This is a genomic window from Blautia ammoniilytica (assembly GCF_025566965.1).
Classification (GTDB): domain Bacteria; phylum Bacillota; class Clostridia; order Lachnospirales; family Lachnospiraceae; genus Blautia_A; species Blautia_A ammoniilytica.
Genome location: NZ_JAOQJL010000003.1, coordinates 93466 through 151136 on the forward strand (window position 1 = coordinate 93466; position 57671 = coordinate 151136).

Below are 57671 nucleotides of genomic sequence, written 5' to 3' on the forward strand. Positions count from 1 at the left end.
CATTTCCACTTCATACTTTTCTGCAAGTTCTTTGGCTGCCTTGGCAGAATACACGCCCTCTACCACCATCTTCACTTCGTCCATGGCCTGTTTCATAGTGTATCCCTTGCCCATCAGATAACCGGCTTTACGGTTACGGCTGTGCACACTTGCACAGGTAACGATCAGATCGCCGATCCCGGAAAGGCCAGCAAAGGTTTCTGCCTTTGCACCCATCTTTACGCCCAGACGCCCGATCTCAGCGATACCTCTTGTAATGAGAGCAGCCTTTGTATTATCACCATAACCAAGGCCATCTGCAGTACCTGCTGCAAGAGCGATCACATTTTTCAAAGCGCCGCCAAGCTCTACACCCAGGATATCCGGTGTAGTATATACACGGAACACAGGGCTCATAAAGATCTCCTGAAGATACTCTGCTGTCGCCCTTTTATGTGAACTGACCACACAGGTGGTGGGAAGACCACGGCTTACCTCTTCTGCATGGCTTGGTCCTGACAGCACACATACATTAGCACAAGGAATCTCCTGTTCAATAATTTCGCTTAAAGTCATAAGCGTCTTCTCTTCCACCCCTTTGGCAACATTCACAATGATCTGTCCCTGGCGCACATAAGGAGCCAGCCGTTTGGATGTGCTTCTTGTAAAAGGGGAAGGAACTGCAAGTATCACCACATCCGGCTGATCCATTGCCAGTTTCTCATCCTTTGTTATCAGTATTCCCTCCGGGATCTTCACACCGGGAAGCTTTGCAGGATTTTCTCTTTTTTCACAAAGAAGAGCAACCTCATCCCCCAATGCAGACCAAAGGATCACCTGATGTCCGTTATTGTTCAGAAGGATTGCAAGAGCAGTTCCCCAGCTGCCTGCACCCATTACACTGATTTTTGCCATAGCATTCACCTCATTTATTTTCTAACCGGTTTTTAATCAAAATAAACCTTATTTATTCTTGCTTGCCGAATATTCTAATATAAACCTTATTTATTCTTGCTGGCTTTTCCAAGATAAACCTTACTTTCTTTACCAGAAAGAAGTCTGGATATGTTGGATCTGTGGCGGTATACAGCCAGCACGGTCATCAGTCCCATTACCACATCCATCTCCACAGTATGGGATAAATCCATGCCATAACATCCTATTGCTCCAAATACCACAAAACAGATCCATGCAGTTACATAGGCGCTGATAGAACCTACTGATACATAATGAATCGTAAAGAACAAGATAAGAAAAACACCAGCTGCGATCAAGAATACCTTCCAGTCAAGGGCAAGGAGCATCCCTGCAGAAGCAGCCACTCCCTTCCCTCCTTTAAAATGAAGATAAAAAGGGAAATTGTGGCCAAGTACACAGCCTGCTGCTGTGTACATTCCCAAAAGAGGAAGTATATCCTGATAATTGTTCTTAAACAGATGATCTATCAGAAGGATAGCCAGCACGCACTTAAACATATCTCCCAGCAAAGTGATGGCTCCAGCCTTTTTGCCCAGTGTACGCAGGGCATTGGTGGTGCCTGCATTGCCGCTGCCGCACTGGCGAATGTCAATATGATGAGATTTTCCTACCAGATAGCCGGTCTGAAACATACCGAATATATAACCGATCCCCAGACAAATTAATCGTTCCATAATCTTTATTCCTTTTCTCCCCGTTCCCGTACAATGAATTTCAGCGGAGTCCCGCCAAAATCAAATGCGTCCCGGATTTTATTTTCAATGTACCTGGTGTATGAAAAATGCATCAGTTCTTTGTCGTTTACAAAAATCACAAATGTAGGCGGTTTTACTGCCACCTGTGTCATATAGAAGATCTTCAGCCTGCGTCCTCTGTCTGAAGGCGGCTGCTGCATAGCCACTGCCTCGGACAGGATCTCATTGAGTACACCTGTCTGGATACGCATATTCTGGTTCTCGATCACTGCATCCAGTGTTTCAAACAGTCTGGAAATACGAAGTCCTGTTTTTGCAGAAATAAAGACGATTTCTGCATAAGGCATAAAGGAAAGCACCTCACGGATCTTGTTGGTATGCTTATAAATAGTCTTGTCATCCTTTACAATAGCATCCCATTTATTTACCGCAATGATCACGCCTTTGCCATTTTCATGGGCAACACCTGCGATCTTAGCATCCTGCTCTGTCACCCCTTCAGAAGCATCGATCATCACAACTACCACATCTGCCCGCTCTACAGCTGTCACTGTACGGATCACGCTGTAGCGCTCGATCTCCTCTTTGATATTCTTCTTTCGTCGAAGGCCTGCTGTATCAATAAATACATAATCTCTGCCTTCCCAGGTGACTTTTGTATCCACTGCATCCCTGGTGGTACCTGCAATATCCGATACGATCACACGGTCTTCTCCAAGAAGCTTGTTCACCAGAGAAGATTTGCCTACATTGGGCTTTCCTACAATGGCAATCTTGGGGATATCATCATCCTCACCATCTGTGCTGTCTTCAGGAAAATGCTTCACCACCTCATCCAGCATATCTCCCAGCCCCTGGCGGTTAGCTGCTGATATGGCAAATGGTTCTCCAATACCCAGATTATAAAATTCGTAAACATCCATCATGTACTTCTGGAAGCTGTCTACTTTATTTACCACAAGGATTACCGGCTTGTGACTCCGGCGCAGCATATCTGCCACCTTAGCATCTGCATCCACCAATCCCTGGCGTACATCTGTAATAAAAATGATCACATCTGCTGTATCAATGGCGATCTGGGCCTGCTCCCGCATCTGTGCAAGGATCAGGTCACTGCTGTCAGGCTCTATACCGCCTGTATCGATCATGGTAAATGTCCTATCAAGCCAGGTAACATCTGCGTAGATCCTGTCTCGTGTTACACCGGGGGTATCCTGTACAATGGAAATCCTGCCCCCGGCAAGTACATTAAAAAGTGTGGATTTGCCTACATTAGGCCTTCCCACTATAGCAACTACCGGTTTGCTCATACATCTGTCTCCTTCTAAGTTTTTTATGGTCAGGGGGTTGGATCATTGCAGATACAAGATCTGCCCCGCCTTCATCAACAATTACGATCTCTACCTTTAAGCTTTGGGATAACTGCTCCACAGTCATATCATCCAGAAAAACGTCTGTCTCACTTCTAAGCATACTGCATGGAAGCAATAGCTTTTCTCCAAGTTCCACATCCTTAAGCTGCTTAAGCAGATCTTGTCCTGTGATCAGGCCGGATACCGTGATCTTCTCCCCAAAAAATTCATTGGTGATCTTTCGTACCTGGATCTGTACTCCCGGATATTGCTGCCGTACAAGGTCCGCAAATCCGGCAATAAAAGGCGCTGCAAGAGCACCGGTTGCAACTGTACCCGTAACCTTCCGGTCGTCACCAGGAAGCTGTTCCAATGCCTGACGTACTTCTGTATCCAGAAGCCGTATCATACCTACACCGTTCTCTAGCTGAAGATACCCATCATAGGAATCCTCATTTGGGAGTTCTCTTTCTGCCAGGATGTACCATTCGTCAGAAGCATGGACAAAATGAATGTCATACTGTTCTTTCATCTTCTCCTGCCACTTTTCAATGATCTTAAGGGTTTCCAGTGCTTCCTTTTTGCCGAACAGTTCCAATGGGTAAAGTCCTTCCCTGTATTTGGTAAGTCCTACCGGTACAACAGAAACACTTTGCAGTACCGGGGCGTATTCTGCCAGCCTGGATAAGCTATATTCCAGTTCTGCGCCGTCATTCAGGCCTTTGCAAAGTACAATCTGGCCGTTCATGGTGATCCCTGCCTCATACAGCCGCTTTACTTTCTTTAGTGCGTCTCCTGCAAAACGGTTATGGAGCATCTTACAGCGAAGCTCTGGGTTCATGGTCTGAAAGGATATGTTGATAGGCTCCAGATGGTACTGGATGATCCTGTCAATGTCATGGTCGCTCATATTGGTAAGGGTCACATAGTTTCCCTGGAGAAAAGACAGTCTGGAGTCATCATCTTTAAAATACAGTGTTTCCCTCATACCTGGGGGCATCTGATCAATAAAACAGAAGACGCAGTGATTGGAACAGGATCTGTAATCATCCATCAGACCATTTTCAAATTCCACTCCCAGATCTTCTTCGTATTCTTTCTCTACTTCTAATTCCCAGATCTCTCCGTCTGCTTTTTCTACCTGAAGGACTACGTATTCTTCATTCATCAGATATCGATAATCGAATACGTCTTCTACCTGCTGTCCATTAACCGATAACAGGATGTCTCCTGGAGCCAGCTCCAGTTCCTGGGCAATGCTGCCTGGGAGTACACGGGAGATCACATGTCTTTTCTTTTTTTTCATTATTAACTCCGTTTATATCAGATCCGGAACCAGCTGCCATCACTGATACTAATTTGTTGCCCACCACTTGCAGGTGGGTGGCATGTTACATCTGATATATCATACCAATTTTGAGGGCAAAAAACAACCTGAAATTTTCCAGGGTGGGTGAGGCATTCGGACGGCAGTAAAAAGGGGACGAAAACGCCGCACAACTGTATACGTCTAGCTGTGCGGCATTTCGTTGGTTTTGATGTTTTAACATCAAAATCTTATTTTACAATAAATGTAAAGTATACGTTGTCTTCTGTTGAGCCAGAATCCATGGAGAAACAGATTCTGTAAGTTCCTGGTGCAACAGCTGATGTGAATGTAACAGCATCCTATCTTGTAGATGTAGTTGCCTGATGGATAAGTGAGCCTTTCCATACCACGAAGCCAGCACTGTCTGTATCAACAGGTACAAAGTTACACAGTGTATCCTGCTTTTCAATAGTGATCGAAACTGCTTTGTCTGTCTCACTTTGATTGCAAGATGTTTCAAGGTGGAACTGAAGCTTCGTCTGGGTGCCTTGTGGGATCACGTAGGAGTCAACTTTAGGATTCAGTACTACATCCAGCAGTGGCCGGTCTGTGAGAACGGTGTTGGTGTATGTAAAGCTTGCTGTGTTGCTGACTTTGTTTCCTGCGATGTTTCCTCTTGGGTCTTTGCCGTATACCAGGCACCAGTTCATGGTGAAGGTTCCGCCAGGCAGGTCTGTAAAGGTCACTGTCTGATTTTTTCTCATAGCTCTTTTTTCTCCCTTCTTTCTCGCGTTCCCTGTTGTCAGGAATGCTCCTCGCCGTTCCACAGAACAGGCGGTTCGCCATTCCGATAATGCCGGAACGGTCAAGACCATTCCTCACCTTCCGGAACAGGATTTAATTTATATCTAATTCCGATGTGGCATCCCGGAATCAAATATCCTTTGGATTGTTTTTCTCTTTTTCGGCGCGCAATGCTTCCAGTTCAGCAAGCAGGGCGTCTGTATCTTTCTTCTTGGACTTTTCATATGCCCGGCGGCGAATCACATCATAAGCCACCAGAAGGATGATCGGGCAGATCACACAAATGATCAGACCCTGGGTAGTCTGCATGAACATGGCCACATTGCCAAGTCCTTTCAAGCGGGTCTTATATACACCGATCAGATTTTTCGCCGGAACTGTAGGCAGATCCTCTGTATTATTGGCATCACCCTTGGTGATCCATGCCAGATTGCCTTCATCATCTGTAACAACTTCCTGAACACGATGGGTAACTGTGGCAGTGCCATTTCCTGCCGGATCATAAAAACAGATCACATCACCGACCTTAATTTCCTCCGGCTCAGCTGTATTGCAAACGATCAGATCGCCGGATTCAAACTCCGGATACATACTGTCAGTAAGTATTATCATAGGAAAAATCCCGCTGATACTGGGAACCTGATCTTTATTCGTATAACTTTTGATGATCAGTGTACAGTTGATCACCAATATAGGAATCAAGATCACGCATAATATAATGCCAATGCCTGTAAGTATCTTATGTCCAAGAGAACTTTTCTCTTTTTCCTGTGTCTGCTTCATTTCATTCCTCCCTGTTATGTGGCTCTGTAGCAAGCAGATCCATTTCTAAAAAAGTATAAACTGACCCACTTTTATTTGTATTTTACAATATAATGTGCCATTTTTTTATAATTATAACGCATATATTTATAAAATCATTGAATATAATCAATTATCTTTAATTTTTCGTCACAGCAAATGCAAAAAACATCATTTATTTACAGATTTGATTATTCTATTCGCATTTATTATATGTCTTTCGTTTTGTTCTTTTTTTAAAACAGTGCCCCGTTTTTTCTGCTTTCAGGTACAAAAATCAACAAATGCCTTGACCTTACCTGGCTCTGATGTTATAAATAAGAGATGAGCGTTCTTTTTGCATCTTAATACTTTAGGAGGAATATTATGCCCAATATTGAATTGCTTGAAAAATCTATACCTGTTGCCCCGATTCGGATCGCAGCACTGGCAGGATGCCGGGATCTGGCAGAGGAAGTAGACAAAAAGCTGGTAAAATTCCGTAAAGAACTGGTGGAAAATAAGAAATTAAGTATTATACCACAGGGTTACAGCGAAGAAACTTTTCTTGTAGACTGTGAATGTCCACGCTTCGGTACTGGCGAAGGCAAAGGAATCATCAAAGAATCTGTCCGCGGTACAGACCTTTTTGTTATGGTAGATGTTACTAATTTCAGCCTTACCTACAGCGTATGCGGCCATGAGAATCACATGTCCCCGGATAATCATTTCCAGGATCTTAAAAGGATCATTTCCGCTGCCACAGGAAAAGCACATCGTATCAGTGTGATCATGCCCTTCCTTTATGAAGGACGTCAGCATCGCCGTTCCAAGAGAGAGTCTTTAGACTGTGCACTTGCACTTCGGGAGCTTGGCGAGATGGGTGTTTCCAATATTATTACCTTTGACGCACACGATCCCCGTGTACAGAATTCCATTCCTTTAAGTGGTTTTGATAATTTCTTCCCTACGTATCAGTTCTTGAAAGCACTTGTAAAAAGTGTTCCTGATTTCAAGGTTGATAATGATCATCTGATGATCATCAGCCCGGACGAGGGAGCTATGTCAAGAGCCGTATATTTCTCCAATATTCTGGGCGTTGACATGGGTATGTTCTATAAGCGCAGGGACTATTCTGTGATCGTAAACGGCAAGAATCCTATCGTAGCCCATGAATTTCTTGGTGATTCTGTAGAAGGCAAGGATGTTGTTATCATCGATGATATGATTTCCTCTGGCGAGAGTATGCTGGATGTGGCAAAGCAGATCAAGGAGCGTCATGCAAAACGTGTATTTGTATGCACCACTTATGGTCTTTTCACAGATGGACTTGCCAAATTTGATGAATACTACGAAAAGGGATGGATCGATAAAGTGATCACCACCAACCTGAATTACCGTATTCCAGAGCTTCTCACAAAGCCATACTATGTAGAAGCAAATATGAGCAAATACCTTGCAAGCATTATCGATATCATCAACCATGATGTATCCGTTGAGAAGGTACGTTCCAGCAATGAGAAGATCATGTCCCTGATGAAAAGAGTCAATGCATGATTCCATATAATGATTAAAACTAAAGGCACAGTCTGCGGTAACCAAATCCGTTGACTGTGCCTTTTTACATGTATCCTCTGCCACCAAAACCTAACAAATCAGATGCTGGTTTAAAGAATCTGCTTGTACGCAGGTTTTTTTTACTGCATCGCCTTATAAGCTCCAGATATTTTCTCTGTCTTTTTCTCTTTCTCGTATTTCTTCAATTCTGCCAATGCTTCCCCGCCAAGCGGATAAAGCAAAATAATATTGAAGATCGTCATCAAACCGATCCCCACATCTCCCAGATCCCACACAAAGGTATACGCTGCCAGACCGCCAACAAAAAGCATTACCAGTGCCAGTACCTTATAAGCAGTTTGCCAGCACCATTTGTCTCCGAAAATGTAGGCAACATTACTTCTTGCATAAAACAAAATCCCGAGAAAAGTGGAAAAGCTAAACAGGAACAGGGTTACTGCAATAAATATTACTCCAAACCTGCCAAGATGGTACTCCATGGCTTTCTGCATCAGATCCATCCCGGTAAGGCCGGCAGTCAGGTCTTCAGGAGCAAGAAGCATGATGAATGCAGTACAGCTGCAGATCACAACTGTATCGATAAATACTCCCAGTGCCTGCACAAGACCTGCTTTTACAGGACTGCTGCACTCTACTGCGGCTGCTGCGCAAGGAGCAGAGCCGGATCCGGCTTCATTGGAAAAAAGCCCTCTTTTTACTCCATTCATAAGCACTGCCCCAAAGCCTCCGGCTGCCACCTGTCGGATCCCGAACGCCTCCTGAAAAATCCTTGAAAACACACCCGGAAGGTTTCCCAGATTCATCAGGATGATCACAACAGTAATGGCAAAATAACACACTGCCATAAAAGGAACCATCATATCCAAAACTTTTACTGTAGCATTTTTGCGAAGCACGATCACTGCCGCAAGGGCTACCAGAAGAATGGTTGTTACGATCGGCGGTACAGAAAAAGCATTTTTAAAAGAAGATACCACAGAATTACTGATCACCTGGCTGATCCCGCACCAGCAGATCAGGCCTGAGATAGCAAACAGTGTGGCAATTACCACATGCTTTCTCTTTTTCCCCTGTTTCCGTTCAATATAGCTGTGGATATAATAAGCCGGGCCGCCCCGGTATCCCCCATAAAGAGGATCTTTTTCTTTGTACAGTTGGGCCAGCGTTGCCTCTACAAAGGCAGTGGAAGAACCAATGATCGCTGTCACCCACATCCAGAATACAGCGCCGGCGCCTCCTGCTGAAATAGCCGCCACAACGCCTACCAGATTCCCCATTCCTACTCGGGTAGCAGTGGAAATCAACAATGACTGAAAGGATGACAAACTGCTTTTATGAGTCTTTTTCTCTGTTAGGGCTTTCACCATATCCGGAAACAGCCGAACAGGCAGAAGCCGTGTACGTACAGAAAAATAGATGCCTGCAGGTATCAGAAATAAGATGAGAAGGGAAATCCCAAGACTTTCTCCGCCCGGAAGCGGTATATATACCAGATCCCCCCATAAAAACTGGTATACCTTTTCGATCAATGTAATCAACATACGTAAATTCCCCTTTATTTGTTATTATATATTCCGAGAAAAGCTGCCAGATTCCCTCTTTTTCCGCCGGAAGCCCTGTGTGAAAAAAGGAAATCCGGATTGCAGCAGGTGCAAAGATCAGGCATATGGATATTTTCCGGCAAAACTCCTGCTTCCATAAATATAATCCGGTTTGCCTCCCATAGATTCAACTGATATTTGCCGTTTTCCTTCTTATAGAACAGACTTTGCCAGTGACGACTGTGAAAGGCCATTTTAAATTCTTCGATTACATCTTCACTGACCTCATAGCAGTCCTGACAAATGGATGGTCCTATGGCAACGACCAGATCTTTCGGGTTTGTCCCATAAACTTCCCTCATTTTCCTAATCGTGGCCTGGCCCATCCTGCCTTTTGTCCCTCTCCACCCGGAATGGGATAATCCGATTGCCTTATGTACAGGATCGATCAGATACAGGGGCACACAATCTGCATAAAATGTAGTAAGTACGATCCCAGGCTGATCCGTCACCAGACCGTCCACATCCTGATAATCCCTGGGATATAACACACCCTTCCCCCTGTCCTTGTCAGTTACCACCCGCACATTGGTGGTATGGGTCTGATGCGACACCACAAGATCCTCCATACTGCATCCTATAGCCTTTGTGATCCTGTTATAATTCTCTAGTACATTCGCCTTTTCATCGCCTCTGGCAAAACTCAGATTCATGGAAGAGAAACATCCCTGGCTCACTCCCCCAAGCCGGGTACTAAAGCCATGGCAGATCCATGGCATCTTATCGATCACCGGCCAGGTAAGGTACGTAACCCCGTTATTTTCATTGATCTTCATTTTAGGCTGTTGTTCATTATGCCAACGGATCTTCATAAGGCAATTCCTCCACCATAGTCGTATATCTTATAGCTGAAACGCATCCCGGACCCACTGCACCTTTCCGTCCAGGATCCCGATCACGTCAAACCTGCAGGGCGTATTTACGGTACATTTATGGGTCAACAGGTAATACTCTGCCACTTTCCCCAAAGTCTGCTGCTTCTTAAGGTTTACAGCAGCCAGCGGATTTCCATAGCTGCCGTTTTTTCTGTATTTCACTTCTACAAACACCAGATATTTCCCATCCATGGCAATCAGATCTACTTCTCCTATCCGGCACCTGTAATTTCTTTCTCTTATGTGTAAGCCATGTTCTGTAAGAAAATCAGCTGCAAGATTTTCATAACAGCTGCCTATTTTCCTTTGATTTACACATCTTTTCAAAACACTCTCTCCTGATGTCAGTAAAAATCCAGCCAACGTAAGCCGGCCTGGCACAGTAAACATTAAGTAACCACCATATTGACTTGCCTTAATTTTCACTGTACTAGATAAAATTTTTAATAAAGGTAGCTCTGTGTATTGGGGATGGCCCATACTTTTCAAGAGCCTGAATATGTGCCTGGGAACCATATCCTTTATTGGAAGCAAAGCCATACTCCGGCATCACAGGATCATATTCCTCCATCATCCGATCCCTGGTAACTTTTGCCACAATACTTGCAGCAGCAATGGATACACTTTTGGCATCTCCCTTGATAATAGATACCTGAGGAATCTCCACACCCGGGATCCTTACTGCATCATTCAGAAGGATCTGTGGCTTCACAGATAATTTGCTGATAGCCTGACGCATCGCTTCATAAGTAGCCTGTAAGATGTTGATCTCATCAATACGTGCAGGACCTACAATGCCAAGCCCCACTGCCACTGCCTGGTCAAGGATCTGCTGATACAAAGCTTCTCTTTTCTTTGCAGAAAGCTGCTTGGAATCATTCAGATACAGGATCTGACAATCTTTGGGAAGGATCACGGCACAGGCTACTACCGGACCGGCAAGCGGTCCCCGTCCCACTTCATCAATCCCACACACATATCCCAAATGTTCGTATTTATGCTCATATACCTTCAGGGACTCTGTACGCACAAGCTCTGCCTGGTAAGCAGCCTCTTTTTTATGGTATTGCTCCAGAAGCTTCTGCACACCACTGCGGCTGTCGCTGCCATATTTCTCATAAAGTGCCGGCCATTCCTGCCGGCTGGCATTTTCAAATTCTCCTTTGATCTCCCCGATAGAACTCATGCTTTTTCCTCTTTCACCGGCGGCCACTCTACTGTGATCCTGCCCAGCTTGCCGGAACGGAAATCATCAAAAAGGATGCCAGATGCTTTTCCATAATCCAGCTCTTCTCCTTTTTTCAAGCAGCCTCGCACTTTTGCAATAGCTTCCAGGATCTCCACATCCCTTCCCTCTTCCTGTACATCATATCTTTTATGAATAACTCCCGGATAATACTCTCTTAAAAAACCGATCAGTTCCAGGGAAAGCTCTTCCATATTCAGAATATCATCTTTAATAGATCCTACAAATGCCAGTTTTTTTCCTGTATCCGGATCCTCAAATTTGGGCCAGAGGATCCCCGGCGTATCCAGTAGCTCTACACCTTTATTCAGACGGATCCACTGCTTCCCCTTTGTTACACCTGGCTTATTGCCGGTCTTTGCACAAGCTTTGCCTGCAAAGGTATTAATAAAGGTGGATTTGCCCACATTTGGGATGCCTGCTACCATGGCACGAATCGGGCGGTTCTTGATCCCGCGCCGTCTGTCCCTTTCGATCTTTTCCTTGCAGGCTTCCTGGATCACAGCCTGAATAGCCTTGATCCCTGCCCCATTTCTGGAATCCACCTTTACCACGTGAAAGCCTTTTTCCTGAAAATATTCCTTCCATCTTTCATTCTGCCTGTCGTCTGCCAGATCCGCTTTATTCAAAAGGATCAGTCTGGCTTTGTTCATTCCCAGCTGGTCAATATCCGGATTTCTGCTAGAAAGAGGCACTCTTGCATCCACCAGTTCAATGATCAGGTCGATCAGACGGATATCCTCCTGCATCTGCCTTTTTGCCTTGGTCATATGACCAGGATACCAGTTAATATTGATTCTGTTTTCACGATTATCCATTCTTGTCACTTCCATTCATTTTAGTCTTCAATATCACTTAAATAAGTCCTCAAAATCATTCAAATACGCTTGCAAAATCACTTAAATAAGCTTGCAAAATCATTCAAAAAAGCCTATGGATTTCACAGGGAAAAGTTTAAACCACAACTTGCCGGTAATATATTTCTTATTTACCTTCCCGATACTGCCATACCGGCTGTCCTCACTGTTATTCCTGTTATCACCAAGCACAAAATATTCTCCTGATTCCAGTGTTACCGGACTGGATGCCATCCCCGGATTACTGATCACAGGAAAATCCCTGCCCTCTTTGTAAGTCTCTCCATTGATCAGGATCTGTCCATCCACGATCTGCACAGTCTCTCCTGGAAGCCCGATCACCCTGCGGATATGCAATGCTGCATCATCACTGGCGTTTGTACGGAAAACGATCACATCTCCTCTTTTAGGGGAAGATACACGATAAATCACCCGGTTCATAAAATATCTGTCTCCTACAGAGATGGTGGGCTCCATGGAACTTTCCTGCATAGTCACAGACTGAAACATGGCGATCCCTACCAGTGCTGCAAAAGCCAGCGTTACAATAATTTCAAAAACCAGGCGCAATACACCCCGGACCTTCTTATCTTCCAGTTTTTCTTTCGCTTCTGCTATAGATTTATTCTCTCTCCAGGTAGCCCGCCAGTTCTCCCATTGCTCCCTGGATCGTTTCTTTCTTCTATTTTTTAACATATTATTCAAATGCTCCTGTTTTTCGATTAGCTGTTACAGTATAACACACTGTAAACTGTAGAAGCAAGGAATCCGCCAAAATATAAAAATAACTGCCTCCGGAAATCAATCCGACGGCAGTCATTCTCATAATCAGGTATGGACTATTTAATGCGCTCTTTAACCTTAGCAGCCTTACCTACACGGTCTCTTAAGTAGTTAAGTTTTGCACGACGTACTTTACCGTGACGAATAACTTCTACACTCTTTACGTGTGGGGAATGAAGCGGCCATGTCTTCTCAACGCCAACACCATTGGAACTCTTTCTTACTGTGAAAGTTGCTCTTGTGCTTCCGCCCTGTTTCTTTAATACTGTTCCCTCGAAAACCTGGATTCTCTCACGGTTTCCCTCTTTGATCAGTGCGTGTACTCTTACAGTATCACCTACATTGAACTGAGGAACATCTGCTTTTAACTGTTCTGCTTCGATGTTTTTAATAATGTCGTTCATGTTCTTTCTCCTATTCTTCTATTGGATGTTCTTAATACACATGAGGTAACAGAGGACCATCTTTTTTCACAACATGATTGATTATACTATAGAACTCCTGCCATTGCAAGAGTTTTTTCTATGGTTTCACTATTATAATAAGCCGCCGGACAAGGGTTCCGACGGCTGTTATGGATTTGGATAGATTCAATATCATTATTTATTTATGCGTTCTGCTCTCCCGGTACTGTCACCATCTTACGAACCTGAACCAGTGCTTTTGAAACAGCCGGAATAGAGATCAGGATCAGTGTTATAACTCCCTCAGCAAGAATGTAGCTATAGTTGTAAACGATAGGATATATAGCAGATAATGACTTAGGATAATTCTCAGGCATGTAGCTCATCCAGTACAGATATCCGCCCAGAACATGAAATACACCTCTGGCAAGAATCGCTGCCACATATGCTTTCTGCAAACCGTATTTGTTTGATTTTGAGAAAAAGCCTGCAATACCCATAGCGCCAAATGCCAGGATATAATCACAGCATACCTGGAAAAAGCTAAGTACATATGGCTCCTGCAGGAACTGGAAGATACCATAAACAAGACCTGTCAGAATACCGATCTTAGGTCCGTACCAATATCCAATGAGTACGATAAAAAGCATGCTGCATAAGGTTACAGAGCCACCAAATGGCAGAGAAAATACCTTAAGGTAAGATGTGGCATAAGCAAGGGCAAGTGCCACTGCACAGGTTACAAGCTGCTGTGTAGTCAGCTTTCCTGAAGAGCTTTTCTTATGGAAAAGCACAGCTGCGATCACCACCAGGATCACCATGGCAGCAATACTTGTTACATAGCCGGCAGTAGTCAGCCCACCATCAGCAGTTACTAGAAAATCCATCATTTGTTTTCCTCCTTACGTTGGCATTATCCAAATCAAGTTAAAAGGTCGAAGCCTCCGGTCACCGGAAGAGTGTCCTCCCTGGTGATTGCTTCCTCTCAGCCTGCGCCTGCAAGCTCCCTTGGTTCGTCCTACAGTATAGCACACCCCTTCACTTCACACAACACAATTTTCATCCTCTATAAAAGACCGTAAACGATAAATTTCCTCTCATATCATATATTTTCCTCTCATATCAGATTTTACTTTACCTCTGAATTGTGATATTCTATTTGCTGAAAAAACAATATATACAGTAACTGTAAGAATACTGAACAGTTACACCATATATCATCGGATAAGGAGCGAGTAAAATGTCTTTAAAAATAGGAAGAAATGATCCCTGCTGGTGCGGAAGCGGAAAAAAATACAAAAAGTGCCACGAAGCATTTGACGAAAAGCTGGAACAAATGAAACAAAAAGGCTATCCGGTACTTGACCACAACCTGATCAAAACCCCGGAGCAGATTGAAAAGATCAAAGAAAGTTGTAAGATCAATATTGCCGTGCTGGATTATGTGGCTGAGCACATCCGTCCAGGCATTACTACCCAGGAGATCGATGACTGGGTACATGAAGAGACCATCCGCCATGGCGGGATCCCTGCCCCACTGAATTATGAAGGCTATCCAAAGAGTGTATGCACCTCCATTGACCAGGTGGTTTGCCACGGGATCCCATCCACAGATGTGATTCTGAAAGAAGGAGATATTATCAATGTAGATGTTTCCACCATTTATAATGGATATTTTTCTGATTCCTCACGTATGTTCTGTATCGGAAATGTAAGCCCGGAAAAAGAAAAGCTGGTAAAGGTTGTAAAAGAATGTGTAGAGATCGGCATTTCACAGGTAAAGCCCTGGACACCGATTGGAAATATGGGGCACGCCGTTCACCAGCATGCGCTTGAAAATGGATACTCAGTTGTAAAAGAAATCGGCGGCCATGGCATAGGGCTGGAATTCCATGAGGATCCATGGGTAAGCTACACTTCAGAAGAAGGAAGCGGTGTGCTGATGGTTCCAGGTATGATGTTTACCATTGAGCCAATGGTAAATATGGGATCTGATGAAGTTTACACCGATGAGATGGATGACTGGACAGTGCGTACCTGTGACGGGCAGCCTTCTGCCCAGTGGGAAGTCACCGTGCTGGTAACAGAAAGCGGATGCGAGGTGATCTGCTGGTAATGAACCATAAGATTCAATGTTTGATCACATCTGTTGATGAATTTAAAGATCCAAAGTTATTTCAAAAAGGACTGGCACTGCTTCCGGATTTCGGTTCCTGGAAGGAACGGAAAGAATCCATTTCCAGGCTGCGCCGCCAGGAAAGCCGTCTGGAAAGCCTTGTGGCAGGGCTTATGCTCCGTACTCTTCTTCTGGAAAACAGTCTTCCACTGGAGGCTCTTTCTGTTTCCGAAAAGGGTAAGCCGTTCCTGAAAAATCATGATTTTCATTTTAATCTTTCCCACAGCAATGGGTATGTAGTCTGTGCTTTTGGCTCTGTCCCCTGTGGGATCGATATCCAGAAAGAAAAAGAAGACCGTTCCAATATCGCCCGTATTTTCTTTACTGAATCTGAATATGCCCTTGTACAGAAATATGGTGTTTCCATGTTTACACGGATCTGGGCACTAAAGGAAAGCTATGTAAAATATAAAGGGGAGGGTTTATCCCTCCCCCTGAAATCCTTTCAGGTTTATCCCGGTTCTTATGACATCCTTTCTGATGGTTCTGAATGGGGCCGGCTTTCCACTTGTATTTCTACTATATATTCTACGGACAGAACCTGCCAAGCCCGGGAATTTGCATTTAATGATTACCGGATCGCTGTATGCTCTGCACTTGCCACAGAGCCTAATATTTGCCGTCTTTCTACGGAATCACTCTTGTGCATTATCTGATGAAGCCTGATCTGTAGTCATAATGCTGCTCAGCTCATCAATCATCTCGTCGTCCTTCAGACGGAACTTAACTTCTACACGACGGGAAGCATCCTTGTCTACATTGCCATCCGCATCCAGGATAGGATTCGCCATGGAATGACCATTGACTGTAAGATAATCCTGCAGATCAATTGTCTGATCAGATGTAAGAAATTCTCCCTGGATTTCCAGCAGATACTGGGCAACTGCCAGGGATCTGCGCTGAGAAAGCTCCAGGTTATAAGCATAATCTCCATCTGTATCAGTATAACCATCAATAATGATCTCTGCCAGATAAGACTTGTAGCTGTCTTCCAGAAGCACCTTGCAGTAAATCGGCAGAACACTGCGAAGGGCTGTTTTTCCCTCTTCAGTAAGCTCTGCATCATCATAAGCAAAAAGAACGCTGGCATCCAGTGTCAATGCTCCTGTCTGGGAATCAATATTTACATTCAGGTTATTCTTGGCAAATTCCTGCTGCAGGGACTCAACAACCTCTGCCTTTACACCGATGATATTATCGATCTTGGCCTGCTGGGTGCTGATCAGCTGGGTTTTCTCATCCAGGTCCACCTGCTGCTGTGCCAGGGCTGCTTCCTGTTCCTTAAGCTTCTGTGCCTGCTCTGCCAGCTGCTGTGCCAGGGCAGACAGCTTCTCATCCTGTGTTTTCAGCTTTGCATCCTGATCGTCCAGGGTATTCTGCTGTGCAGTGATCTCAGCAATATAATTGGCCTGCATCTCATTCTTCTCTTGCTGCTCTTTAATACTCTCGTCATAACTCTTCTGCGCCTGGAAAAGGGTTACGCACATAATCAGTACGAAGAGAAGCAATACACCACACATCATATCGGAATAGGAGCGCCAGATATTAAAGCTTCCATCCTCTGATTTTCTTTTCTTGTGCATGATTCTCTCCTTTATTTAAATAAACCAAATTTTCCTTTCTGTGCTCCTTTGGAAAGCTCTTTGATATTCCTGGAAATCTCCTCCAGAACTGCCTGCTGGTCTGCAGCCTGCTGCTCCATCAGCTTCTCCATTCTGTCCATGGACTCCTGGCTGCTGCCGCCGCTCATCAGGTAAACACTTCTGTCACCTACTGCCGAAAGCTCAGAAAGCAGTCTGCGTACCTGTTCCATAGTCTTATAGGACTGCTGCTGATATCTGGTAAACTCCTGAAGCTCTTGGCCCAGCTGCTCAACAAGCCTGCTGTTTGATGTCAGAAGATCTGTACCTGCCTGGTTGGATGCAGAAGCCTTCTCCATGCCGGCTGCTGCTGTCTCAACATATTTTTGCATTGCCTGGTTACATGCTACCCAGAACTTGGCTGCAGACTTCTCTGCATCCTTCATATAATCTACCACATGCTGATAATCCTGCTGCTGGATCTTCTGGATCTCCCTGTTCTCCTGGGTGATCCTTGTAGCTGTATCCAAATAGCGGCTGGAAATACCTCCAAGCTCTGTAACCATATCCCGCATAGCCTTTTCCTGCTTCTCATAGGACTGGCCCAGCTGCTGGCTCATGGTCTGATAAAGTGCAGTGGTATAGGCTGTATTCTCCTTCTGTGCCTGCTTCAGACTGGCAAGAGCCTCATTAAATCCAGAAAATTCCGTATCAAAGGAACCTCGCATCTGCTTCAGGAACTCCTGAAGGATATCCCTTACAGCATCCTGCTGACATCTTGTCACAGATGCCACCAGCATATCCAGAGAATCGTTCATCTTCTGGAAGGTAGGAGTGATCACTTTTTCAAAGCTGTCTGCCATCTGCACAGAGAACTGCTCTGCCATCTGGGCCATAGCCTTTGTCTGCATCTTCTGGCTGGAAAGGAGAAGATTCCTGGCTTCATTCTCAGCAGTGGGCATCACGTATGCATGGAACTTCTCAAGGAAATTCTGAAGATTCTGAGACATAAAGGAATATTCCCGCTTCATACCCCAGGAATAAGTAATGGAAAATGCAATACCATAAATAGATGTAAGGAATGCTACCTTAATACCATCTACCAGTGAAGATACGGAAGTTGTCATAGCCTCATAATTGGTAGGCTGGAAATTCTTAAGTCCCCATACAAGGCCAATGAAAGTACCTAAAATACCAAGGCTGGTAAAAATATCCGGCACCATCTCCAGAAGTCTTTTATGTATATGGATATCCAGCTCATCATCATTGATATACTCTTCAATATCCCCAATGCCTTCCTTGCTCTGGCTGATGCTTTCGGAGAAATTCCCCATCTTCTTATCAAGGTAACGATCATCAAACAGCTCGTCCAGATATGCCAGATTCTTGGTGTCTGTCTTACCAGGGGTCTTAAAAATATTTGTCAGCTCATCTGCTGCCCTGTGAAAGGCTTCTCCCAGATTATCCATACGAAACATGCCGCCAAACAATGTGATCATATAGATCACGGACATTGTACCAAGAAAAATAAAATTATAGATCAGTACGCTGGGTGTTCCCTTTGCAACGTAGACGGTCATCCCGGCTGCAGCTGCTAACACCAGCACAAACAGAAGTGTATTTGTTGTCTTTTTTGCCATGTTGTACCTCCTTTTGGCTGCTTTTTATGGTAAAGATGCTAAAAACCACATTTTTTATCATAATATCACAAATTCCAAAACAGGACAAGGTATAACAGCGAAAAAGGAATTTCTGCCTTTTCAGGCAAAAATCCCCTTTTCTTAATTCTCAGATTTTAATTCTCAGGTCTTAATTCTTTATGCTTCATGAATCATTTCTGCCATCAGGCATAAACCTTGTCTTCTTCCAAAAAACGTGCTTTTTTGTCCTTTACTTCCACCAGATTGATACTGCAGTTCGGCGGCACACAGCCATGCCAGAAATGCTCCGGATCCTTGTATAGATTCTGTAAAAGAGCCCTTACTGCACATCCATGAGAAGAAACAAGGATGGTTTTATCGGAAAGCTGCGGATCACTTGTTTTTTCCAGCCAGAAATCCCTGGTTCTTGCAAGTACATCCTCCAGGCTTTCTCCTCCTTTTGGCTTCTGGAAATGAACAGGATCGTTAAAAAACACTTCCATCTCCTTGCTGATTGCGTGGCCGTCTTTATCCAGCCACACAACGCCCTCCAAAACACCAAAGTCAATCTCCTGAATCCTTTTATCCAGGATCATTGGAATCTTTCGTTCTCCAAGCACAGCCTCAGCCGTCTGTCTTGCACGAAGGAGGGGACTTGAAAAACAAAGATCAAATTTCACATCCTTCAGTGCTTCCCCGGTCCGCCTGGCCAGGGAAATCCCGGCTTCATCCAGGGAAATATCTGCGCTTCCCTGGATCTTATGAAGATGATTCCATGTTGTTTCCCCATGGCGGATAATATACATCAGCATCAGCTTCTCAGCTGGATTCCAAGATCCTCAAGTCCGTTCAGGATCTTCTTCATTGCTGCAGAGATCTCACTTTCCTCAAGAGTCTTGTCATTGGCCCTAAATACAAGAGAGTATGCCATGGACTTATACCCTGCTTGAATCTGGCTGCCCTCGTAAATATCAAACAGCTGATAGCTTTCCAGGATCTTTCCACCTCTCTGGATCAGTACATTCTCGATCTGGCCTGCCAGAACCTGATGAGGCACTACAAGACTTAAATCACGGGATACTGCCGGATATTTGGCAATGCCTGTATATTTGTGGTTAAATCCTGCAAATTCCAGAACACTTAAGATATCGATCACTGCAATATATGCTCTCTCTCCAATGCCATAGGCATCTGCTGTCAGTGGATGCACCTCACCCAGATATCCTACTTTCTTGCCTTCATAAAGCATATCTGCCTGACGTCCTGGATGAAGGTAAGGCTTTTTGTCTGCAGGATCGTACTCTACTCTTTTCTTCATGCCTGCTTTTTCAAAAAATTCCTCGCATACACCCTTCATATCGAAGAAGTCACCTTTGCCATACATTCCAAGCGTAAACAGTGTACGCTCATCTGGAAGCTCCGTAAGAGGAAGTGATTTGGGAAGATAAACATTTCCCAGCTCATACAGTCTTACATCTTTATTTCGCCGGTTATAGTTGGTAGCCAGTGAAGACAGCATACCGTTTAAGGTGCTGGTACGCATAATGCTGTAATCCTCGCCCAGCGGATTACTGATGGTAATGGCGCTGCGAAGCATATGATCTTCTGGCAGGCGCAATTTATCAAATACCTTAGGACTTTCAAAGGAATATGTCATTCCCTCTGAGAATCCACAGTACTCTGCAATATCCCTTGCAAGGTTCTCAATGCGAAGCTTGAATGGAAGTCTTCCTGTAGTAGCTTCTCCGGTAGGGAGTGTAGTAGGGATCTTGTCATATCCAAAAAATCTTGCAACCTCCTCAGCCACATCTGCCATGCAGTGGATATCCTGACGGAAAGTAGGTGCTACAATCTCACCGGAAGCTTCATCATAGGTCAGTTCCACTTTTGCCAGATAGCCAAGCATTTCCTCTTTCGTAAGGCTGGTGCCCAGAAGTGCATTAATACGGTCAGGCTCAAATTTAACTCTGGAAGGAAGACGTACTTCATTACATACATCTACCATGCCGCCTACAACCTCTCCTGCTCCCAGTTCTTCCATCAGCTGACATGCACGGTCGATAGCTGCCTGAGCATTGTTTGGATCCAGGCCTTTCTCGAATTTACCGGAAGCATCTGTGCGAAGTCCGATCTTCTTAGAGGACAGACGGATATTTGTTCCGTTAAAGCATGCTGCCTCAAAAAGAACAGTGTGAACATTGTCTGTGATCATGGAATTTTCGCCGCCCATGATACCTGCAATGCCAACAGGCTTTTTGCCGCCACAGATCATCAGAACAGAATCATCCATGGTACGCTCTTGTCCATCCAAAGTAACAAACTTTTCGTCTTTTGCAGCTCTGCGTACAACGATCTCCCTGCCTTCAATGTGCTCAAGATCGTAAGCATGCATTGGCTGTCCATATTCTTCCATTACATAATTTGTAATATCTACCAGATTATTGATAGGACGGATTCCATTGGAAGCAAGACATCTCTGCATCCACTTTGGTGAAGGTCCGATCTTAACATTTTTTACCACTCTTGCACAGTATCTGGTACAAAGATCCGGATCCTGTACCGTTACTTTTACATAATCAGAAGCTTTTTCATCATTCCCTGTAGCCTTCACTTCCGGAGGGCAGAATTTCTTATCAAAGGTAGCTGCTGCTTCTCTTGCAATCCCCAGTACTCCATAACAGTCTACACGGTTAGATGTGATCTCATATTCAAAAACCACATCATCAAGGCCAAGAGCTTTGATGGCACTTTCCCCTACTTTTGCATCTTCAGGGAAAATATAGATACCATATTCCGGTGCTTCCGGATACATCTCACGGCTGCTGCCCAGTTCCTCGATAGAGCACATCATACCATAGGACTCTACCCCGCGAAGCTTGCCTTTTTTGATCTTAATACCACCAGGCGTCATCTTTCCATCATGACCTCCGGCCACTCTTCCTCCGTCCAATACAACCGGAACCTTGTCCCCTTCTTTTACATTAGGGGCACCGGTAACGATCTGTATGGTTTCATTACCAATATTCACCTGGCAGATGATCAGTTTATCTGCATCCGGGTGTCTGTCAATCTTTGTGATCTGTCCGATCACGATCTTATCCAAGTCAGCATCCAGCTCTTCAAAGCCTTCTACCTTTGTTCCTGAAAGAGTCATTGCATCTGTATATTCCTGTGCTGTCACATCCAGATCCGGCACATACATTTTTATCCAGGATAATGAAGTATTCATCTGTATATTAACCTCCGTTTACTATGGTTTCCCTTTTTAGAACTGTTTTAAGAATCGGATATCATTCTCATACAGCAGACGCATATCATCGATCTCATATTTCAGCAATGCAATACGTTCCAGACCTACCCCAAATGCAAAGCCTGTATATTCGTCCGGATCAATGCCACACATACGCAGCACATTTGGATGAACTGTACCGCAGCCAAGGATCTCTATCCAGCCAGATCCTTTGCAGAAACGGCAGCCCTTTCCTCCGCACTTAAAGCAGGAAACATCTACCTCTGCACTTGGCTCTGTAAACGGGAAATGATGAGGACGGAATTTTGTCTTAGTTTCCGGCCCAAAAAGCTCCTTGGCAAATTCCTCCAGTGTTCCCTTAAGGTCTGCAAAAGTAATATTCTTATCCACAACAAGACCTTCGATCTGATGGAAGGAGGGTGAATGTGTAGCATCTACTTCATCAGAACGGAATACCCTTCCAGGTGCAATCATACGGATGGGCAGTTTACCTTTCTCCATGGTACGTGCCTGTACCGGAGAGGTCTGGGATCTGAGCAGAATGGAGTCTGTAATAAAAAATGTATCCTGTTCGTCTCTTGCCGGATGGTCTTCCGGGATATTCAGCTTTGTAAAGTTATAATCAGCATATTCCACTTCCGGGCCTTCTACTACCTCATAGCCCATTCCAATAAAGATACGCTCTACCTCTTCCAGGGCAATGGAATTAGGGTGACGATGTCCCAGCTTAGCTCTTTTTGCAGGAAGTGTCACATCGATCACTTCTGCTTTCATTTTCTCTTCACGAACAGCTTCTTCCAGTTTCTGCTTAGACTCTTCCAGAAGAGCCTCGATCTTGCTTCTTGTTTCATTTACAAGCTGTCCTACCTTTGGACGTTCCTCCGGGCTTACATCCTTCATGCCCTTTAAAATTGCTGTCAATTCACCTTTTTTACCAAGATATGCCACTCTAACTTCATTTAATTTGTCCAGGCCTTCTGAATCTTCGATTCTTTTCCTGGCATTCTCAGCCAGTTCCTGGAGTCTTTCTTTCATATCCATAAACTTATCTCCTTTTTTGGTTTTTAAGCACATATGAGAAACTTCTATGTAATAAGAACATTACGGAATTTATTACATAAAAAAGCCCCATCCCCAAAGGGACGGAGCATACTTCCGCGGTACCACCCTGATTCCTGTTATAAACAGGCTCTCTGATCTGTTTAACGCACAGCTTACGTCACTTCCTACTGCCTGATCAACTAACCTCCAGTACCATCCTCAGACTGGGTCTTATCATGACGACCAGTATACTTCAGAAATGCGGCTCCAGTGGGAAACTGAGAAACAATCTGAACTTAAGGGGGCTTACAGCCGGTGGCTCCCTCTCTCTGTAAGAAAATCATTTCCTGAAACACTTTCTACGCCTTTTCATGTTACTGTCCACAGCAACTTTTCATCATTTCTTACTATGCCACACCACTTCTCATCTGTCAAGAGGGATCTTTCTCTTTCTCTATATCAACAACCATCTCTTCTTGTCCTGCATCAGAAGAAGCTTTCTCTTTTCCATCATCATTTTCTGCTTTTTCTCTGTTAAGCATCTCCCGCATGGATGCCTGTGCCATCCTGAACTGCTTTTCAAAGTAAGCATTGATCTCTGCGCCACACAGTACAAGATACATACAGCTATACAGCCAAAGCATCAGCATGATCAATGCTGTCAGGCTTCCATACATATTGCTTATATTAGGAAAAATTTCAAAATACAAAGAAAAGAAAAATGAAAAAACAGACCATCCTACAGCGATCATAAGTGCTCCCGGCGCCTGGCTTTTCATGGTTGCCCGCCTGTTTGGAAGGACTTTATAAAGAAACAGAAACACAAGAAAAAGCACGCCAAAAACCAGAAGAGTCCTTGCCCCGATAATACTGCCGATCAGCTTTCCAAGTACTGGTATATATTTTGAAGATGCTGCCTGAATCTTATTGCCAAGTACAAGAAGCAGCAAAGAAACGATCAGCGCCACTCCGAAAAGCAAAGTATAAAGAACTGCATAAATCCTGTTCAGCAGCCAGTTACGTGTCTCCTTCACATGATAGATGGTATTCAATCCATTGGTAAGGGACTGCATGGCTTTTCCTGCGGACCATAAAGCCAGAAGTGCGGAAATCGGCACAACTGCAATGCTTCGATTATATACCTCTGCTACGATCAAAAGCACGAAATTCTGAAGACTGTCCGGCATAAATCCACGGATTGCATCACTGACCACATTGTAAGTCAATGGTGTATATTGTATCAAAGTTGTTAAAAAAAGCAGAAAGGGAATAAAGGACATAATCATAAAGTAAGCCGCCTGTGCAGCATAGGCTCCCACATGATCCCCATTGATCCGCTCCACAAACCCTAAAAGCAGCTTGGGAATATTCTGTTTTTCCTTTTTCTCATCCATACCTCTGCTCCTGAAAATTTTCTTGTATCATATCATGAATTAATTATTCTGACAAGAGAACAGCCTATCGGCTGGTAATCTGAATGTCATTAAAAAAATATTCCAGGATCTCCCTCCAGGTATAGCCTTCTGCTGCCATCTGATCTGCCCCGCACTGGCTCATTCCAACTCCATGTCCATATCCCTTTCCCTGGATGCATACTACACTGCCAGCCTTCTGTTCCATGGTAAAATAGGCACTTGGCAGTAAATCACCGCCAACTGTTGTGCTGCCATCCTGCTCGGTAATCTGGCAGCCGGCCGTCGTGAGGAAACTTCGCACATCATATTCCCCTTCTACAAGAAAGCTTCCAAGATCTGTATTTACAGTTAATTCTGTAACTGCACCGCTTTCACTTTTCTTTGTGACAAGCAGACCCTGCAGCTTTCCCTTGTTGTACATGGCTGTACTGTCTTCAAGCTTTTCCCAGGGAATATCCACTTTCCAGCTGCCCCAGGGCTGATCCTGATCAAACCTGCAAGCAACGCTTTTCAGAAACGGAGCAGCACTGTCGGCTCCCCAGATCTGATCTGTACTGGTTGTCCCTGCAGAGGTTGAAAAATAATATGCCTGGATCAGTTCTCCATTGTGTGTCATGACCTGCCCTTTTGTACATGCCACTGCCTCGTCCGTGATTTCTGCCTGTGCCTGATTCTGATAAACCTGAAAATTCACACTGTCATCTACATCCGCTCCATATTTCTCCAGGCAGCCATCTTCTATTTGTTTCCAAGCATAAGTTCTGGCACAGACTGCCTGAGCCTTCAGAGCCTCCTGATGATAGGAAGAAGGCATTTCACTTGGCACCACCCCCTCCAGATAAGTTTCCAGCGGCAGCTCATTGATCAGATACAATGCTTCCTGATTTTCGGTCTTCTTGATCTTCAACGCCCCCTTGTAGGTAGGATTCCCATAATTTCTCTGTATGGATGTGACAGTGATCCCTTCATCTCCTCCATCCAGCGTTATGATTCCCCCTGGTTTTTTCAGGTCTTTTGCTGTATAGGATACCGCTTTCCCCTGGATCAGTACAGATACTTTAGTATGCTGGTAGGTATCATATCCAGAATCCATAAGCAATACCCGGATCTTTGGCTCCATCTTTTTTGTTTTCCTGATTACAGACTGCTGTGTGACAGGGATCATTTTTTCCTTTGTGTTTGTCTTCATAGCTTCCTGTGCCTTGTCTTTCAGGCTTTGATCTTTCATATGGATCAAAAGTGCTTCGCCTGCAAGCATCAGACAGGCAAGAAAAGAAACTGCAAACATGATCTTTTTGTATGTTTTTCCTGATATTTTATGCATAAAAAAGGCTCCTCATATACCTAGTATATGAAAGAGCCTTAGAAAATAGAATGTGTCATGCACACTTAAATCATTTCACACGGAAAGCAAAAGTAGTTACAGAGGAATATAACTGCCCTTCCTCCAAGATGGGAGAATGGAAATTCTCTACATTTACAGCATTTGGTTCTACCTGCGTTTCCAGACAGAAACCATTCCTCTTGGTATATGTATGACCACTTTTGCCCTTGATCGGCGGCTGGATAAAGTTGCCTGCATAGAACTGAACACATGGACAGTCAGAAGCCACATCCATCACAATACCGCTTTCCTGGCAATAAGCGCTGGCAATCAGGCGGCAGTTCCCTTTGGCATAATTGTCTGTCACATAATTGTGGTCATATCCACCGGTGAAGTGAAGCTGCTCAAAGTCCGCTTCAATGTCCTGTCCGATCCTCTTAGGATGATTAAAATCCATAGGAGTACCCTCTACAGGAGCGTATTCACCTGTAGGAATCGACTCCCGATCTACAGGCGTATAGAATTTGCTGTGGATGGTAAGAAACTGATCCAGCACATCTCCACTGCCTTCTCCGCCAAGATTGAAATAGGAATGATTGGTCATATTAGCTACTGTATCTCTGTCACAGATCCCTGCATAATGGATACGCAGTTCATTCGCATCTGTAAACTCGTATTTTACAGATACCTTAAATTCTCCTGGAAAACCATTCTCATTGTCCGGGCTGACCCTTGTAAAAGTAACCGACTGCTTCTCCTGGGAGATCTCTGTAGCCTTCCACATTTTCGTTTCAAACCCATCAGGACCGCTGTGCAGGTTATTTCCGTTCTCATTGGCAGCAAGTCTGATCTCCTTACCAAAAAGATTGAACTTCGCACCACCGATACGGTTGCAGTTACGTCCTACCACAACACCGAAAAAAAACGGATTCTCCTCATACTGCTTCACATTATCAAAACCAAGAACAACATCTGTAAGCACACCCTCCCTGTCAGGCACGCATACTTTTACCAGAACTGCTCCCAGCTCTGTGACCTCCACATAAGCCCCGGATGAATTCTCAAGATGATAGATCAGCACATCCTGGCCTGTTGAAAGTTCTCCGAATTTTCGTTCTGTTACACCCATCTTCTTTCCTCCCGTGAATCATAATAAAAAAAGAAGCCGCTGCACAGGCTCCACTTACTGTGTATGCCCATCATGCAACGGCCCTGTAATTTTCTGTTGGTCCCAGAATGCCGTTCCCTTCTTTTTGACGCCTAGCCTGCGGCCAGGTGGGTGTCCTCAACAGTCCTTCTGCCTACCACAGCGAGAGGTCTGACATCCAAACTGCGATCTTGGAGTCCCTTAATGTCAATGTAGGTTCAAAAATAAAAGGGTGCTCGCACATTCCAGGATACTGTTTTTTTCTAAAATTCATTATACTCTAGTATATGCCCTTTTTCAACAGAAAATACAAGTATTTTTATGTTTTTTATGACTTATTGCACAATTTACTGACAGATCGTTTAACTGATCCCATTTAATTTCTGGTACAGATCCTTTGCATAGGTGTCTGTCATCCCTGAAATAAAATCTGTTACCAGAAGCAGCCGCAGATAAAGCTGATCTTCTTCGTTGGCAGTATGGCGTCTGTGCATAAGATAGATCTGCCTGTAATTCTCCGAAATCAGGGCAACCATCTTCTGATCCATCATGGATTGAGGCTGATCTGTATCATAATGGATCACTGCAGGCACAAACAAATCCATAAGAAAATTCAGGATCGTCCAGGCAGAAACCTCCATAGACAGGATCTGCTTTGAAAGAAAGGCTCTTCTGTAAGCTATATCACCAAGAAGCCGGATCACCCAGTCACCACAGGTGCCATAAAACAGATCCTTTTCATAAGTACCAGCCATGATCTGCTCATAATGGGAAACAAAGCCTGTGGCAGCACAGAAAAGAAGCTCGCTTTGCAGCCAGGAAAGGAAATTCTGAACAGCATAAAGTTCAGGACTTACTACTCCCTTTGTCTTTCCTGCCTGATACTGGTCAGCCAGCACCTTTAAAGGATCCATATGTTCCCTGTCTGCATACTTTCCTTCCCTGGCAGCCTTTTTCTGGCCCTTTTCCAGTTCCTCTGCAAGGATAGGATAAGTAATAAAGCCTTTTTTAAATGCATCCTCAATATCAGCGGTACGATAGGCTATATCATCGGCAGCTTCCAGAATAAAGGTAAGTGGATGCCGCACCCCAAGAGTACCCATGTCACCGGCGATCTGCTGATATAAAGACTGCTCCCCGTAAAAATAACCCATTTTCTTCCTGGAGATCCTATCCCCCTCCGGATCCATATCACATGATGAAACCGGATACTTGATCATAGTATCAAGAAGGGCATAGGTAAGGTCCATGCCATTCTCATCAGAAAGGAAATGAAGCTTGGTCACCTGCCTGAGAGCCTGTGCATTTCCCTCAAAATAAAGGAAATCCTGAAGCATCTGACTGGTAAGCACCTGCGTCAAAGGCTTACCTTTATAGAACAGACTTTCCAGCTTCCTGGCAAACCAATCCCGGATCGCTTCCTCCCCAAAATGTCCAAAGGGAGGATTTCCAATATCATGGATCAGGCCGGCACACTGAAGGATATCACAGATATCCCTTTGCATCTCTCTTGTGAAGCCAGCATCCAAGCCCTGGTTCATAATACATTCTCCAATATTCTGTCCCAGAGATCTGGCAAAGGAAGACACCTCTAAAGAATGGGTCAGCCTTGTGCGGATGAAATCACTTTTGTCCAGGGCAAACACCTGGGTTTTATCTTGAAGCCTTCGAAAAGAAGAACTTCCAATGATCCTGTGATAGTCCTTTTCAAATTCACTTCTCAGATCCCTTGAATGAGCAGGCTGTGCCAGGTCACACATGGAGGTGCTGACTCTTTTTGTGGAAAGAAGCCGCTCCCATTTCATCTTAGCAAATACCCAGGATCTTCTTCACTGTAGCCGGCATATCCTGGGCATCAACTACACAATCGTGAAGAACAGGTGCTGTACGGATCTCCTCTACCGCTTTCGGCACGCTGGTACCGGACAGCTTTGCAAGGGCATCTGCAAGTGCAAAATCATCCATAGTTTCACTGTCACTGCTTATGGCTTCCATAACACTTCTGGTAAACTTATACGGGCTGGCTGTAGATGCGATCACAGTAGGTGTGTCATCCTTTGTATCAGCCTTATATTTCTTATATACGCCGGCAGCCACAGCTGTATGCGTATCAATCACATAATGATCCTTTTCAAATACCTGGTGAATGGCTTCGCTTGTTTCCTTTTCTGTACAGTAATTACCATAGAAATCAGAAAGTCCAGCTTTCATCTGGGGAGTGATGGTGTACTCTCCTCCCTTTGACAGTTCTTCCATCAGTTTTGCACAAGCAGCCGGATCCTCTCCTGTAAGACGGAAGATCAGCCTTTCCAGGTTGCTGGAAATCAGGATGTCCATAGACGGGGAAGTAGTCAGGATGAAATCCCTCTTCCTGTCATAAGTACCTGTGGCAAAGAAATCATAAAGTACTTTATTCTCATTAGAAGCACAGATCAGCTTATTCACTGGAAGTCCCATCTGTTTCGCATAGAAAGCAGCCAGGATATTACCAAAATTGCCAGTAGGCACAACAATATTGATCTTCTCTCCCTCTTTGATGCTGCCCTGGCGGATCAGGGTGCTGTACGCATATACATAATATACGATCTGCGGCACAAGACGTCCGATATTGATAGAATTGGCAGAAGAAAACTGGAATCCGGCACTGCCAAGTAAATTCTCCAGGTCTTTGTCATTAAACATCTTCTTTACTGCTGTCTGGGCATCATCAAAGTTGCCAGTAATCCCTACAACATATGTATTCTTGCCCTTCTGTGTTACCATCTGCTTTTCCTGGACCGGGCTGACACCATGCTTCGGATAAAATACAATGATCCTGGTGCCCGGCACATCAGCAAAACCTGCCATTGCAGCCTTACCTGTATCTCCGGATGTAGCCGTAAGGATTACGATCTCGTTGGTAACTCCATTCTTCTTCGCTGCTGTAGTCATCAGATATGGAAGGATGGATAATGCCATGTCTTTAAATGCAATGGTAGCACCATGGTACAATTCTAGGAAATATGCCCCGTCCGCCTGATGGATCGGTGCGATCTTATCTGTATCAAATTTCTCATCATATGCACTGCGAATACAATACTTCAGTTCATCTTCTGTAAAATCTGTAAGGAAACGGCTCATCACCTCATAGGCTGTCTCCTGGTAGGTCATTCTGGAAAGCTTCTCCATGGGAATATCCAGCCTTGGGATCTGTGTAGGTACAAATAAACCTCCGTCATCAGAAAGTCCTTTTAATATGGCCTGTGACGCAGTCACCAGATCACCTTTGCCTCTTGTACTCTGATACATTACCTCCATTATGTGTTCCTGCCTTTCTATGATAAGTGTTTTTCGACATTAAATCCAACAATGCCCTGTAGTTTCTGCCATTATAGCACATGCTTTTTTAAATTACCACATCAAAATGTTAAAAGAGGAGACAGCGCTTTTTCGCTGTCCCCTCTATAATTACTGTTGTTCAGTTTTTAATATCATTTTTTAATATCATTTTTTACCATCTGTACCACAGTTTCCTGATCATTATTCTTATCGGATGAAGAATCGTCCTTAGGTGAAGCATCCTTAGATGAAGCATCCTCCTTACCGCTGACTTCATCCGGATATTTATAAAATTCGTGAACCCCGTATTTAAAAAGTTTCTGTAAATCTTTTTCAAACCAGGCTACATTCTTTTTCTCTGCCGCTTCTTTCTCAACAAAGAATAATGCTCCCTGGGAATAATCCACACCCTCCAAAGCTTGCTTCACGGCCTCCCTGGTCTTATCTGTAACTGTGACCTGATAGATCCGGCCGTCATAAGTAGGTGAAAACTGAGGTACTCCATATCTGTAATCCCACACCACATCCGTTACCGTATCAGGGAATTCATCGTTCTTGACCCGGTTCAGAATCACGTTGGCAACAAGGATGCGGCCCTTAAGATCCTCTGTGCCTGCCTCTGCCTCCACGATTCTTAAAAAAACATCATAATCCCCATCAGACATAATGGTTGGATTCTCAGCCATATGCGCAGCTGTCTGGTCAAGATTCTCCACGGTGTTCTCCATAGAGGAGCTAACATTCAATCTGGCTGCGCCATCCTCTACCACCTTAACCCTCTGCCCTACCAGCACATTCTCACAGGAAGTACCGATCCTTTTGATCCTGGTTCCTGCAGCGGGTGTCTCAGAAACTCCTGACACAACACCTGCGATCCCTGTAGGAAGCTCACTGCCGTCAAAAGTTCCTCTCTCCGACGAAGCAGAAACCATATTCTCTTCAGCTTCAGAAGCGGCATAAACCTGGCTGCGGTCGCCATTATCAACAAATTTGGAACCAACCGCAATGCTGACAGATAACAGAGCGCATCCGGAAACAAGTGCGAAATTACGGAATGTGTCATTCCTGCTTTCCTGTCTCTTTTCTTTTTTTGTTACGCCTTGTAATTCTTTTTTAACTTTCATGCTTTTCATTCCTTGCTTCTTTGTTATGGTTTCTTTTCTTTCGTTATTTAATTTGTAACAACTTTGTAACGTATGAGAAAATTATATTTAATATGCTTAGATATGTCAAGCTATTTTTGTATTTTTTTCCATTAAAAATACGGAAATCAAAAGTTAAAAAAAAGCAAAAGAGGACACTCTCATAATGCTCTGATACTGTCAAAAACAGAAACCAGAAACATATGAAAGTGTCCCCTTATTTAACCGAATCAAACAGCGAAGCGGACTGGAATATCCACTTGCCCAATCGATCTGATACTTCTCCCCTGCCGTAACATACCCTTTTGTCTCCGGCTATGTATCAGATTATATATGGTCTGATACGATCCGTCAATCAGATTCGATTGACAGTTACTGACAGCCTTTGACAGATAAATCAGGCAGGATACAAAATATAACAATATCTCTGTCAGAGTGCAGGATCAATCTGCTGCATCCAGCTTGCTGGCGCGCGCTTCAATCTCCTTCTGCTGTATATCAGAAGGTGCCTGCTCATAGCGGGCAAATTCAAACGAGAATTCTCCGCTTCCGCCAGTCATGGAACGCAGATCTGTAGAATATCCATAAATCTCCAACATAGGCACGTCTGCTTCAATAATGGTATTTCCATTATGGTCAGGATTCATTCCCAGTACACGGCCACGGCGTTTGTTCAGGTCGCCCATTACATCGCCTGTGTATTTGTCCGGAACTGTAACCTTCATGGAAACGATCGGCTCCAGAAGAATCGGTGATGCATCCATAAAGCCTTTCTTAAATGCAAGGATAGTTGCCATCTTAAATGCCATCTCAGAGGAGTCTACCGGATGATAAGATCCATCATAAAGAGTAGCCTTTACACCAACTACCGGATAAGCAGCAAGAGGTCCCTTCTGAACGCACTCCTGCAGACCTTTCTCAACAGCCGGGAAGTAATTCTTCGGTACAGCACCACCTACTACCACCTGCTCAAATACATACGGTGTTTCCAGATCGCCAGATGGTTCAAAGCGCATCTTAACGTGACCATACTGGCCATGTCCGCCAGACTGTTTCTTATGCTTTCCTTCCACATCGGAATTCTTACGGATCGTCTCTCTGAACGGAACCTTAGGCTTGCAAAGTTCCACATCTACTTTATATCTCTCTTTCAGCATGCTGACAATAATGTCAAGATGCTGATCACCCATACCATAAATAAGGCTCTGGCGGTTAGCGCCATCATTAACAACTCGAACGGTGCAATCTTCACTCATGATCTTGGAAAGAGCCTGGGAGATCTTATCCTCATCCCCTTTGTTCACTGCCTTAAATCTCTTATAGGTATAAGGAACAGAAAGAACAGCTTTTGGATAAAGGATCGGATTGGCCTTTGTAGCAAGACTGTCGCCTGTCTGTACGCTTACAAGCTTGGCGATGGCGCCAATATCTCCTGCATGAAGTTCAGGAACCTCGATGGGCTTGGAGCCCTGAAGCACATACAGCTTATTCAGACGTTCCTCAACACCCTTCTCTACGTTAAGAAGTGTGTCATCTGCCTTAATTACACCAGAGCATACCTTGATCAGGGAATATTTGCCAAGGAACGGATCTACAATAGACTTCCATACATAGGCAGATTTAGCCTTAGCAAAGTCATAATTAGCCTCAAAGATCTCATTGGTCTTCTGTGCAATACCATTGCAGGATCTTTTATCAGGGCTTGGGAAATATCCGCAGATATCATCCAGCAGGTTGGAAACACCCCGCAGATTCACAGGGGAACCCATGCACACCGGCACAATACTTGCTTCCTGGATATTGGTAGCAAGTGCTGCAGAAACCTCTGTAACAGAGAACTCATCGCCTTCAAAATAACGATCCATAAATTCTTCGCTTGTTTCAGCTACAGACTCCATCAGGATATCATGGTATTTTTCAAGGTACTCTTCCAGGTAATCCGGAACCGGGCATTCTTCTTTCATGCCTTTGTCAATATATTTTCTGCCGGCCTGTTTCACAACATTTACATAGCCTACAAACTTACCATCCTCACGGATCGGGAAATGAAGAGGTGCGATCTTCTTGCCATATAATTCGGTAAGATCCTCAACTGCTTTCCTGTAACTTACATCATCTACGTCCATATCTGTGACAAAGATCATGCGGGGAAGCTTATACTTCTCACACAGATTCCAGGCCTTCTGTGTACCAACCTGAACGCCTGCCTTACCGGAAACAACGATGATCGCTGCATCAGCTGCACTAACTGCCTCTTCTACTTCACCAACAAAATCAAAGTAGCCCGGTGTATCCAGAATATTGATCTTCATCTTCTGCCATGGAACCGGGATCACAGATGTAGAAATAGAAAAGTGCCGTTTGATTTCTTCTTTATCATAATCACTGACAGTGTTGCCATCTTCAACTCTGCCAAGTCGGTTCGTCAAACCTGCCAAGTAGGCCATAGCCTCTGCCAAAGTTGTCTTACCAGCCCCACCATGACCTAATAGGACTACATTTCTAATTCGGTCAGTTCTAAAAACGTCCATATGTAATACCTCCCTGTTTGTCTAATATGTTCATATTTTACTAAACTTTCTTTCAACTTTCAAGTATTTTATATAGTTTTAACAATATTTTTTTGTCGTTTTCAGATAAAATACTGTCATTTTTACAGGGAATTGACTTTTTTTCCTATATATCATAAAATAAACCTGTTGTTTTACTATAAACTATGCGGGAAGGATGTTTTTTTAATGAAAACCATTGGTTTTATAGGTCTGGGACTGATCGGCGGCTCCATTGCCAAGGCGATTCGCAAATATCACCCGGACTATCATATTCTGGCATTTGACCAGAACCGTAGCACTCTTGCAGCCGCTGTAAGCGGCAATATTATAGATGGGGTTTGTGAAGAAAAGGATAACCGTTTTGGCAGCTGTGATTATGTTTTTCTTTGTGCCCCAGTAGAATATAACCTAAAGTATCTTGAATTTCTGAAAGAGATCCGTCAGCCAGGCTGTATCATCACAGATGTAGGCAGCGTAAAAGGCATCATCCATGAAAAGGTTGAAGCTCTTGGTATGACAGACTGTTTTGTAGGCGGTCATCCTATGGCAGGCTCTGAAAAATCAGGCTTTGAGCATTCCACCGACCGTCTTGTGGAAAATGCCTATTATATCCTGACCCCAGGCGGAGAGATCCCTCTTGAACGTCTTACCGATCTGACAGAGATGATTGCTTCCATTGGCGCTATTCCCATGGTTCTCACTGCTGATGAACATGATTTTATCACTGCCGGAGTTAGCCATCTTCCTCATATTATTGCTTCTGCCCTTGTGAATCTTGTAAAGACCCTGGATAATGATGCAGGATATATGAAGACCATTGCAGCCGGAGGATTCCGTGATATTACAAGGATCGCCTCTTCCTCTCCTGTGATGTGGCAGCAGATCTGCCTGGAAAACACCCAGAATATTTCCAATGTACTGGACGATTATATCCGTATGCTGATACAGATCCGGTGTGCCATTGACAACAAGGATCCGGATTACATTTATCAGATGTTTGCAAGTTCCAGAGATTATCGTGATTCCATTGACGTGGTAGACAACGGCCTGACCAGGAAGGCTTATGTCCTTTATCTTGACCTGGCAGACGAAGCCGGCGGCATTGCTACCATCACTACTATTCTGGCAATGGATAATATCAGTATCAAAAATATCGGCATCATCCACAACCGTGAGTTTGAAGAAGGTGTACTTAAGATCGAATTCTATGAAGAAGAAGCTATGGAGCGAGGCAAGGCTCTCCTTAAAAAACGTAACTATATTGTTTATGACCGATAGACTACAGGAGGCATCATGGAAATCCCAAAACTGAACAAGCTTCACGGGAAGCTTACCATTCCCGGAGACAAATCGATTTCCCACAGGGCTGTTATGTTTGGAGCCCTGGCACAGGGCACCACAAGGATCACCCATTTTCTGGAGGGCGCTGACTGTCTTTCCACAATTTCCTGTTTTCAGGCAATGGGGATTCATATCCAGAAAAACAAAGATGAAGTGCTGGTAGAAGGAAAAGGACTTCACGGGCTTCAGGCTCCCTTAGATATTCTTGATGTTGGCAACAGCGGTACTACTACCCGGCTGATCTCCGGCATCTTAGCCGGTCAGGATTTCACCAGCCGGCTTACCGGGGATGCCTCTATCTGCCAGCGTCCTATGGGACGGATCATTACTCCCCTTTCCCTGATGGGCGCTCAGATCACAAGCCAGAATCAGAATGGCTGCGCTCCTCTCACCATTCAGGGAGGACATCTCCACGGAATACATTATCAGTCACCTGTGGCGTCCGCCCAGGTAAAGTCCTGTGTACTTCTTGCAGGCATGTATGCCGATGCACCAACCAGCGTTACTGAACCAGTTCTTTCCCGGAATCACACTGAGCTTATGCTGAATTACTTTGGTGCACAGGTTACTTCAAAAGGCACCACCGCTTTCATACTTCCACAGCCTGATCTTAAGGCCCGTTACATTACAGTCCCCGGCGATATCTCTTCTGCTGCATACTTTATTGCTGCAGGACTTCTAGTGCCAGGAAGTGAGATTCTGCTGTGCAATGTGGGTATCAATCCTACCAGGGACGGTCTGCTTCATGTATGTCAGGCTATGGGCGGTGATATTACGTTACTGAATGTACGAAACGACGGGGAGCCTACTGCAGACCTTCTTATAAAAAGCAGTTCTCTTCATGGCACAGAGATAAAGGGTGAGATCATCCCTACCTTGATTGATGAGATCCCCATGATTGCTGTAATGGCAGCCTTTGCTGAGGGCACTACTGTGATCCGGGACGCTGCAGAGCTTAAAGTCAAGGAATCTGACCGCATCCAGGTTATGACGGATAATCTTACCCGGATGGGTGCAGATGTAGAGGCATTACCGGATGGAATGATCATCCATGGAGGCAAGCCTTTACATGGAGCCACAATTGATTCCCATAAGGATCACCGTATTGCCATGTCCTTTGCAGTGGCAGGCGGTATCTGTGAAGGATCGCTTACTATTACTGACGGAGAATGTGTCAATATCTCTTATCCGGAATTTTATACAGATTTGTACAGCCTATTGTAATACAAGTTCAGGATTGTAAAGGGATCATGCATGAAATATTTCCCATGTAGCACAATCTGAAGCTTTCATTACCAAGTGTCTGATCTCATGTGAAACTGATAGATTTTTGAGAAAATGATGGATTTTCTCTATAAGTCTTTATGATTTCTTTTTGAGATTCAGGCGCTTTTTTTCTTGTTCATATTTGACAATTTTTCCACATATCAATTTGTTAATTTTATAACAAAGTGAGATTTTCATTTTTTTGCTATTTTTTGGTTTTTTTCAGACAAAAAAGCGTGTATAATCCCCTTCGTAAGGAAATAATAAAATTGTGTAACTCTTCAGGCACACTTGCTGCCAATGAAATAGTTACAAAATTGTTTATGACTGACCAGGAGGTATTCGCACATGAAAATTTTATTTTATGGTACTAAAAATTACGATGAAGAATTTTTCGAGAAGATCCTTCCGGATTACCCGGGGATTCAAATTAAATTTATTGAAGCCAATATCTACGAAGAAACTGCTTCTCTTTCCAAAGGTTATGATGCAATCTGTGCTTTTGTAAATGCAGATCTTAGTGCTCCTGTTATTGATGCTCTGGCAGAACAGGGTGTGAAGCTGATCCTGATGCGTTGTGCAGGATACAATAATGTAGATCTGACAGCCACACATAAACATGGAATCCATGTGCTGCGTGTTCCCGGTTATTCCCCGGAAGCTGTTGCAGAGCATGCCATGGCTTTGGCACTTACAGCCAACCGTCATACCCACAAAGCTTACATCAAATTACGTGAAAATAATTTTTCCTTAAATGGTCTGATGGGTGTGAACCTTTATCATAAAACAGCTGGTATCATCGGTACCGGTAAGATCGGTCAGGCTATGGCACGGATCTGCAAGGGATTTGGCATGAAAGTTATCGCTTATGATCTTTATCCAAACAAAAACCTGGATTTCCTGGAGTATGTATCCCTTGATGAGCTTCTGGCAACCAGTGATCTGATCAGCCTTCACTGCCCGCTGACAGATGAAACAAAGCATCTGGTAAATGCTAAGACCATTGATAAAATGAAGGATGGAGTAATCCTTGTAAATACATCCAGAGGCGGTCTGATCAAAACAGAGGATCTGATTACAGGAATCCGTGAGCATAAATTCTTTGCTGTAGGTCTTGACGTATACGAAGAGGAAACAGACTATGTATACGAGGATATGTCTGAGGAGATCATGCAGACGTCCCTGATCCAGAGACTGCTTTCCTTCCCGAATGTTACCATGACTTCCCATCAGGGATTCTTTACAAAAGAAGCTCTATCCAATATCGCAGAGACTACCCTTCAGAATGCTGCTGATTTCATGAATCAGAAAGAGCTTAAAAACGAAGTATTATCATAACAGTTCAGTACCCTAGTACAGTGAAAATGAAGTATCTGCTATATTGGCGCAGAATGATTTTCTCATATGCAAGGCAGAGGATAGTTATGTATTTCCATCACAAAAAATACCTCCGGCGTTCTTACTGCCGGAGGCTCATCTAAAAGCCCATCACATGCTTTTGTCCTGACATCTTAAATCCTGCCGGAGACTGTATTTTCGGAATATGCTTTACTGCTGACTGTCAGTCAGCCCTGCTTCTTCCAGCTCCTGCTGTACTTCTTTGTCAATCTCATCCTCTGTAAGACCTTCGTCCTCAAATACGCCGCTTTCGGCTGCATTCTTCTCCAGTTCTTCTGCTGCCTGACGTTCCTCTTCTGATACCTGGCTGTCATCAACACTCTGAACATCATCATCTCCCATTACTTCCAGATCTGCCAGTTCATCGCTGTCCAATGGCTCCATATCATCTTCAAATGCATCTTCTTCGCTTTTATTTCCACAGCCTGTTATCGTAAATGTAAAAGCAAAAATAATTCCAATAAATAATAATAATTTATATCGCTTCATATGATACCTCCTGTGCTGATTCTCTATATTTGTAATACAGGATAATTCATTTTTCTGTATTATTTACAGATATCATAGTTGGTGGCTTTTGCCCCCAACATCTTCCTATATTAGTATTAGTGATTCATGTTTTTCCCGAAGCAGATGAATCTCCCTTGTCCATCCTTCATCATCATTCGGTGTCTCAAGGATAACCGGCAGCCCTTGAAGAGCCGGGTGGCAGATCACTCGGACCAGTGCTTCAAGACCGATCTTCCCTTCCCCGATCCTGGCATGCCTGTCCTTATGGCTGCCTAGTTCATTCATACTGTCATTCAGATGAATGGCCTTCAGCCTTTCCAGACCGATCTGCTCCTGAAACTCTTCCAGAACCTGATCCAAATGGTCTGCTATATCATAGCCTGCATCCCACACATGGCAGGTATCCAGACAGATCCCCAGCTTATCCTTCTGGTCTGTAAGATCAATGATCTGCCTCAGTTCCTGGAAACTCCTGCCCACTTCTGTCCCCTTACCTGCCATAGTCTCAAGAAGAACGGTTGTGGTCTGCTCATTTGTCAGTACATCATTCAAGATTCCTGCAATCTTCCGGATCCCTTCTTCTGTACCTTGTCCCACATGGCTGCCAGGATGAAAATTGTAGTAATTACCTGGTGTAAACTCCATACGTCTCAGATCATCTCTCATGGTATCTCTGGCAAAATCCCGAAGATTTTCTTTGGCAGCACAAGCATTCAGTGTATATGGTGCATGAGCTACAATCTTCCCGAAGTGATGTTCTGCAGCAAGCACCTGATACTTTGCCACATCCTCCGGATCGATCTCCTTTGCCTTGCCTCCTCTGGGATTCCTGGTAAAAAAGGCAAAGGTGTTGCCTCCATTGGCTATGGTCTGTCTTGCCATAGATGCATAACCTTTGGCAGATGATGTATGATTACCTATATATAACATTCTTATTCCTCTCTGGTGTAAAATAGTTTTATGGGAAATATTATACTCCTTTTTTCCTCGTTTTTGTATTCTGAAAATCCCTATACAGCTTAGGCAGTTCTGGTGCAGCGGACATATGCTTATTGACGAAAACAGGAAATATTTGTATACTAAAATTTGTGAAAGTATCTAATTATATTTCTGACTTTTACACCAAACATCTCAAATATATATTTACAAGGAGATTTTTACTATGGCCGAAAAGAAAAATACCCGCCCGAAGCGTTCTGCCAAACCTGGCGGGAAGAAAGCACAACCGTCCATACAGGGACACAGAAAAAATATATATCGTAAATCCAGATATTATCGGCAAAGACAGCGTCGCATCCATATTTGTCTAGGGATCCTGGCTGTCCTGCTGGTTCTCATTGTAGGCATTTCCCTTCACTCCTGTTCTTCTTCAGCAAAGCCTGCTTCCAGTACAGGTACACAGGATGCACCAGTTTCAAATAAGCAAGAGATCCCAGACAGCAATACTGAGGATACTACTTCTGAGGCAGAATCAACTCCTACGCAGGCTCCTGTCACTTTAACCATCAGTGTTGTAGGCGACTGTACACTTGGTACAGATGAAACCTTTGATTACAGTACCAGTCTGAATGCCTACTACGAAAATTATGGGAAAGAATATTTCCTCCAGAATGTAAAAAGCATTTTCCAGGCAGATGACCTGACCATCGCCAATATGGAAGGAACTCTTACCGAATCCACTCAGAGAGCTGACAAAACCTTTGCATTTAAAGCCCCTGCTTCTTATGCCGGAATCCTTACCAGTGGTTCTGTGGAAGCAGTCAACACAGCCAATAACCACAGTCATGATTATGGAGAGCAAAGCTTTACGGATACATTATCTGCCCTGGATGATGCAGGGATTGTTCATTTTGGCTATGACGAAACAGCAGTTATGGATGTGAAAGGGATCAAGGTGGGACTGGTTGGTATTTACGAGTTAAATGACCATCTTGAACGGGAACAGCAGTTAAAAGACAATATAGCAAAAGTAAAATCCGAAGGTGCCCAGCTTACCATTGTGATCTTCCACTGGGGCAATGAAAAGGAAACTGTTCCTGATTCCAATCAGATAACATTAGGCAGATTGGCCATTGATCAGGGTGCTGACCTGGTATGCGGGCATCATCCTCATGTACTTCAGGGCATTGAAACATACAAAGGTAAGAATATTGTGTACAGTCTTGGAAATTTCTGCTTCGGAGGCAACAGTGCTCCAAGCGATATGGATTCCATGATCTTCCAGCAGTCCTTTACCTTCAGCAATGGCTCTCTTCAGAATGACAATGTTACCAATATCATCCCCTGCTCTATTTCTTCTGCACAAGGCTATAATAATTATCAGCCAACGCCTGCAGAGGGGGATGAAAAAACACGAATCATGGAAAAAATCCAGGAACGCAGTTCCATGATCGATACCCTATCCTGATGTTTAAATATAGCATCATCTCATTACCAACAATTTCTTACAGAATTATAATAGAATCTGCAAAAGCCAAGGGAACTGACCCTTGGCTTTTTCTATTAATTCATAACTGTTCAATACCTTCAAAGCTACTATCTGCTGAATAATTACAACAAATATTCATTATGGATTGCAGTCAATGAACATGGCATCCCCAAAGGAAAAAAATCTATATCTTTCCTTCACAGCCTCTTCATAAGCATGCATAATCTTTTCCTTACCTGCCAGCGCAGAAACAAGCATCATAAGAGTTGATTCTGGAAGATGGAAGTTGGTGATCAGGCTGTCGATCATCTTAAAATGATAGCCTGGGTAAATAAAAATCTCTGTCCAGCCTGAACCGGCTTTTAAAACGCCATCTTCTCCGGTGGCTGATTCCAGGGTACGACAGCTGGTAGTACCTACAGCGATCACACGGCCGCCGTTTTTCTTAGTATCATTGATCAGCTTTGCTTGATCTTCTTCTACCACGTAATACTCAGAATGCATATGATGCTGCTCCACATCATCTACTTTGACAGGCCGGAAAGTGCCAAGCCCTACATGCAATGTCACATGGGCGATCTGCACACCTTTTTCTTTTACCTTTTCCAGAAGTTCCTTTGTAAAGTGGAGCCCTGCAGTAGGCGCAGCAGCAGATCCCTCATGCTTTGCATAAACCGTCTGATAACGATTTTTGTCCTGTAATTTGTGTGTGATATAGGGAGGCAGAGGCATCTCTCCCAACTGATCCAGGATTTCCTCAAAAATGCCGTTATATTCGAAATGGATCAGGCGGTTCCCATCTTCGATCACATCTACGATCTCACCCTTTAATAAGCCATCACCAAAACTGATCCTGGTTCCCTTTCGTGCCTTTTTTCCAGGCTTTACAAGACATTCCCACACATCGTTTTCATTTCTTTTTAAAAGAAGTATCTCAATCAATGCTCCGGTTTCTTCTTTATGTCCATACAATCTGGCCGGGATCACCTTTGTATCATTGATCACAAGACAGTCTCCAGGGTTCAGATATTCCAGGATATCCGTAAAATGACGATGTTCAATACTTCCATCCTTGATGGACAAATGCATCAATCTGGATGCACTTCGGTCTGTCAGAGGATCCTGGGCAATCAGCTCCTGGGGCAGATCATAATAAAAATCTGATGTTTTCATAATTCCTCCTCTTTTTCCGGTTCACAGGTCATGTCCGCATAGGCAGCTGCCTGTTGGGTTTCTTCCTTCCATTGCTTTTTCAGCTGCCTTACATAATTCCATTCTTTATTGGTAAGATCAGCCTTTTTCAAAAGATCCGGCCGGCTTTTGGCAGTACGAATCACAGACTGTTCCCTGCGCCATTTCTCAATATTAGCATGATGCCCGGACATCAGCACCTGAGGTACGGCTTTTCCATGCCATATTTCCGGTCTGGAATACTGGGGATATTCTAGAAGGTTCCCAGCAAAAGACTCTGTCTCACCAGATTCTTTGTTGCTTAATACCCCGGGCACCATCCTGGAAATAGAATCCATCATAACCATAGAAGGCAGTTCACCACCTGTCAGCACATAATCTCCAATGGACACGTAGTCTGTAACGATCTCCTCAAGAACACGTTCATCAATACCTTCATAATGACCGCACAAAAAAACCAGATTCTCTTCTTTTGCCATCTCTCTGGCCATTTCCTGATTAAACACCCTGCCTTGGGGAGTAAGATAAACAACTCTTGGCCTTTTCCCGATACGCTGTACCACTGACTCATAGGCAAGATAAACCGGTTCAGCCTGCATCAGCATTCCTGCGCCGCCGCCGTACGGATAATCATCCACTTTCTGGTGCTTATTATAGGCAAAATCCCGGATGTTCACAGCTTCTATGGACAAATAACCGGCTGCAATTGCCCGGCCTGTAATGCTGGTATTCATCCCGTTCCGAATCATCTCCGGAAATAGGGTCAGTACATGAAAATTCATTTATACCAGTCCTTTCATCAGATGTACAGTCATAATATTTTTTTCAATGTCCACATCCAGAATACACTGGTGAATGGCAGGGAGAAGAAGTTCTTTGCCCTGTGCATCCTGAACCACATAAACATCATTAGCACCTGTTTCCATTACATCCTTCAGAATTCCCACAGAAGTCCCATCCTCTGTCACAACCTTCATTCCGATCAGATCTGCAATATAATACTCATCTTCTTCCAGATCCTGTGCTTCCTCTCTGGGGATCCACAACTCTTTGCCTTTATATTTCTCTATATCATTAATATTATCAATATTTTTAAATTTCAGGATCACAAGATTCTTGAAAAACTTTACATTCTGGATGTAAAGCTGTTTCTTCTCCCTGCCTGTATCCAAAAAAACATATTCAAGATCAGGAAAGCGTTCTGCATCCGTTGTAGGATATACCTTTACTTCTCCTCTCACACCATGTGTGGTAGTGATCACACCTACTTTTAATAAATCTTCCATCACCAAGCTCCTGTCTGTGTACTTATCAATAAAAATACGAATATTCCTCATGCATCTGACCGCATCCTTGCGGAGCGTTTTTTCTAATAGGAACATTACAGAGTAATTTCCTATTACAAAAAAAGGCTGTTGCATCCATACTATTGCAACAGCCCCTGAAAACTATTTCATTGCAGAATATCTACAATCACTTTTTTGCTGCTTTTGGAAGAAGCCGCTTTTACTACAGTACGGATTGCCTTGGCGATCCTGCCCTGACGTCCGATGACCTTACCCATATCAGAAGGTCCCACTTTTAATTCGATGACGATCACATCATCTTTCTCTGTCTCAGTAACGACTACTTCATCCGGATTTTCAACAAGAGATTTTGCAATTACTTCAACTAATCCTTTCATCACATACCTCCCTGTCTCGTCCTTTTGGGGACGTCACAGAAATACCCTCTCCGGTATTTCTTATTTTTCGATTCCGGCTGCTTTGAAAAGCTTAGCAACAACTTCTGTTGGCTGAGCACCTACAGAAAGCCATTTTTTAGCTGCTTCCTCATCAATTTTGAATACACTTGGATCAAGGTTAGGATCGTAGGTACCAATCTCCTCGATACATCTTCCATCACGTTTGCTGCGGGAATCTGCAACAATGATTCTATAGAAAGGTGCTTTCTTCTGTCCCATTCTTCTTAATCTGATCTTAACTGCCATTTTTGTTTTCCTCCATTTTTTGATTATGTGTTGTTTTTGATTATTTATTATAAATAATTTATGTTAAAAAGGAAGCTTGAAGCCACCTCTTTTACCACCTTTTTTGCCACCCATCATACCGGGCATCTGCTTCATCATCTTCTTGCTCTGTTCAAATTGCTTCACAAGACGGTTGACTTCGGAAATATCCACGCCAGCCCCTTTGGCAATACGATTCTTACGGGATACATTCAGGATTCCCGGATTGCTCCGTTCCTGAATCGTCATGGAAAGTATAATGGACTTGGTCCTGTTCATCGCACTTTCATCGATCATCCCTTCAATGTCTTTCATCTTGGCGCCCATACCGGGAAGCATGTTCAGGATACTTCCTATCCCGCCCATCTTATTCATCTGATCCAGGCTGGTAAGATAGTCATTAAAGTCAAAATCCATTTTCTTAAGCTTCTTGGACATCTCCTGTGCCTGCTCCTGGTCTACAGAGGCTTCCACCTTCTCGATCAGACTCATCACATCACCCATACCTAAGATCCTGGATGCCATCCTGTCCGGATAAAACTGTTCCAGATCTGTAAGCTTCTCACCCATACCAACGTAAAGGATAGGCTTGCCGGTAACTGCCTTGATGGAAAGGGCTGCACCACCTCGGGTATCTCCATCCATCTTGGTAAGGATCACACCGTCAATCCCCACCTTATCAGTAAAGGTCTTGGCTACATTTACTGCATCCTGCCCTGTCATGGCATCCACAACAAGAACAGTAGCATCTACTTGAACATTCTCCTTAATATCTGCAAGCTCCTGCATCATATTCTCATCAATATGAAGACGTCCTGCAGTATCAATGATCACAACATTCTGCTGATGTTCCTTTGCATGACCGATGGCAGCTTTGGCAATGTCTACAGGCTTCTGTTTGTCTCCCATGGAAAAAACTTCTACGCCCTGCTTCTCACCATTTACCTGAAGCTGTGTAATAGCTGCCGGCCGGTATACATCACAGGCAACCAAAAGCGGACGCTTGCCTTTTGCCTTCAGCTTACCTGCAAGCTTGGCCGCCGTAGTGGTCTTACCAGCTCCCTGAAGACCTGCCATCATGATCACTGTCATATCATTGCCTGGCTTAATAGGAAGCTCTGTAGTCTCACTGCCCATCAGGCTTACAAGCTCGTCATTTACGATCTTGATCACCATCTGTCCCGGATTCAGACCATTCATTACATCCTGTCCTACTGCACGCTCCTGCACAGACTTGGTAAACTGCTTGACCACCTTGAAATTGACATCTGCTTCAAGAAGAGCCATCTTAACTTCTTTCAAAGCGATCTTAACATCTTCTTCTGTCAGCCTGCCTTTACTTCTCAGCTTTTTGAATACATTCTGTAATTTTTCTGTCAAGCTTTCAAATGCCATGTATTATAACTCCTCTAATATCACATTGGAAATCGCTGCAATCTCTTCAATCCCGGATTCTTCAGCAATCTGATGGATCCGCTTTACCTGCTTTCGTATATTCAGAAACTTGTCAACTAAATGAAGCTTCTCTTCATACTCCTCCAGTGCCTTGTCGCATCTCCGGATCATATCGTGTACTCCCTGTCTGGAAATTCCCAGATCCTGTGCTACTTCACTTAAGGAATAATCCTCCAGGACAACATTCGTATACACCTGCTGCTGCCTGCTGGTAAGAAGTTCACCATAAAAATCATACAAAAGTGTACGCTCTACAAACTTTTCCATTCGTAATCACCTTGTGTATCTTACCGTATTTGCATCCGGATGTCAAGTGTTTTTTCTTGACAGATATATAATTCTGCCTGTTAAAGGCTGGCGCGGATCACTTTTGGTCTGCAGCCAGCTGTTTCCAGTGCTTTTACGATCTGGTTCTTATGATCTGTGCCAAATGCCTCCAGCGTGATCTTCAGTTCAACAGCCGCATTACGGTTGGTGCTTACAAACTGATTATGTTCAAGCTTGATAACATTTCCCTGATTCTCTGCAATAATGCTTGCTACACGTACCAATTCACCTGGTTTATCCGGAATCAGCACAGATACAGTAAAGATACGATCTCTCTGGATCAGCCCATGCTGAACAACAGAAGACATAGTGATCACATCCATATTGCCACCGCTTAAAATAGAAACCACTTTCTTGTTCTTGAAATCAAGATGACGAAGGGCTGCTACCGTAAGAAGTCCGGAGTTTTCTACAACCATCTTGTGATTTTCAACCATATCCAGGAAAGCAACGATCAGTTCATCATCCTCAATGGTGATGATCCCGTCCAGATTCTTCTGGATATAAGGGAAGATTTTGGAACCGGGCGTCTGAACAGCAGTACCATCTGCAATAGTATTTACATGAGGAAGGGTAACCACTTCCCCTTTCTCAAGAGATGCTTTCATGCAAGCTGCACCGGCCGGCTCTACACCAATCACTTTGATATGGGGATTCAGAAGCTTTGCAAGTGTGGAAACTCCTGTAGCAAGTCCGCCGCCTCCAATAGGCACAAGAATGTAATCTACCAGCGGAAGTTCCTGTACGATCTCCATAGCAATGGTTCCCTGACCTGTAGCTACTGCCGGATCATCAAAGGGATGGATAAAAGTATATCCTTCTTTTTCTGCCAGTTCCAGTGCAAATGCACAGGCTTCATCATATACATCCCCATGAAGGATCACCTTTGCTCCATAGCTTTTGGTACGCTCTACCTTGATCAGGGGTGTGGTGGTTGGCATGACGATGACTGCTTTTACCCCATATTTATGTGCTGCATAGGCAACGCCCTGAGCATGGTTTCCTGCAGAAGCAGTGATCAGCCCTTTGCTTCTCTCTTCTTCCGTCAGTGTACTGATCTTATAATAAGCACCACGCACCTTATATGCTCCTGTACGCTGCATATTTTCAGGTTTAAAATAAACCTTATTTCCAGTCATTTCTGAAAAATAACTGCTTTTGATCAGCTTTGTCTCCTGTGTCACCTGTTTCACGATCTCTGATGCCTGTTCAAAACTGTCCAGTGTCAACATTGTGCTTCCTCCTCGTCTGCCGTCAGCAGAATTTTAATTTAGTATCATCGTTGGAGGCTTTTGCCCCCAACATCATTTTGTAGCAAATCGTAACTATGCCCATAAAGAACAGTTACATTAGTTTTTTTAATAAATTTAGTTTTTACAGGTAAGTTTGGTTTTTATAAGTAGGCTTATTTTTTATAAGTAAGTTTGTTTTTTATCCAGAAAGTATATTTTGGCTTTACTTTGTAATACTTGTTTTTTCCTTTGATCTTAAGACTGTAAGCAGATTTTTTATTTACATGGATCCTTACAGAATCAGATGTTTTGCATTTGTAAAAGCTACAGCTGTCGATCACCAGGCTTACTTTACCGGATTTCAGGTTTTCACTGTAAATATTGTGTGCCTTATTATTCTTAAAAATACACTTCTTGATCACCGCACGGGTGTTACTATCATTTACAAGAAGCCCTGTTGCTGCATTGGCACGGAATTTACAATTTGTAAATGTTCCTTTAGAACCGCCAACAAGGATAACCCCATCATGTTTATCTTTCAGTCCGTTTTTGTAAATATCGCAATTAGTCATTGTAACATTGCACACAAGTGCTGTACCAAGACCATGACGTCCATTATTGTAAAGCTTACAATTTGTAACAAATGCTGTACCATTCTTTACGGAAATACCACATTCACGGTTGCCATTCAGCTGAGAATCTGAAATATTGAAAACAGACTTCTCATATACGCCTACTCCATGTCCCAGCCCTTGCTTTGGATATCCGGAACCATTATTCAGGATCTTGCAGCCTTTGGCTGTAACCTGACATTGACCAGACAGTCCCATACCAATGCTGGTACTCTTGGAAATGGTTACATTTTCCAGGTATGCGGTCGTTGCACGTAATTTAATACCATTCAATCCTGATTCCACATTCATATTAAGAAGACGGATATCAGATCCGCTGTTGCCTGAAATAACAGTAGAACCCGCCCTTCCTCTCCAGGTACCGCCATCTATCACTGCACCTGAAGCCCCGGTCAGGTTGATCAGCTTGCTGCCTGTACCTGTTACAACCGTCTGCTCATCAGCAGCCAGCACCATCCTGGATGCAAGTTTTACCGTACCGTGGACTGTATAAGATCCTGCTGGAAAATAAAGCAGTTTTTTACCACTGTTTTTTCTTGCTGCACGTAAAGCAGATGAAATAGCAAAATCACAGGCCTGTGCTCCTGTAGGGTCTGCCCCGTATTCAGTCACATTATAAACGGTATAATCTCCATAAGCTTCAGATACTGCCGCATGTGTTATCTGAGGATATCCAGCCAAAATCAGTACTGCAAGCAGCAGAAAACAGATATTTCTCCATGTTTTTTTCATATTCTACCTCCTTACACGATCCCGTGTTTATTCATTATCTTCTCCGTTGCTTCGGGCTCTTTCATCAACATTGAACAATGCATTCACAAATTCGTTGGCATCAAATTTCTGCAGATCATCAATACTCTCACCTACACCGATATATTTGACCGGAATATCCAGTTCAGACTGGATTGCCACTGCAATACCACCTTTGGCTGTACCGTCAAGCTTGGTAAGGATGATCCCGTTTACATTGGCAACTTCAGCAAACTGTCTGGCCTGTACAAGAGCATTCTGTCCTGTGGTGCCATCCAATACAACCAGAGTCTCCAAATATGCTTCCGGATATTCTTTCTCAAGAATCCGGTAAATCTTCCGAAGCTCTTCCATCAGATTCTTCTTATTGTGAAGACGTCCTGCTGTGTCACAGATCAGCACGTCAGCATTTCTTGCTTTTGCTGCAGCCACTGCATCATATACTACTGAAGCAGGATCTGCTCCTGACTGGCCACCGATAATATCCACACCTGCACGATTGGCCCACTGGGTCAGCTGTTCTCCCGCTGCTGCACGGAAGGTATCTGCTGCTGCAAGGATCACTCTCTTCCCCTGATCCTTTAATTTACCTGCCAGCTTACCTACAGATGTAGTCTTGCCCACACCATTTACACCGATCACCAGGATCACTGACTTACGATTCTCAAATTCATAGTCTGTGCTGTCCACATACATCTGTTCTTTAATACTGTCGATGAGAAGTTCCTTGCACTCCATAGGATCCTTGATATGCTTCTCTTCTACCTGAGTTTTCAGATTTTCAAGAATAGCTGTAGTGGCATTGATCCCAATATCTCCCATGATCAGGATCTCCTCCAGCTCCTCGTAAAAATCATCATCAATACTGGAATATCCGCTGAAAAGGGAGTCAAACCCTTTCACAATGTTGTCACGGGTCTTGGTAAGACCACTTACAAGCCTTTTAAAAAAGCCTTTTTTCTCCTCTGCCATATCCCATTCCCTCCTTACTGCGTTAGCTGGTTCTCCACAAGGTCAACAGACACAAGAGTGGATACTCCTTTTTCCTGCATGGTGATACCGTACAGTCTGTCTGCTGCATTCATGGTTCCCCTTCTATGTGTTATTATAATAAACTGTGTGTTCTTCGTCAACTTCTGCAAATACCCGGCAAACCTTCCTACATTGGAATCATCCAGGGCTGCCTCGATCTCATCAAGAAGACAGAACGGTGAAGGCTTCAGGTTCTGGATTGCAAATAAAAGGGCAATTGCAGTCAATGCCTTCTCACCACCGGACAGCTGCATCATATTCTGCAGCTTCTTGCCTGGTGGCTGGGAAATAATCTTAATGCCAGCTTCCAGGATATCCACATCTTCTTCCAATTCCAGAGTACCCTTGCCTCCCCCAAACAATTCCTTGAAGGCTTTGTCAAACTCTCTCTGGATATCTCTGAATTTTTCGGAAAACTGCTGACGCATGCCTTCATCCAATTCCCGGATAATATTTTCAAGCTGAGCCTCTGCTTTTTTCAGATCCTCATACTGGCCGGAAAGGAATGCATGACGTTCCTGAAGATTTTTATAATCCTCAATAGCATTTACGTTTACAGAACCAAGCTTTCTGATCTCATCCTTTAACTGTGTGATCTGCTTCTTCATTTCCTTCAGGTCTGTATATTCTTCCTTTCGATATTGAAGAGCATTATTAGGTGTGATCTCATACTCCTCCCACATATAGGAAATCTGAGCCTCCCGGCTTTCCTCCAGCTTTTCCATCTGGCTTTTCAGGCGGAAGCATTCTTTATCTAGCAAGGAAATCTGGCCGGACAAATGATCCCTTTTTTCAAAAAAGGCTTTATGGCTGGTGTTTTTCAGATCCTTTTCTTTCTGCCAATTCTCCAGCTGCTGTCTGTCTGCCTCTTCCTGGCCGCCAAATCCGGACACTGCTTCTTTCAGCTCTTCCACAGATCTGCGCTTATTTTCCATCTCCTGATTTCCCTGCTTCAGGGTTTCCAAAATAGTCTGTTTTTCCTGCACAAGTCCTTGGATCTCAGAAATAAGACGGGAAAGATTCTCAGTTGCAAAGCTTTCTTTCTGCTGGGTGGTAGATGCTTCCAGACGAAGATCTTCCAGCTTTCTTTGTACTGAACTTTCTTCATTTTTCCATTCTTCCAGTTCCTTCTGCCTTGTCTCGATATAGGTTTCCAGTTCTTTCTCATCTTGTCTGGAAGCTTTTAATTCTTCATCGATTTTGTCATGATCCTGCTTGATCTCACTTATCTGTCTGCGGATCTGCTCCTGATCCAGACGGATTCTTTCATATCCATCACGGATCTCCTGCTCTTTATCATTTAGCTGTACCAGATTCATTTTTGCAGTATTCTGTGCTACGTATTTGCTGCGCAGCTGTTCCTGCAGCTGTGAAATCTGCTCACGGAGCTGATTGCGGTTATGCCTGTTCTCTTCCATAGAAGCAGCCAGACGGCTTACCTCTTCCTTTTGGGCAGCCACCTTTCCTTCCAGTTCCTCGATCTCCCTGCGCCTTCCCAGAAGATTGCTGTTATTCTTAAACGCACCACCTGTCATGGACCCGCCCGGACTTAAGGATTCTCCCTCAATGGTTACCATACGCAGGCTGTGGTGATACTTTTTTGCAATGGCAATTGCATGGTCAATCTGATCCACTACCAGGACTCTGCCAAGAAGGTACCTGGTAAGCCCTGTATATTCTTTCTCTGTGGTAACCAGATCAGAAGCCAGGCCTATCACACCCGCCTCCTTTAATGCATCTTTCTGACTGAACTCACCTCTTGTATTAATGCTGTTCAAAGGGAGAAATGTGGCACGACCGAAACGGTTCTTCTTCAGGTATTCGATCATCCTTTTTGCAGTCTGCTCATTGTCAGTAACAATATTCTGGATACTTCCTCCAAGGGCTGTCTCAATGGCGATCTCATACTCTTTGTTAACCTGGATCAGATCTGCTACCACACCACGGATGCCGGATACCCGGTCTTTCTGCTCCATGACCCTGCGGATACTGTTGCCATATCCGTCATAGCGTTCTGTAATATTTCGCAAGGATTCCAGCCTGGATGCTTCCCTGTGGTAGGCGGTCTGACTGATCTCCAGCTGTGTGGTCTGTTTTTTCAGATCTTCACTAAGACTATGTACCTGCTGGTCCATCTGTCTGGACTTCTGATCGATCTGATGGATCTCTTCTGTGATCTGGTCATACTCTGACTGGGCTTTTGCCCGAATGGTCTTCTGCTGGGCTTCCTCACTTTTCAGGTGAAGAATGTGTTGATTTACTTCTGCCTTACGAATCCCCACCTGCTCCATCAAAGTATCAAATCTCTGCGCCTTTCCTTTTGTGGTAGCTCTGGAATTCAAGATCTCTATGATCTCGTTCTTGCCGTCTTCCACTGCACTTTCACACTGGGAGATCTGTTCCTGCACCGTATGCAGTCTGTCTTCCTGGTCTGTCAGCCGTTTCTGAGCTTCTTTTACAATGGTATGAAGAGATCCCTTCTCTTCTTCTACTTCAGATCTGGCCTGCTGTCTCTGCTTCAGATCCTCTTCCACAATTTCCAGACGGTTCTTAAAATGTGTATCACTTTGCAAGCCTGCCTGGATCTGCTCGTTTAAAACATTGATCTGGCCTTCCAACTGCTGCTTTTGCAACGCATTTTGCTGGGTCTTTTCCCTCAGCTCATCCATCTGCCGGTTCAGTTCTTCCAGTTCCTGCTCCAGACGGTCATACTCTACCTTTGTATGCTGGTATTCTCTGTTGGTATCTTCAAGCTGTACAGATGCCGTTTCATTCTTCTCTCTTAACACCAACAGATCCTTTTCTGTCTGCCGGCTTTCCAAAAGGAACATATTTACATCCAGTTCCCTTAAGCTGTCCCTTTTCGCTAAATAGATCCTTGCCGTTTCAGACTGACGTTCCAAAGGTCCAAGCTGCTTGGTAAGCTCGCTTAAGATATCGGTTACACGAACCAGATTCTGTTGTTCATCCTCCAGCTTTTTGATGGTGGTATTTTTCCTGCGTTTATACTTGACGATTCCTGCTGCCTCATCAAACAGTTCTCTTCGATCCTCTGGCTTTCCGCTTAAGATCTTGTCGATCTGTCCCTGTCCGATAATGGAATAGCCTTCCTTTCCGATACCGGTATCATAAAACATCTCATTAATATCTTTCAACCTGCATGCACTGCCGTTGATCAGATATTCACTTTCACCGGAGCGGTACAAACGCCTTGTAACTGTTACCTCATTAAACTCCACTGGCAGCTTATGGTCACTGTTATCCAGCGTAATGGCAACGGAGGCAAAGCTTAATGGCTTTCTTGTCTCTGTTCCTGAGAAAATAACATCTTGCATATTGCCGCCTCGAAGCTGCTTGGCACTCTGTTCTCCAAGAACCCAGCGTACCGCATCACCAACATTGCTTTTTCCGCTGCCGTTAGGCCCTACAATACCAGTAATGCCATTGTGAAATTCAAAATTGATTTTCTGTGCAAATGATTTAAATCCCTGCACTTCAATATTTTTTAAGTACATATTTTACCTATGGCCCTTTATTTTCTCAGTTTTCGGATTGCCTCATAAGCAGCTGCCTGCTCTGCAGCTTTCTTGGTGTGTCCGGTGCCCTGTCCCATTACCTGGTCATTCACCAGCACTTCCACTGTAAAGCTTTTGTTGTGATCCGGTCCTGATTCTCCCACAAGGCGGTATTCTACTCCATGACTCAGATTCTCCTGGACAATTTCCTGCAGGATGGTCTTGCTATCATAAAAGAGCTGCTTATGCTCCAGGTCATTCAGTATAAAATCCAATACAAACTCCTTTGCATTAGCAAAACCACCGTCCAGATAAATAGCCCCAAGAAGAGCCTCTGTTGCATCTGAGACAATAGAATCCCTGTTCCGTCCTCCTGTAAGTTCCTCTCCTCTGCCAAGGAGCAGATACTTAGGCAACTCAAAATCCCTTGCACAAAATGCAAGGCTTGGCTCACATACCAGGCTTGCACGTTTCTTTGTTAATTCTCCTTCCGGAAGCTTTGGATATTTTTCAAAAAGAAAATGACTGCTGATCAGTTCCAGCACTGCATCTCCTAAGAATTCCAGCCGTTCATTACAGCCTCCTTTTCCAAGCTTTTTTTCATTTGCATAAGAGCTATGGGTCAAGGCTTTCACAAGAAGGGTTTTATCTTTAAAGCTGTACCCGATCCTGCTCTCCAATTCCGTTAAATTCGTCTCCATATTATCTCCTTATTATAACAAATCATCCTATTGCAAACATTACTGAGTAATTTCCTGCTACACACAAGAAAGGGCTGCCGTTCCAGGCTGTCCCCAAAACCGGCAATCCCTTCTCAAGAATGCCTCGGCATTCTTGCTGCGAGGTGCGCGTCATGCAATTGCATGACATACTTCTCCTGCGCACCTCTGCAATCCTGCCGGAGGCTATAACAGCTGGGGGATTGACTCCCACCACTGATACCAGCTTGTTGCTCACCACCTATAGAGGTGGGAGTCATCTCCCAGCTGTTATCCTTACTCTTTAGATGTGTCAGCCATCTCCAGAATATGTTCCCCGATCTTTTCATTGATCCGCTGCTGTTTAAACTGAACACACTGGAAAATCCCGTTTTTGATCTCTATGGATCTGGCACTTCCATGACATTTTACCACAAGCCCTTTAAGACCAAGAAGTGGTGCTCCGCCATGCTCTGTCACATCAAAGGATTTCAGGGTCTTCTTAAGTGCAGGCTTGATCAGAAGTGCCCCCAGCTTGCTGCGGAAACTGGACATCAGGCCGCCTTTGATCTTCTTCATCAGTGTGCCTGCAAGCCCTTCATAAAGCTTCAGGATCACATTGCCTACAAAGGCTTCGCATACCACTACATCTGCATATCCGGAAGGAATATCCCTTGCTTCAATGCTTCCGATAAAATTAATACCAGGGCATGCCTTCAAAAGGGGAAATGTCTCTTTTACAAGTGCATTTCCCTTTTCTTCCTCTGCACCAATATTCACGATGGCTACTTTGGGATTCTTGATCCCCACTACATTCTCCATGTAAATAGATCCCATTTTGGCAAACTGTACCAGATGGGAAGATCTGGCATCAACTGTAGCACCGCAGTCGATCAGAAGGGAAACTCCCTTCTCTGTAGGAATCAGAGGTGCCAAAGGCGGCCGCTCTACTCCTTTAAGTCTGCCTACAAGTACCTGACCTCCAACAAGAATGGCACCTGTACTTCCACAAGATACAAATGCATCTGCCTCCTGGCGCTTTACCATCTTAAGTCCTACTACAAGTGAAGAATCCTTTTTCTTCTGGATGGCCATAACCGGCGGTTCAGCTGTCTGGATCACCTCTGTGGCTGGTACCACCTGGATCCTGTCCTTAGGATAATCAGGATATTTCGCAAGCTGGGCATGCACTTCATCCTCAGGACCTGTCAGGATCACCTGGATATCTTTTCTTTCCGTAACCGCTTCTACGGCTGCCTTTACAGGCTCCTGAGGTGCATAATCGCCTCCCATTGCATCTACAACTACTTTTACCAATTCTGACATTTATAATTACCTCCTGAAAAAAGCGAAACTGCTTTCTGGATTTAGTATTCCCTGTGGCCAACTGTCCTAACATACGCTTACAGTTACTCCGTATCTTACTATACTAAAAACAAGGCGCAAAAGTCAATAGCATTCCTCTATATGCTCCGGCGGCATTCTGTTATCCGCCAATCTCACACATAGCCCTTAGTTCTTCCTTTTCTTTCCTTTCGTCCTTTTGTTCTTCCAGGAAATGATGGCACATAGGTTTTTCTTTTACTGCCTTAAGGATCATCTGTTTCAGCGTTTCTTCTGATGCCCCTTTTTGCAGGTAAGGCATAAGATCACAGCCTGCCTGATACTGAAGACAGGTTTTCAGATATCCGTCACTGGTCAGCCGGATCCGGTTGCACTGACTGCAAAATTTATGGCTTACTGCACTGATGAAGCCGATTTTTCCTTTAAATCCCTGTGCCTGATAATAATGGGCAGGACCATTTCCCAGACTGCCTTCATAAGGAATCAGCTGAGTATGAAGCTTCTTTTCCAGAAGCATCAGAATCTGATCCTCTGTGCAGCAGGTAAAATCCTTCCCATATCCGATAGGCATCATTTCAATAAACCGTACATGCAGGTCCTGATCTTTGGCAAGTAAAGCCAGATCTGCCAGATCCTGATGATTTTTTCCATAAACAGGCACACAGTTCAGCTTTGTTACAAGCTCCGGATAAGATAAGGCTGCTTTCAGACTGTCCATAACAGGAAGGAGCCTGTCCCTGCCGCTGATCTGTTGATAATGTACAGAATTCAGGGAATCAATACTGATATTGACTCCTGTAAGCCCTGCCTTTACCAACTGGGGAAGATACTTTTTCAATAAAATCCCGTTCGTTGTAAGAGTAACGCTGCGTATCCCAGGAATCTGCCTTATTTCTTTTATAAGTGCGGGAACCTGAGGCCGCAAAAGAGGTTCACCGCCTGTGATCTTGACTCTGGACACTCCAAGCTGTGCAAAACACCTGCACAGCATAAGGATCTGATCATCTGTAAGTATTTGTTTGGGCACTTTTTGTATACAGCCTTCTGGCATACAATAAATACACCGAAGATTGCACTGATCTGTTACAGAAATCCTGATATAGTCAATGGTTCTGCCATAACTGTCCTGCATACGGCTTCCTCCTTTCTTTTTTTCCTTGAAACACCTGATGATTTTTAGTATAATTTTTCCGGGAGCAGAAAGGTGCTGGTGTGTCTCCTGGTCTTCAAAACCAGTGTGGGGCATGGATTGTCCCGGGTGGGTTCGATTCCCACATGTTCCCGCCAGTAAATCATATCTATTTTACAGCTTTTCAGTTATCCAATTTACAGCTTTTCAGTTATCCAATGCTGCGTGCCAGGATTCTTTTCTTTCCATTCCAGCTGGTAAAATGCTCTTTGTCGTAGCTTTCCAAAAGAGTAATGGCACACTTTCTTGAAATACCAAGTATGTCCCTGAACATTCCTGTAGGGATCTCACCATGTTGCCTAAAAAGAAAAGCAGCACATTCTTTTCCTTTCTTATAATAGGCTTTTGCCATATAATCTCCCTCTCCAAACCTGCATAAATCTCCCTGCTGTATCATTTTGAAAAAAGCCCCGGAAAATCCTGGTTCTTTCCCAAGCTGTTTTTTGACCTCACAGGTTTTAGGTGGAAAGAAACCCGCCTGCTGATACAAAATGCAGATCTTTTTCATGGTTTCACCGGATTCCTCTGGCTTTTGGCATACCTTTTCCCGTCTAACCTTATCGCAAAGCTGTATTACTACACCGCCTCCAATGGTTTCTGAAGGAGAGTATTTCCGAAGGATCAGATGATCTCCAGGCTTTATATAAAGTTCTTTTTCCAAACGAAGCTGTGCCTGGCATTCTTCTCCTGGAAAAATCTGTTCCTTACCTTCCAGAAGTATCCTGCCCTGAAATGTACCACAGCCCCAGCATACCTGTATACGACTGTTATTTTTTACAGGTTCTTTTAAGCTTTTTACGGTCTGAAACTGTATATTTATTCTCCCTGCAGGCTTTTGACTGCCAGGCTGTGCCAGTACCATGCCTCTGGAAATCTGCTTTTTTTCTATTCCCGGCAGATTCACTGCCACCCTGGTGCCAGCCTGTACCCATTCAGCCTGTTTTCCAAAGATCTCCAGCCTGCGGATCTTAACTTCTTTACCTTTTGGATACAGGATTCCTTTTGCACCTGCACAGATCCTTCCCTGAACCAAGGTACCTGTAATTACAGTTCCAAACCCTGGCACTGTAAAAGCACGGTCAATAGGCAGAAAATAAGGCAGAGAAAGGTCTTTTGGCGGCAGCATTTTGGCAAGCTGTGACAGCTCCTTTCGTATGGTCTTGATCCCTTCACCAGTAAGTATGCTGGTTTCTATGATGGGTGCCTGTTCAAGGAAAGTCCCTTTTACAAGGGTTTCTATATCCTGTCTCACCTTCTGCTTTTGCGTTGCATCAGCCAGATCACATCTGGTAAGGGCGATCAATCCTTTTTTGATCCCCAGAAGTGACAGGATCTGCAAATGCTCTACTGTCTGAGGCATGATCCCCTCATCAGCTGCCACCACAAATAAGATGATCTCCATTCCCCACACACCAGCCAGCATATTCTTGATAAAGTGCTCATGCCCCGGTACATCGATAATCCCGCCAAGGATCTCTTGTCCCAGATCCACAGGGGCAAATCCAAGATCAACCGTCAGGCCTCTTTGC

50 protein-coding genes, 1 tRNA gene and 1 other RNA gene (1 of these 52 running past the window's edge) are annotated in these 57671 nt (G+C 44.1%); 8 read left to right on the forward strand and 44 right to left on the reverse strand.

What is annotated here, in order from left to right; genetic code table 11:
• From OCV61_RS02265 to OCV61_RS02290, 6 genes are all read right to left on the reverse strand, one after another.
• The coding region (locus OCV61_RS02265; RefSeq protein ID WP_158420535.1) for an NAD(P)H-dependent glycerol-3-phosphate dehydrogenase at positions 1–894 on the reverse strand (894 nt) is incomplete at its 3' end.
• A gap of 86 nt (positions 895–980) precedes the next feature.
• Complete coding sequence (gene plsY / locus OCV61_RS02270; protein ID WP_262582612.1) at positions 981–1631, reverse strand: glycerol-3-phosphate 1-O-acyltransferase PlsY; 651 nt, start codon at positions 1629–1631, stop codon at positions 981–983.
• A 5-nt stretch (positions 1632–1636) separates the two neighbouring features.
• On the reverse strand, positions 1637–2962 hold the full coding sequence (gene der / locus OCV61_RS02275) for a ribosome biogenesis GTPase Der (RefSeq protein ID WP_158420453.1): 1326 nt from the start codon (positions 2960–2962) through the stop codon (positions 1637–1639).
• A complete protein-coding gene (locus OCV61_RS02280) occupies positions 2925–4310 on the reverse strand; it encodes a DUF512 domain-containing protein (protein WP_158420454.1) in 1386 nt (461 codons plus the stop codon). The genes der and OCV61_RS02280 overlap by 38 nt, the downstream gene beginning before the upstream one ends.
• A 362-nt stretch (positions 4311–4672) precedes the next feature.
• Positions 4673–5077 carry a hypothetical protein gene (locus OCV61_RS02285; RefSeq protein WP_158420455.1) on the reverse strand — a complete coding sequence of 135 codons (405 nt, stop codon included), beginning with the start codon at positions 5075–5077 and terminating at the stop codon, positions 4673–4675.
• A 169-nt stretch (positions 5078–5246) separates the two neighbouring features.
• Positions 5247–5900, reverse strand: a complete 654-nt coding sequence (locus OCV61_RS02290; RefSeq protein WP_158420456.1) for a signal peptidase I — start codon at positions 5898–5900, stop codon at positions 5247–5249.
• Positions 5901–6284: 384 nt separating this feature from the next.
• Here OCV61_RS02290 and OCV61_RS02295 point away from each other — a divergent pair, with 384 nt between their 5' ends.
• A complete protein-coding gene (locus OCV61_RS02295) occupies positions 6285–7454 on the forward strand; it encodes a ribose-phosphate pyrophosphokinase (RefSeq protein ID WP_158420457.1) in 1170 nt (389 codons plus the stop codon).
• 140 nt (positions 7455–7594) lie between these two features.
• Here OCV61_RS02295 and OCV61_RS02300 read toward each other — a convergent pair whose 3' ends face one another.
• From OCV61_RS02300 to OCV61_RS02335, 8 genes are all read right to left on the reverse strand, one after another.
• Positions 7595–9016 carry an alanine/glycine:cation symporter family protein gene (locus OCV61_RS02300; RefSeq protein WP_158420458.1) on the reverse strand — a complete coding sequence of 474 codons (1422 nt, stop codon included), beginning with the start codon at positions 9014–9016 and terminating at the stop codon, positions 7595–7597.
• A 14-nt stretch (positions 9017–9030) separates the two neighbouring features.
• Positions 9031–9888 (reverse strand): peptidoglycan editing factor PgeF, encoded by an 858-nt coding sequence (gene pgeF / locus OCV61_RS02305; protein ID WP_158420459.1) that lies wholly within the window; start codon positions 9886–9888, stop codon positions 9031–9033.
• 30 nt (positions 9889–9918) lie between these two features.
• Positions 9919–10278, reverse strand: a complete 360-nt coding sequence (locus OCV61_RS02310; protein WP_158420460.1) for a YraN family protein — start codon at positions 10276–10278, stop codon at positions 9919–9921.
• A 103-nt stretch (positions 10279–10381) separates the two neighbouring features.
• A complete protein-coding gene (locus OCV61_RS02315) occupies positions 10382–11137 on the reverse strand; it encodes a ribonuclease HII (RefSeq protein ID WP_158420461.1) in 756 nt (251 codons plus the stop codon).
• Entirely contained in the window at positions 11134–11994 is an 861-nt protein-coding gene (gene ylqF / locus OCV61_RS02320) for a ribosome biogenesis GTPase YlqF (protein ID WP_158420536.1), read from the reverse strand. Before ylqF ends, OCV61_RS02315 begins: the two co-directional genes overlap by 4 nt.
• A gap of 120 nt (positions 11995–12114) precedes the next feature.
• Positions 12115–12750, reverse strand: a complete 636-nt coding sequence (gene lepB, locus OCV61_RS02325; RefSeq protein ID WP_158420462.1) for a signal peptidase I — start codon at positions 12748–12750, stop codon at positions 12115–12117.
• A 143-nt stretch (positions 12751–12893) separates the two neighbouring features.
• Positions 12894–13241, reverse strand: a complete 348-nt coding sequence (gene rplS, locus OCV61_RS02330) for a 50S ribosomal protein L19 (protein ID WP_158420463.1) — start codon at positions 13239–13241, stop codon at positions 12894–12896.
• Positions 13242–13444: 203 nt separating this feature from the next.
• Positions 13445–14131, reverse strand: coding sequence for an energy-coupled thiamine transporter ThiT (locus tag OCV61_RS02335; protein WP_158420464.1), 687 nt, complete (start codon positions 14129–14131; stop codon positions 13445–13447).
• A 350-nt stretch (positions 14132–14481) separates the two neighbouring features.
• Here OCV61_RS02335 and OCV61_RS02340 point away from each other — a divergent pair, with 350 nt between their 5' ends.
• Together OCV61_RS02340 and OCV61_RS02345 are read left to right on the forward strand one after the other, a co-directional pair.
• Positions 14482–15357: a methionyl aminopeptidase gene (locus OCV61_RS02340; protein WP_158420465.1), complete on the forward strand. Its 876-nt coding sequence runs from the start codon at positions 14482–14484 to the stop codon at positions 15355–15357.
• Complete coding sequence (locus OCV61_RS02345; protein ID WP_262582614.1) at positions 15357–16073, forward strand: 4'-phosphopantetheinyl transferase family protein; 717 nt, start codon at positions 15357–15359, stop codon at positions 16071–16073. Before OCV61_RS02340 ends, OCV61_RS02345 begins: the two co-directional genes overlap by 1 nt.
• Here the strand turns inward: OCV61_RS02345 and OCV61_RS02350 are convergent.
• From OCV61_RS02350 to OCV61_RS02410, 13 genes are all read right to left on the reverse strand, one after another.
• The gene (locus OCV61_RS02350; RefSeq protein ID WP_158420467.1) at positions 16053–17000 is read right to left on the reverse strand and encodes an OmpA family protein; all 948 of its coding nucleotides are present in this window, start codon (positions 16998–17000) and stop codon (positions 16053–16055) included. The two genes, OCV61_RS02345 and OCV61_RS02350, sit on opposite strands and share 21 nt — an antisense overlap.
• An 11-nt stretch (positions 17001–17011) precedes the next feature.
• Positions 17012–18637, reverse strand: a complete 1626-nt coding sequence (locus tag OCV61_RS02355) for a MotA/TolQ/ExbB proton channel family protein (protein ID WP_158420468.1) — start codon at positions 18635–18637, stop codon at positions 17012–17014.
• A gap of 203 nt (positions 18638–18840) precedes the next feature.
• On the reverse strand, positions 18841–19449 hold the full coding sequence (locus tag OCV61_RS02360) for a histidine phosphatase family protein (RefSeq protein ID WP_173727365.1): 609 nt from the start codon (positions 19447–19449) through the stop codon (positions 18841–18843).
• Entirely contained in the window at positions 19449–21866 is a 2418-nt protein-coding gene (pheT, locus tag OCV61_RS02365) for a phenylalanine--tRNA ligase subunit beta (RefSeq protein ID WP_158420470.1), read from the reverse strand. Before pheT ends, OCV61_RS02360 begins: the two co-directional genes overlap by 1 nt.
• Before the next feature lie 36 nt (positions 21867–21902).
• Positions 21903–22922, reverse strand: coding sequence for a phenylalanine--tRNA ligase subunit alpha (gene pheS / locus OCV61_RS02370; RefSeq protein WP_158420537.1), 1020 nt, complete (start codon positions 22920–22922; stop codon positions 21903–21905).
• Between the two features lie 437 nt (positions 22923–23359).
• Positions 23360–24322, reverse strand: a complete 963-nt coding sequence (locus tag OCV61_RS02375; RefSeq protein ID WP_158420471.1) for a YihY/virulence factor BrkB family protein — start codon at positions 24320–24322, stop codon at positions 23360–23362.
• Between the two features lie 64 nt (positions 24323–24386).
• A complete protein-coding gene (locus tag OCV61_RS02380) occupies positions 24387–25667 on the reverse strand; it encodes a SpoIID/LytB domain-containing protein (RefSeq protein ID WP_262582616.1) in 1281 nt (426 codons plus the stop codon).
• 70 nt (positions 25668–25737) lie between these two features.
• Positions 25738–26796: an aldose epimerase family protein gene (locus tag OCV61_RS02385; RefSeq protein ID WP_158420472.1), complete on the reverse strand. Its 1059-nt coding sequence runs from the start codon at positions 26794–26796 to the stop codon at positions 25738–25740.
• 95 nt (positions 26797–26891) lie between these two features.
• A non-coding RNA gene (ssrS, locus tag OCV61_RS02390) (6S RNA) lies at positions 26892–27069 on the reverse strand.
• A 107-nt stretch (positions 27070–27176) separates the two neighbouring features.
• On the reverse strand, positions 27177–28619 hold the full coding sequence (locus tag OCV61_RS02395; RefSeq protein ID WP_158420473.1) for a deoxyguanosinetriphosphate triphosphohydrolase: 1443 nt from the start codon (positions 28617–28619) through the stop codon (positions 27177–27179).
• Between the two features lies 1 nt (position 28620).
• Positions 28621–30111, reverse strand: a complete 1491-nt coding sequence (gene thrC, locus OCV61_RS02400) for a threonine synthase (RefSeq protein WP_158420474.1) — start codon at positions 30109–30111, stop codon at positions 28621–28623.
• Positions 30112–30284: 173 nt separating this feature from the next.
• Positions 30285–31256: a cell wall hydrolase gene (locus OCV61_RS02405; RefSeq protein WP_158420475.1), complete on the reverse strand. Its 972-nt coding sequence runs from the start codon at positions 31254–31256 to the stop codon at positions 30285–30287.
• Positions 31257–31717: 461 nt separating this feature from the next.
• Positions 31718–33805, reverse strand: a complete 2088-nt coding sequence (locus OCV61_RS02410; protein WP_158420476.1) for an elongation factor G — start codon at positions 33803–33805, stop codon at positions 31718–31720.
• Between the two features lie 207 nt (positions 33806–34012).
• On the opposite strand from OCV61_RS02410, the gene OCV61_RS02415 reads away from it, so the two are divergent.
• The 3 genes from OCV61_RS02415 (at position 34013) to OCV61_RS02425 (ending at position 37771) form a co-directional block, all read left to right on the forward strand.
• Positions 34013–35104 carry a prephenate dehydrogenase gene (locus OCV61_RS02415; RefSeq protein ID WP_158420477.1) on the forward strand — a complete coding sequence of 364 codons (1092 nt, stop codon included), beginning with the start codon at positions 34013–34015 and terminating at the stop codon, positions 35102–35104.
• A 15-nt stretch (positions 35105–35119) separates the two neighbouring features.
• Complete coding sequence (gene aroA / locus OCV61_RS02420; protein ID WP_158420478.1) at positions 35120–36391, forward strand: 3-phosphoshikimate 1-carboxyvinyltransferase; 1272 nt, start codon at positions 35120–35122, stop codon at positions 36389–36391.
• A gap of 390 nt (positions 36392–36781) precedes the next feature.
• Positions 36782–37771 carry a 2-hydroxyacid dehydrogenase gene (locus OCV61_RS02425; RefSeq protein ID WP_158420479.1) on the forward strand — a complete coding sequence of 330 codons (990 nt, stop codon included), beginning with the start codon at positions 36782–36784 and terminating at the stop codon, positions 37769–37771.
• Between the two features lie 210 nt (positions 37772–37981).
• On the opposite strand, the gene OCV61_RS02430 is transcribed toward OCV61_RS02425, so the two are convergent.
• Both OCV61_RS02430 and OCV61_RS02435 read right to left on the reverse strand, forming a co-directional pair.
• Complete coding sequence (locus tag OCV61_RS02430) at positions 37982–38320, reverse strand: hypothetical protein (RefSeq protein WP_158420480.1); 339 nt, start codon at positions 38318–38320, stop codon at positions 37982–37984.
• 105 nt (positions 38321–38425) lie between these two features.
• Positions 38426–39271: a deoxyribonuclease IV gene (locus tag OCV61_RS02435; protein ID WP_262582617.1), complete on the reverse strand. Its 846-nt coding sequence runs from the start codon at positions 39269–39271 to the stop codon at positions 38426–38428.
• Positions 39272–39503: 232 nt separating this feature from the next.
• Between OCV61_RS02435 and OCV61_RS02440 the strand changes: the two genes are divergently transcribed.
• A complete protein-coding gene (locus OCV61_RS02440; RefSeq protein WP_158420482.1) occupies positions 39504–40748 on the forward strand; it encodes a CapA family protein in 1245 nt (414 codons plus the stop codon).
• Between the two features lie 159 nt (positions 40749–40907).
• On the opposite strand, the gene queA is transcribed toward OCV61_RS02440, so the two are convergent.
• The 14 genes from queA to moaA all read right to left on the reverse strand — a co-directional run bounded on the left by queA (position 40908) and on the right by moaA (position 56085).
• Complete coding sequence (gene queA / locus OCV61_RS02445; protein ID WP_158420483.1) at positions 40908–41942, reverse strand: tRNA preQ1(34) S-adenosylmethionine ribosyltransferase-isomerase QueA; 1035 nt, start codon at positions 41940–41942, stop codon at positions 40908–40910.
• Entirely contained in the window at positions 41939–42742 is an 804-nt protein-coding gene (gene trmD / locus OCV61_RS02450) for a tRNA (guanosine(37)-N1)-methyltransferase TrmD (RefSeq protein WP_158420484.1), read from the reverse strand. Before trmD ends, queA begins: the two co-directional genes overlap by 4 nt.
• Positions 42743–43246: a ribosome maturation factor RimM gene (gene rimM / locus OCV61_RS02455; RefSeq protein WP_158420485.1), complete on the reverse strand. Its 504-nt coding sequence runs from the start codon at positions 43244–43246 to the stop codon at positions 42743–42745.
• 167 nt (positions 43247–43413) lie between these two features.
• Positions 43414–43644, reverse strand: a complete 231-nt coding sequence (locus OCV61_RS02460; RefSeq protein WP_158420486.1) for a KH domain-containing protein — start codon at positions 43642–43644, stop codon at positions 43414–43416.
• Between the two features lie 60 nt (positions 43645–43704).
• On the reverse strand, positions 43705–43950 hold the full coding sequence (gene rpsP / locus OCV61_RS02465) for a 30S ribosomal protein S16 (protein WP_158420487.1): 246 nt from the start codon (positions 43948–43950) through the stop codon (positions 43705–43707).
• Between the two features lie 63 nt (positions 43951–44013).
• On the reverse strand, positions 44014–45363 hold the full coding sequence (gene ffh / locus OCV61_RS02470) for a signal recognition particle protein (RefSeq protein WP_158420489.1): 1350 nt from the start codon (positions 45361–45363) through the stop codon (positions 44014–44016).
• A gap of 3 nt (positions 45364–45366) precedes the next feature.
• Positions 45367–45690, reverse strand: a complete 324-nt coding sequence (gene ylxM, locus OCV61_RS02475; protein WP_158420491.1) for a YlxM family DNA-binding protein — start codon at positions 45688–45690, stop codon at positions 45367–45369.
• Between the two features lie 80 nt (positions 45691–45770).
• A complete protein-coding gene (ilvA, locus tag OCV61_RS02480; RefSeq protein ID WP_158420493.1) occupies positions 45771–46982 on the reverse strand; it encodes a threonine ammonia-lyase in 1212 nt (403 codons plus the stop codon).
• 173 nt (positions 46983–47155) lie between these two features.
• Positions 47156–48346: a right-handed parallel beta-helix repeat-containing protein gene (locus OCV61_RS02485; protein ID WP_158420495.1), complete on the reverse strand. Its 1191-nt coding sequence runs from the start codon at positions 48344–48346 to the stop codon at positions 47156–47158.
• 27 nt (positions 48347–48373) lie between these two features.
• Positions 48374–49336: a signal recognition particle-docking protein FtsY gene (gene ftsY / locus OCV61_RS02490; RefSeq protein WP_158420497.1), complete on the reverse strand. Its 963-nt coding sequence runs from the start codon at positions 49334–49336 to the stop codon at positions 48374–48376.
• A 14-nt stretch (positions 49337–49350) separates the two neighbouring features.
• Positions 49351–52911, reverse strand: a complete 3561-nt coding sequence (gene smc, locus OCV61_RS02495) for a chromosome segregation protein SMC (protein WP_158420499.1) — start codon at positions 52909–52911, stop codon at positions 49351–49353.
• 17 nt (positions 52912–52928) lie between these two features.
• Positions 52929–53612, reverse strand: a complete 684-nt coding sequence (gene rnc, locus OCV61_RS02500; protein ID WP_158420501.1) for a ribonuclease III — start codon at positions 53610–53612, stop codon at positions 52929–52931.
• Positions 53613–53906: 294 nt separating this feature from the next.
• Complete coding sequence (plsX, locus tag OCV61_RS02505) at positions 53907–54935, reverse strand: phosphate acyltransferase PlsX (protein WP_158420505.1); 1029 nt, start codon at positions 54933–54935, stop codon at positions 53907–53909.
• Between the two features lie 160 nt (positions 54936–55095).
• The gene (gene moaA / locus OCV61_RS02510; RefSeq protein WP_158420507.1) at positions 55096–56085 is read right to left on the reverse strand and encodes a GTP 3',8-cyclase MoaA; all 990 of its coding nucleotides are present in this window, start codon (positions 56083–56085) and stop codon (positions 55096–55098) included.
• Between the two features lie 60 nt (positions 56086–56145).
• On the opposite strand from moaA, the gene OCV61_RS02515 reads away from it, so the two are divergent.
• Positions 56146–56240: transfer RNA gene (locus OCV61_RS02515), tRNA-Sec, on the forward strand.
• Between the two features lie 53 nt (positions 56241–56293).
• Here OCV61_RS02515 and selB read toward each other — a convergent pair.
• Positions 56294–57671, reverse strand: partial view of a selenocysteine-specific translation elongation factor gene (selB, locus tag OCV61_RS02520; RefSeq protein WP_158420509.1) — the 3' portion only. Its footprint extends 104 nt past the window's final position; 1378 of the gene's 1482 nt are visible here — the last part of the coding sequence; the start codon falls outside the window, past its right edge — the gene reads right to left on this strand; its stop codon occupies positions 56294–56296.

Excerpts from the sequence above, each read along its gene's own strand:
- OCV61_RS02405 (WP_158420475.1), bottom strand. The coding sequence starts at position 31,256 with ATGAAAGTTAAAAAAGAATTACAAGGCGTAACAAAAAAAGAAAAGAGA.
- smc (WP_158420499.1), bottom strand. The coding sequence starts at position 52,911 with ATGTACTTAAAAAATATTGAAGTGCAGGGATTTAAATCATTTGCACAG.
- OCV61_RS02355 (WP_158420468.1), bottom strand. The coding sequence starts at position 18,637 with ATGGCAAAAAAGACAACAAATACACTTCTGTTTGTGCTGGTGTTAGCA.
- OCV61_RS02410 (WP_158420476.1), bottom strand. The coding sequence starts at position 33,805 with ATGGACGTTTTTAGAACTGACCGAATTAGAAATGTAGTCCTATTAGGT.
- OCV61_RS02315 (WP_158420461.1), bottom strand. The coding sequence starts at position 11,137 with ATGAGTTCTATCGGGGAGATCAAAGGAGAATTTGAAAATGCCAGCCGG.
- OCV61_RS02435 (WP_262582617.1), bottom strand. The coding sequence starts at position 39,271 with ATGTTATATATAGGTAATCATACATCATCTGCCAAAGGTTATGCATCT.
- OCV61_RS02360 (WP_173727365.1), bottom strand. The coding sequence starts at position 19,449 with ATGCTGATGTATATTATCCGCCATGGGGAAACAACATGGAATCATCTT.
- OCV61_RS02350 (WP_158420467.1), bottom strand. The coding sequence starts at position 17,000 with ATGCACAAGAAAAGAAAATCAGAGGATGGAAGCTTTAATATCTGGCGC.
- rnc (WP_158420501.1), bottom strand. The coding sequence starts at position 53,612 with ATGGAGACGAATTTAACGGAATTGGAGAGCAGGATCGGGTACAGCTTT.
- OCV61_RS02340 (WP_158420465.1), top strand. The coding sequence starts at position 14,482 with ATGTCTTTAAAAATAGGAAGAAATGATCCCTGCTGGTGCGGAAGCGGA.
- rimM (WP_158420485.1), bottom strand. The coding sequence starts at position 43,246 with ATGGAAGATTTATTAAAAGTAGGTGTGATCACTACCACACATGGTGTG.
- OCV61_RS02380 (WP_262582616.1), bottom strand. The coding sequence starts at position 25,667 with ATGCATAAAATATCAGGAAAAACATACAAAAAGATCATGTTTGCAGTT.
- OCV61_RS02430 (WP_158420480.1), bottom strand. The coding sequence starts at position 38,320 with ATGAAGCGATATAAATTATTATTATTTATTGGAATTATTTTTGCTTTT.
- OCV61_RS02395 (WP_158420473.1), bottom strand. The coding sequence starts at position 28,619 with ATGAAATGGGAGCGGCTTCTTTCCACAAAAAGAGTCAGCACCTCCATG.
- plsX (WP_158420505.1), bottom strand. The coding sequence starts at position 54,935 with ATGTCAGAATTGGTAAAAGTAGTTGTAGATGCAATGGGAGGCGATTAT.
- OCV61_RS02295 (WP_158420457.1), top strand. The coding sequence starts at position 6,285 with ATGCCCAATATTGAATTGCTTGAAAAATCTATACCTGTTGCCCCGATT.
- OCV61_RS02415 (WP_158420477.1), top strand. The coding sequence starts at position 34,013 with ATGAAAACCATTGGTTTTATAGGTCTGGGACTGATCGGCGGCTCCATT.
- pheS (WP_158420537.1), bottom strand. The coding sequence starts at position 22,922 with ATGAAAGAAAGACTCCAGGAACTGGCTGAGAATGCCAGGAAAAGAATC.
- OCV61_RS02375 (WP_158420471.1), bottom strand. The coding sequence starts at position 24,322 with ATGGATGAGAAAAAGGAAAAACAGAATATTCCCAAGCTGCTTTTAGGG.
- rpsP (WP_158420487.1), bottom strand. The coding sequence starts at position 43,950 with ATGGCAGTTAAGATCAGATTAAGAAGAATGGGACAGAAGAAAGCACCT.
- ffh (WP_158420489.1), bottom strand. The coding sequence starts at position 45,363 with ATGGCATTTGAAAGCTTGACAGAAAAATTACAGAATGTATTCAAAAAG.
- ftsY (WP_158420497.1), bottom strand. The coding sequence starts at position 49,336 with ATGGCAGAGGAGAAAAAAGGCTTTTTTAAAAGGCTTGTAAGTGGTCTT.
- pheT (WP_158420470.1), bottom strand. The coding sequence starts at position 21,866 with ATGAATACTTCATTATCCTGGATAAAAATGTATGTGCCGGATCTGGAT.
- rplS (WP_158420463.1), bottom strand. The coding sequence starts at position 13,241 with ATGAACGACATTATTAAAAACATCGAAGCAGAACAGTTAAAAGCAGAT.
- pgeF (WP_158420459.1), bottom strand. The coding sequence starts at position 9,888 with ATGAAGATCCGTTGGCATAATGAACAACAGCCTAAAATGAAGATCAAT.
- trmD (WP_158420484.1), bottom strand. The coding sequence starts at position 42,742 with ATGAATTTTCATGTACTGACCCTATTTCCGGAGATGATTCGGAACGGG.
- OCV61_RS02300 (WP_158420458.1), bottom strand. The coding sequence starts at position 9,016 with ATGTTGATTACATTGATCGAAAAGGTATACCAGTTTTTATGGGGGGAT.
- OCV61_RS02290 (WP_158420456.1), bottom strand. The coding sequence starts at position 5,900 with ATGAAGCAGACACAGGAAAAAGAGAAAAGTTCTCTTGGACATAAGATA.
- moaA (WP_158420507.1), bottom strand. The coding sequence starts at position 56,085 with ATGCAGGACAGTTATGGCAGAACCATTGACTATATCAGGATTTCTGTA.
- ilvA (WP_158420493.1), bottom strand. The coding sequence starts at position 46,982 with ATGTTGACACTGGACAGTTTTGAACAGGCATCAGAGATCGTGAAACAG.
- queA (WP_158420483.1), bottom strand. The coding sequence starts at position 41,942 with ATGAAAACATCAGATTTTTATTATGATCTGCCCCAGGAGCTGATTGCC.
- ylxM (WP_158420491.1), bottom strand. The coding sequence starts at position 45,690 with ATGGAAAAGTTTGTAGAGCGTACACTTTTGTATGATTTTTATGGTGAA.
- der (WP_158420453.1), bottom strand. The coding sequence starts at position 2,962 with ATGAGCAAACCGGTAGTTGCTATAGTGGGAAGGCCTAATGTAGGCAAA.
- aroA (WP_158420478.1), top strand. The coding sequence starts at position 35,120 with ATGGAAATCCCAAAACTGAACAAGCTTCACGGGAAGCTTACCATTCCC.
- OCV61_RS02280 (WP_158420454.1), bottom strand. The coding sequence starts at position 4,310 with ATGAAAAAAAAGAAAAGACATGTGATCTCCCGTGTACTCCCAGGCAGC.
- OCV61_RS02485 (WP_158420495.1), bottom strand. The coding sequence starts at position 48,346 with ATGAAAAAAACATGGAGAAATATCTGTTTTCTGCTGCTTGCAGTACTG.
- lepB (WP_158420462.1), bottom strand. The coding sequence starts at position 12,750 with ATGTTAAAAAATAGAAGAAAGAAACGATCCAGGGAGCAATGGGAGAAC.
- OCV61_RS02335 (WP_158420464.1), bottom strand. The coding sequence starts at position 14,131 with ATGATGGATTTTCTAGTAACTGCTGATGGTGGGCTGACTACTGCCGGC.
- thrC (WP_158420474.1), bottom strand. The coding sequence starts at position 30,111 with ATGGAGGTAATGTATCAGAGTACAAGAGGCAAAGGTGATCTGGTGACT.
- OCV61_RS02425 (WP_158420479.1), top strand. The coding sequence starts at position 36,782 with ATGAAAATTTTATTTTATGGTACTAAAAATTACGATGAAGAATTTTTC.
- plsY (WP_262582612.1), bottom strand. The coding sequence starts at position 1,631 with ATGGAACGATTAATTTGTCTGGGGATCGGTTATATATTCGGTATGTTT.
- OCV61_RS02460 (WP_158420486.1), bottom strand. The coding sequence starts at position 43,644 with ATGAAAGGATTAGTTGAAGTAATTGCAAAATCTCTTGTTGAAAATCCG.
- OCV61_RS02285 (WP_158420455.1), bottom strand. The coding sequence starts at position 5,077 with ATGAGAAAAAATCAGACAGTGACCTTTACAGACCTGCCTGGCGGAACC.
- OCV61_RS02440 (WP_158420482.1), top strand. The coding sequence starts at position 39,504 with ATGGCCGAAAAGAAAAATACCCGCCCGAAGCGTTCTGCCAAACCTGGC.
- OCV61_RS02345 (WP_262582614.1), top strand. The coding sequence starts at position 15,357 with ATGAACCATAAGATTCAATGTTTGATCACATCTGTTGATGAATTTAAA.
- OCV61_RS02385 (WP_158420472.1), bottom strand. The coding sequence starts at position 26,796 with ATGGGTGTAACAGAACGAAAATTCGGAGAACTTTCAACAGGCCAGGAT.